Annotated in this window: 56 protein-coding genes and 1 tRNA gene (1 of these 57 cut by a window edge); 20 read left to right on the top strand and 37 right to left on the bottom strand. The window is 68.9% G+C overall.

Going from position 1 to position 55,162, the window contains the following annotated elements; translation table 11 throughout:
* Positions 1-265: the final stretch of a DICT sensory domain-containing protein gene (locus F3H10_RS00810; protein ID WP_149782959.1), read on the top strand. The gene continues 440 nt to the left of window position 1, outside the view; 265 of the gene's 705 nt are visible here — the last part of the coding sequence; its start codon lies beyond the left edge, outside the window; its stop codon occupies positions 263-265.
* A 148-nt stretch (positions 266-413) separates the two neighbouring features.
* On the opposite strand, the gene F3H10_RS00805 is transcribed toward F3H10_RS00810, so the two are convergent.
* Positions 414-498: transfer RNA gene (locus F3H10_RS00805), tRNA-Leu, on the bottom strand.
* 163 nt (positions 499-661) lie between these two features.
* Between F3H10_RS00805 and F3H10_RS00800 the strand changes: the two genes are divergently transcribed.
* Complete coding sequence (locus tag F3H10_RS00800; RefSeq protein ID WP_149782958.1) at positions 662-1,222, top strand: DUF420 domain-containing protein; 561 nt, start codon at positions 662-664, stop codon at positions 1,220-1,222.
* 72 nt (positions 1,223-1,294) lie between these two features.
* On the opposite strand, the gene F3H10_RS00795 is transcribed toward F3H10_RS00800, so the two are convergent.
* Positions 1,295-1,981 (bottom strand): halocyanin domain-containing protein, encoded by a 687-nt coding sequence (locus F3H10_RS00795; RefSeq protein WP_149782957.1) that lies wholly within the window; start codon positions 1,979-1,981, stop codon positions 1,295-1,297.
* Positions 1,982-2,241: 260 nt separating this feature from the next.
* On the opposite strand from F3H10_RS00795, the gene F3H10_RS00790 reads away from it, so the two are divergent.
* The gene (locus F3H10_RS00790; RefSeq protein ID WP_149782956.1) at positions 2,242-2,583 is read left to right on the top strand and encodes a DUF7471 family protein; all 342 of its coding nucleotides are present in this window, start codon (positions 2,242-2,244) and stop codon (positions 2,581-2,583) included.
* Between the two features lie 26 nt (positions 2,584-2,609).
* Here F3H10_RS00790 and F3H10_RS00785 read toward each other — a convergent pair whose 3' ends face one another.
* From F3H10_RS00785 to F3H10_RS00775, 3 genes are read right to left on the bottom strand one after another with little or no spacing between them, the layout of a single operon-like run.
* On the bottom strand, positions 2,610-3,473 hold the full coding sequence (locus F3H10_RS00785) for a copper ABC transporter permease (protein WP_149782955.1): 864 nt from the start codon (positions 3,471-3,473) through the stop codon (positions 2,610-2,612).
* On the bottom strand, positions 3,470-4,228 hold the full coding sequence (locus tag F3H10_RS00780) for an ABC transporter ATP-binding protein (protein ID WP_149782954.1): 759 nt from the start codon (positions 4,226-4,228) through the stop codon (positions 3,470-3,472). The genes F3H10_RS00785 and F3H10_RS00780 overlap by 4 nt, the downstream gene beginning before the upstream one ends.
* Complete coding sequence (locus F3H10_RS00775; RefSeq protein WP_149782953.1) at positions 4,225-6,300, bottom strand: NosD domain-containing protein; 2,076 nt, start codon at positions 6,298-6,300, stop codon at positions 4,225-4,227. Before F3H10_RS00775 ends, F3H10_RS00780 begins: the two co-directional genes overlap by 4 nt.
* A 106-nt stretch (positions 6,301-6,406) precedes the next feature.
* Between F3H10_RS00775 and F3H10_RS00770 the strand changes: the two genes are divergently transcribed.
* The gene (locus F3H10_RS00770; RefSeq protein WP_149782952.1) at positions 6,407-6,991 is read left to right on the top strand and encodes a nitrous oxide reductase accessory protein NosL; all 585 of its coding nucleotides are present in this window, start codon (positions 6,407-6,409) and stop codon (positions 6,989-6,991) included.
* Positions 6,992-7,016: 25 nt separating this feature from the next.
* Here the strand turns inward: F3H10_RS00770 and F3H10_RS00765 are convergent, their stop codons facing one another.
* The 3 genes from F3H10_RS00765 to F3H10_RS00755 all read right to left on the bottom strand — a co-directional run bounded on the left by F3H10_RS00765 (position 7,017) and on the right by F3H10_RS00755 (position 10,436).
* The gene (locus tag F3H10_RS00765) at positions 7,017-8,219 is read right to left on the bottom strand and encodes a trans-sulfuration enzyme family protein (protein ID WP_149782951.1); all 1,203 of its coding nucleotides are present in this window, start codon (positions 8,217-8,219) and stop codon (positions 7,017-7,019) included.
* 67 nt (positions 8,220-8,286) lie between these two features.
* Entirely contained in the window at positions 8,287-9,774 is a 1,488-nt protein-coding gene (locus F3H10_RS00760; RefSeq protein ID WP_149782950.1) for a cryptochrome/photolyase family protein, read from the bottom strand.
* Positions 9,775-9,845: 71 nt separating this feature from the next.
* Positions 9,846-10,436, bottom strand: a complete 591-nt coding sequence (locus F3H10_RS00755) for a DUF7344 domain-containing protein (RefSeq protein ID WP_149782949.1) — start codon at positions 10,434-10,436, stop codon at positions 9,846-9,848.
* A 477-nt stretch (positions 10,437-10,913) separates the two neighbouring features.
* Between F3H10_RS00755 and F3H10_RS00750 the strand changes: the two genes are divergently transcribed.
* Positions 10,914-11,510, top strand: coding sequence for a DUF7344 domain-containing protein (locus F3H10_RS00750; protein ID WP_149782948.1), 597 nt, complete (start codon positions 10,914-10,916; stop codon positions 11,508-11,510).
* A gap of 10 nt (positions 11,511-11,520) precedes the next feature.
* Complete coding sequence (locus tag F3H10_RS00745; protein ID WP_149782947.1) at positions 11,521-12,093, top strand: DUF7344 domain-containing protein; 573 nt, start codon at positions 11,521-11,523, stop codon at positions 12,091-12,093.
* Between the two features lie 102 nt (positions 12,094-12,195).
* On the opposite strand, the gene F3H10_RS15875 is transcribed toward F3H10_RS00745, so the two are convergent.
* The 8 genes from F3H10_RS15875 to F3H10_RS00710 form a co-directional block, all read right to left on the bottom strand.
* A complete protein-coding gene (locus F3H10_RS15875; protein ID WP_188127833.1) occupies positions 12,196-12,363 on the bottom strand; it encodes a hypothetical protein in 168 nt (55 codons plus the stop codon).
* Entirely contained in the window at positions 12,360-12,977 is a 618-nt protein-coding gene (locus tag F3H10_RS00740) for a hypothetical protein (RefSeq protein WP_149782946.1), read from the bottom strand. Before F3H10_RS00740 ends, F3H10_RS15875 begins: the two co-directional genes overlap by 4 nt.
* Positions 12,970-14,136: a signal peptidase I gene (locus F3H10_RS00735; RefSeq protein ID WP_149782945.1), complete on the bottom strand. Its 1,167-nt coding sequence runs from the start codon at positions 14,134-14,136 to the stop codon at positions 12,970-12,972. Before F3H10_RS00735 ends, F3H10_RS00740 begins: the two co-directional genes overlap by 8 nt.
* A gap of 106 nt (positions 14,137-14,242) precedes the next feature.
* Positions 14,243-14,872 (bottom strand): hypothetical protein, encoded by a 630-nt coding sequence (locus F3H10_RS00730; RefSeq protein ID WP_149782944.1) that lies wholly within the window; start codon positions 14,870-14,872, stop codon positions 14,243-14,245.
* A 179-nt stretch (positions 14,873-15,051) separates the two neighbouring features.
* On the bottom strand, positions 15,052-15,762 hold the full coding sequence (locus F3H10_RS00725) for a hypothetical protein (RefSeq protein WP_149782943.1): 711 nt from the start codon (positions 15,760-15,762) through the stop codon (positions 15,052-15,054).
* 40 nt (positions 15,763-15,802) lie between these two features.
* The gene (locus tag F3H10_RS16205) at positions 15,803-17,323 is read right to left on the bottom strand and encodes a M73 family metallopeptidase (protein ID WP_223174154.1); all 1,521 of its coding nucleotides are present in this window, start codon (positions 17,321-17,323) and stop codon (positions 15,803-15,805) included.
* Between the two features lie 111 nt (positions 17,324-17,434).
* Positions 17,435-19,081, bottom strand: a complete 1,647-nt coding sequence (locus F3H10_RS00715; RefSeq protein WP_188127832.1) for a vWA domain-containing protein — start codon at positions 19,079-19,081, stop codon at positions 17,435-17,437.
* 126 nt (positions 19,082-19,207) lie between these two features.
* Positions 19,208-20,575 (bottom strand): SipW-dependent-type signal peptide-containing protein, encoded by a 1,368-nt coding sequence (locus F3H10_RS00710; RefSeq protein ID WP_149782941.1) that lies wholly within the window; start codon positions 20,573-20,575, stop codon positions 19,208-19,210.
* A 523-nt stretch (positions 20,576-21,098) separates the two neighbouring features.
* Between F3H10_RS00710 and F3H10_RS00705 the strand changes: the two genes are divergently transcribed.
* Positions 21,099-21,632, top strand: a complete 534-nt coding sequence (locus tag F3H10_RS00705) for a DUF7344 domain-containing protein (protein WP_149782940.1) — start codon at positions 21,099-21,101, stop codon at positions 21,630-21,632.
* A 224-nt stretch (positions 21,633-21,856) separates the two neighbouring features.
* Positions 21,857-22,720, top strand: coding sequence for a hypothetical protein (locus tag F3H10_RS00700; protein WP_149782939.1), 864 nt, complete (start codon positions 21,857-21,859; stop codon positions 22,718-22,720).
* A gap of 9 nt (positions 22,721-22,729) precedes the next feature.
* On the opposite strand, the gene F3H10_RS00695 is transcribed toward F3H10_RS00700, so the two are convergent.
* The 4 genes from F3H10_RS00695 to dacZ all read right to left on the bottom strand — a co-directional run bounded on the left by F3H10_RS00695 (position 22,730) and on the right by dacZ (position 27,676).
* Complete coding sequence (locus F3H10_RS00695; protein WP_149782938.1) at positions 22,730-25,186, bottom strand: DEAD/DEAH box helicase; 2,457 nt, start codon at positions 25,184-25,186, stop codon at positions 22,730-22,732.
* Positions 25,187-25,215: 29 nt separating this feature from the next.
* Positions 25,216-25,899 (bottom strand): GNAT family N-acetyltransferase, encoded by a 684-nt coding sequence (locus F3H10_RS00690; RefSeq protein ID WP_149782937.1) that lies wholly within the window; start codon positions 25,897-25,899, stop codon positions 25,216-25,218.
* Between the two features lie 77 nt (positions 25,900-25,976).
* Positions 25,977-26,846: a mechanosensitive ion channel family protein gene (locus tag F3H10_RS00685; protein WP_149782936.1), complete on the bottom strand. Its 870-nt coding sequence runs from the start codon at positions 26,844-26,846 to the stop codon at positions 25,977-25,979.
* Positions 26,846-27,676, bottom strand: a complete 831-nt coding sequence (gene dacZ, locus F3H10_RS00680) for a diadenylate cyclase DacZ (RefSeq protein ID WP_149782935.1) — start codon at positions 27,674-27,676, stop codon at positions 26,846-26,848. Before dacZ ends, F3H10_RS00685 begins: the two co-directional genes overlap by 1 nt.
* A gap of 179 nt (positions 27,677-27,855) precedes the next feature.
* Between dacZ and F3H10_RS00675 the strand changes: the two genes are divergently transcribed.
* On the top strand, positions 27,856-28,962 hold the full coding sequence (locus tag F3H10_RS00675; protein ID WP_149782934.1) for an aldo/keto reductase: 1,107 nt from the start codon (positions 27,856-27,858) through the stop codon (positions 28,960-28,962).
* A gap of 44 nt (positions 28,963-29,006) precedes the next feature.
* Here F3H10_RS00675 and F3H10_RS15870 read toward each other — a convergent pair whose 3' ends face one another.
* Positions 29,007-29,177, bottom strand: a complete 171-nt coding sequence (locus tag F3H10_RS15870; RefSeq protein ID WP_188127831.1) for an HVO_0758 family zinc finger protein — start codon at positions 29,175-29,177, stop codon at positions 29,007-29,009.
* A 132-nt stretch (positions 29,178-29,309) separates the two neighbouring features.
* On the opposite strand from F3H10_RS15870, the gene F3H10_RS00670 reads away from it, so the two are divergent.
* The 3 genes from F3H10_RS00670 (at position 29,310) to F3H10_RS00660 (ending at position 32,302) form a co-directional block, all read left to right on the top strand.
* A complete protein-coding gene (locus F3H10_RS00670; RefSeq protein ID WP_149782933.1) occupies positions 29,310-30,482 on the top strand; it encodes an MFS transporter in 1,173 nt (390 codons plus the stop codon).
* Positions 30,483-30,569: 87 nt separating this feature from the next.
* Positions 30,570-31,781, top strand: a complete 1,212-nt coding sequence (locus tag F3H10_RS00665; RefSeq protein ID WP_223174153.1) for a glycosyltransferase family protein — start codon at positions 30,570-30,572, stop codon at positions 31,779-31,781.
* Positions 31,778-32,302, top strand: a complete 525-nt coding sequence (locus F3H10_RS00660) for a DUF7109 family protein (protein ID WP_149782932.1) — start codon at positions 31,778-31,780, stop codon at positions 32,300-32,302. The genes F3H10_RS00665 and F3H10_RS00660 overlap by 4 nt, the downstream gene beginning before the upstream one ends.
* Before the next feature lie 85 nt (positions 32,303-32,387).
* Here F3H10_RS00660 and F3H10_RS00655 read toward each other — a convergent pair whose 3' ends face one another.
* Positions 32,388-33,623, bottom strand: coding sequence for a M20 family metallopeptidase (locus tag F3H10_RS00655; RefSeq protein WP_149782931.1), 1,236 nt, complete (start codon positions 33,621-33,623; stop codon positions 32,388-32,390).
* A gap of 474 nt (positions 33,624-34,097) precedes the next feature.
* The gene (locus F3H10_RS00650; RefSeq protein ID WP_149782930.1) at positions 34,098-34,592 is read right to left on the bottom strand and encodes a type IV pilin; all 495 of its coding nucleotides are present in this window, start codon (positions 34,590-34,592) and stop codon (positions 34,098-34,100) included.
* A 235-nt stretch (positions 34,593-34,827) separates the two neighbouring features.
* Here F3H10_RS00650 and F3H10_RS00645 point away from each other — a divergent pair, with 235 nt between their 5' ends.
* Positions 34,828-35,259, top strand: a complete 432-nt coding sequence (locus F3H10_RS00645) for a universal stress protein (RefSeq protein WP_149782929.1) — start codon at positions 34,828-34,830, stop codon at positions 35,257-35,259.
* Between the two features lie 19 nt (positions 35,260-35,278).
* On the opposite strand, the gene F3H10_RS00640 is transcribed toward F3H10_RS00645, so the two are convergent.
* From F3H10_RS00640 to gcvT, 9 genes are all read right to left on the bottom strand, one after another.
* A complete protein-coding gene (locus tag F3H10_RS00640) occupies positions 35,279-35,911 on the bottom strand; it encodes a DJ-1/PfpI family protein (protein WP_149782928.1) in 633 nt (210 codons plus the stop codon).
* 208 nt (positions 35,912-36,119) lie between these two features.
* The gene (locus tag F3H10_RS00635) at positions 36,120-36,623 is read right to left on the bottom strand and encodes a winged helix-turn-helix transcriptional regulator (protein ID WP_149782927.1); all 504 of its coding nucleotides are present in this window, start codon (positions 36,621-36,623) and stop codon (positions 36,120-36,122) included.
* Between the two features lie 88 nt (positions 36,624-36,711).
* The gene (gene purF, locus F3H10_RS00630) at positions 36,712-38,211 is read right to left on the bottom strand and encodes an amidophosphoribosyltransferase (RefSeq protein WP_149782926.1); all 1,500 of its coding nucleotides are present in this window, start codon (positions 38,209-38,211) and stop codon (positions 36,712-36,714) included.
* A gap of 141 nt (positions 38,212-38,352) precedes the next feature.
* On the bottom strand, positions 38,353-38,736 hold the full coding sequence (locus tag F3H10_RS00625) for a DUF5820 family protein (protein WP_149782925.1): 384 nt from the start codon (positions 38,734-38,736) through the stop codon (positions 38,353-38,355).
* A gap of 52 nt (positions 38,737-38,788) precedes the next feature.
* Positions 38,789-40,972, bottom strand: a complete 2,184-nt coding sequence (gene rqcH, locus F3H10_RS00620) for a ribosome rescue protein RqcH (protein WP_149782924.1) — start codon at positions 40,970-40,972, stop codon at positions 38,789-38,791.
* 96 nt (positions 40,973-41,068) lie between these two features.
* Positions 41,069-41,929 (bottom strand): CPBP family intramembrane glutamic endopeptidase, encoded by an 861-nt coding sequence (locus F3H10_RS00615; RefSeq protein WP_149782923.1) that lies wholly within the window; start codon positions 41,927-41,929, stop codon positions 41,069-41,071.
* On the bottom strand, positions 41,922-42,974 hold the full coding sequence (locus tag F3H10_RS00610) for a DUF7544 domain-containing protein (protein WP_149782922.1): 1,053 nt from the start codon (positions 42,972-42,974) through the stop codon (positions 41,922-41,924). Before F3H10_RS00610 ends, F3H10_RS00615 begins: the two co-directional genes overlap by 8 nt.
* A gap of 52 nt (positions 42,975-43,026) precedes the next feature.
* The gene (locus F3H10_RS00605) at positions 43,027-44,760 is read right to left on the bottom strand and encodes a tRNA uridine(34) 5-carboxymethylaminomethyl modification radical SAM/GNAT enzyme Elp3 (protein WP_149782921.1); all 1,734 of its coding nucleotides are present in this window, start codon (positions 44,758-44,760) and stop codon (positions 43,027-43,029) included.
* A gap of 60 nt (positions 44,761-44,820) precedes the next feature.
* Positions 44,821-45,996, bottom strand: a complete 1,176-nt coding sequence (gene gcvT / locus F3H10_RS00600) for a glycine cleavage system aminomethyltransferase GcvT (RefSeq protein WP_149782920.1) — start codon at positions 45,994-45,996, stop codon at positions 44,821-44,823.
* Between the two features lie 125 nt (positions 45,997-46,121).
* On the opposite strand from gcvT, the gene F3H10_RS00595 reads away from it, so the two are divergent.
* Entirely contained in the window at positions 46,122-46,814 is a 693-nt protein-coding gene (locus tag F3H10_RS00595) for a S26 family signal peptidase (RefSeq protein ID WP_149782919.1), read from the top strand.
* A gap of 37 nt (positions 46,815-46,851) precedes the next feature.
* On the opposite strand, the gene F3H10_RS00585 is transcribed toward F3H10_RS00595, so the two are convergent.
* The 3 genes from F3H10_RS00585 to F3H10_RS00575 all read right to left on the bottom strand — a co-directional run bounded on the left by F3H10_RS00585 (position 46,852) and on the right by F3H10_RS00575 (position 49,247).
* On the bottom strand, positions 46,852-47,466 hold the full coding sequence (locus tag F3H10_RS00585; RefSeq protein ID WP_223174152.1) for an NYN domain-containing protein: 615 nt from the start codon (positions 47,464-47,466) through the stop codon (positions 46,852-46,854).
* Positions 47,467-47,539: 73 nt separating this feature from the next.
* Positions 47,540-48,166 carry a ferritin family protein gene (locus F3H10_RS00580; protein ID WP_149782918.1) on the bottom strand — a complete coding sequence of 209 codons (627 nt, stop codon included), beginning with the start codon at positions 48,164-48,166 and terminating at the stop codon, positions 47,540-47,542.
* 211 nt (positions 48,167-48,377) lie between these two features.
* A complete protein-coding gene (locus F3H10_RS00575; protein WP_149782917.1) occupies positions 48,378-49,247 on the bottom strand; it encodes a sulfurtransferase in 870 nt (289 codons plus the stop codon).
* A 153-nt stretch (positions 49,248-49,400) separates the two neighbouring features.
* Here F3H10_RS00575 and F3H10_RS00570 point away from each other — a divergent pair, with 153 nt between their 5' ends.
* The 4 genes from F3H10_RS00570 to ilvD all read left to right on the top strand — a co-directional run bounded on the left by F3H10_RS00570 (position 49,401) and on the right by ilvD (position 53,265).
* Entirely contained in the window at positions 49,401-50,258 is an 858-nt protein-coding gene (locus tag F3H10_RS00570; RefSeq protein WP_149782916.1) for a sulfurtransferase, read from the top strand.
* Positions 50,259-50,379: 121 nt separating this feature from the next.
* Positions 50,380-50,832 (top strand): hypothetical protein, encoded by a 453-nt coding sequence (locus F3H10_RS00565; RefSeq protein WP_149782915.1) that lies wholly within the window; start codon positions 50,380-50,382, stop codon positions 50,830-50,832.
* A 173-nt stretch (positions 50,833-51,005) separates the two neighbouring features.
* Complete coding sequence (locus F3H10_RS00560; protein WP_149782914.1) at positions 51,006-51,293, top strand: amphi-Trp domain-containing protein; 288 nt, start codon at positions 51,006-51,008, stop codon at positions 51,291-51,293.
* A 184-nt stretch (positions 51,294-51,477) separates the two neighbouring features.
* Positions 51,478-53,265: a dihydroxy-acid dehydratase gene (ilvD, locus tag F3H10_RS00555; protein WP_149782913.1), complete on the top strand. Its 1,788-nt coding sequence runs from the start codon at positions 51,478-51,480 to the stop codon at positions 53,263-53,265.
* Between the two features lie 19 nt (positions 53,266-53,284).
* Here the strand turns inward: ilvD and F3H10_RS00550 are convergent, their stop codons facing one another.
* Positions 53,285-53,548, bottom strand: a complete 264-nt coding sequence (locus F3H10_RS00550) for a hypothetical protein (protein WP_149782912.1) — start codon at positions 53,546-53,548, stop codon at positions 53,285-53,287.
* A 114-nt stretch (positions 53,549-53,662) separates the two neighbouring features.
* A complete protein-coding gene (locus tag F3H10_RS00545; protein WP_149782911.1) occupies positions 53,663-54,037 on the bottom strand; it encodes a winged helix-turn-helix transcriptional regulator in 375 nt (124 codons plus the stop codon).
* A gap of 69 nt (positions 54,038-54,106) precedes the next feature.
* On the opposite strand from F3H10_RS00545, the gene F3H10_RS00540 reads away from it, so the two are divergent.
* Together F3H10_RS00540 and F3H10_RS00535 are read left to right on the top strand one after the other, a co-directional pair.
* On the top strand, positions 54,107-54,556 hold the full coding sequence (locus F3H10_RS00540; RefSeq protein WP_149782910.1) for a DoxX family membrane protein: 450 nt from the start codon (positions 54,107-54,109) through the stop codon (positions 54,554-54,556).
* Between the two features lie 123 nt (positions 54,557-54,679).
* Complete coding sequence (locus tag F3H10_RS00535) at positions 54,680-55,162, top strand: VOC family protein (protein WP_149782909.1); 483 nt, start codon at positions 54,680-54,682, stop codon at positions 55,160-55,162.

Below are 55,162 nucleotides of genomic sequence, written 5' to 3'. Positions count from 1 at the left end.
TCGAACGCTCGGTGCCGAAACGAGCCTCGAGATCCACGTTCACGGCGTCGAGGACTGGGCCCCTCCAGCGATCCCCGGGATCACCTACCACACCGGGGAGGCCGCGAGATTCGAACCCTACTGGGTCCTCGCGTACGACGGTGGCCCCGATGAGGAACAGGCCTGCGGCCTCGTCGTCGAGGAGCGTTCGGACGAATACACCGGCTTCTGGACGAACGACCCGACGGTCGTCGAGGACATCGCAACGACGTTCGAGGCGGGTTGATCACGCACGGAGACGAACGAAACGCGGACGAGAGGCGAGCGAACGCGACGACGCCGTCGCTCGGAGCGTGGCGTCCGTAGGAATTGTGCGTGGGTGCTGTCGTAGAGACAACACCGTGCATCGGTGTGGCGGGTGTGCCGCCGTGCGATGCGTGGGACCGGATTTGAACCGGCGGACCTCTACAGGACAGCGCCCTCAACGCTGCGCCGTTGGCCTGGCTTGGCTACCCACGCTCGCTGCGTTCTGTCGCGTTTCGTCGTACCCCGTCCCTGATTAAAAGCCCTTCCATTCGATACCGGCGTGCCGACCGATGGCACCGACCGATCCGGGAGAACTCGCGTCGATGAACGCGCCGGGACCGGCACCGGTTTGCCGCTCCGGACCGACTTCCGATCCATGCGAGAGTGGGCCCGCGAGAACGTCCCGACACTGACCGCCGTCGCCTCCGTCGCGTCGCTCGCGCTCGTCTTCGGGGCCGTCGGCGGCGTCGTTCCCAGCAGCGTCCTCCCCCGCGCGAGCGACGCGACGCTCGCCGCGATCCCGCACCTGAACGCCGCGATCTCCGCGACCGCGATCGTCACGATCCTCCTCGGCTGGCGAGCGATCTCACGCGGGAACGTTCGACGACACCGGGCGTTCATGCTGGCGTCGTTCGCGCTGTTCTCGGCGTTCCTCGCCGGCTACCTCTACCGGTTGATCCTCGTCGGAACCGCGGAGTTCCCCGGCCCGGAGGTCGTCTACACCTACCTCTATCTCCCGTTTCTCGCGGTCCACGTCCTGTTCGCGATCGTGTGTATCCCCTTCGTCTTCTACGCGCTCCTCCTCGCGGCCACCCGACCGCACGGGGAGTTGTATCACACCCGCCACGCGCAGGTCGGGTTCGTCGCCGCGGTCCTCTGGCTCGTCTCCTTCGCGATGGGGATCGGCGTCTACGTCATGCTGTATCACGCGTTCTGACGGCGCGACCGAGAAGGGACGTGCGTTCGGTCGTGACGGCGTCGAGGTCGTGACCCGCGGACGGTTCCGTCGCTACCGGTTCTTCTCCGCCTTTCGGTGGGCCGCGTAGAACAGCGGCACGAGGAGGGAGCCGGCGACGCCGAGGCCGAGTGCGAGCGCGCCGACGTCGCTCGAGGAGAGTTCGCGGCCGCCCCCGCCGGTCGTCGACTCGTTGCCGTCGCCGCCTCCATCGCCGTCGTCGCTTCCGTCACCCTCGCCGCCTCCACCGTCGCCCGGACTCACGAGATCGTCGTCGACGCTACCGATGGCGACTGAACCCTTCATGTTGACCGCCTCGTGGGGTACACAGAGGTAGTTGAAGACGTCGCCCTCGCTCGCGTCCTCGAAGGTGTATTCGAAGGTATACCCCTCCTCGCTGACCGTCTCGCCGCTGTCGAACGCCCCGTCGTCGGCGACCACGTTGTGCGCGCCGCCCTGACCGGTCCACTCCCACACCACCGTCGTACCGGGGTCGATCAGGATCGCGGCCGGGCCGAAGAGCAAGCCGGTGTCGCCCGCGCCGACCTCGACCGTGACCTCGCCCTGCCCGCGGTAGTCGTGGGTCCCGTCGTAGTTCTCGACGTCCTCGAGCCACCCGTCGTACTGGGCGGCCCCGGTTCCGGTCCCCGTGGCGAGTCCCGCCGCCGCGACGGCGGTCGCGCTCCCCGCCCGCAGGAGTCGGCGACGACTCATCGACGCCTCGTCGGCGTTCCCTGTCATACGCGCATGTCGGACGGTCGGCGTATTTAAGCTCCCGATACGTTCCGCCGCCTGAGAACGCGATCCGGCCCCGGACCGGGATTCGGGACGGACGCCCCGGCCCGTTCGTGAGGAGGGATCCAACCCGACCGGTAGCCCGATCCGACCGGTGGTCCACCCCGACCGGAGATCCGTCGGGTTCGGGAGAGACGGATCGTTCGCGGGGGACTCCGAGGGACTCCGAGGTGGTTTCATACTCGAGCGCGCGTAACTCCCGACACATGGTTCCGCCGACTGCGCCGCTCTCGACCGTCTCGTGGGGGGTCGAGGGATCGCTCCCGATACTGGCCGTCGTCGTCGTGGCGGGGATCGGGACGGGCCTCCTCTTTCTCGTGAGCCTCGTCGCGTACGGCCGCCGTCGCACCGGTCGGCACTTGCTGATAAGCGTCGCCGTGGGGGCGCTGTTGGCGCGCTCCGTCGTCGGCGCGGGGACCGTCCTCGGCTACGTGCCGATGCCGGTCCACCACTTCCTCGCGCATAGTCTCGACTTCCTGATCGCCGCGACCGTGCTCTACGCCGTGTACGCGTACGCACCCGGGTCGGTCCCGAGCGGGACGGAGTGACGGCTCACGGTCCGGTCCCGCGCGTATCACTCGGCGAGTCGCGCTCTGACGCCCTCGAGGAGGACCTCCAGCCGGTCGCCGTACGCCAGCGTCACGGTCGAGACGGCGATCCCGACGACGGTCCAGCCGAGGAGCGACCCGATCGCCCGACCGACGTCGACGAAGCCGCCCTGCGGCGCGAACGCGACGCCGACCACCTCCTCGAAGACGAGCCCGCGGAACGCCCCGTTCGGGGTGAGCGCGAGGAGTCCGGGGATCGCCGAGGGGGAGGTCCCGGTCGCGAGCGACCGCAGGACCGCGAGGTCGCCGCCGAGAACGCCGCCGACGAGCGCGAGGACGGCGAGTGCGACCGCGCCGCGCCGGCTCGAGGCGACCGCGGAAACGACGGTCGCGAGGGAGAGATACGCCGCGCCGAACGGGACGAGCAGTCCGAGGAATCGGAGGTACAGAAGCGGAGAGTCGACCCCGGAGTGGGTCGCGAAGATCCCGGTATCGGGAGCGGCGGTCGCCCACACGAACCCCCCGACCATCGCGTACGGGACGACGACGACCGCCAAGAACGCGAGCGAGCGGGCGAGCATCACCCCGGCGACGTAGCCGACGACGCCCACCGGATACGTCCGGATCACCGCGAGCTCGCCGCTGTCGGCGTCGACGAGCAGCGCACGATAGCCCACCACGAACGCGACGAGCGGCACGACGACCTCCGTCACGGGGAGCAGGTCGACGACGGCGGGAACGAATCCCGTCGCCGCGCCGCCCCCGACCGCGACGACGCCTCCGAGGAGGGCGAGCAGTCCGACCGCGAGGACACCGTATCCCGGCGTCCGGAGGACGGTCGCCAGCTCGCGACGGAACACGGTGTCGACCGCGAGGATCCGGTCCCTCATCGCTCCGAGACCCCCGTCACGTGGACCGCGCTCCGCTCCTCGCGAACCCCCTCGTCCGCTCCGACCGCGTCGCCGGCGACGACCGCCCGGTAGAGCCCGGCGACGTCGTCGACGCCGCGGTCCGAACACAGTCGGTCTCGAGGACCCGCCGCGACGACGCGACCGCGGTCGAGGACGACGACGCGGTCCGCGTGCTCGTCCACGAGGTCGAGGTCGTGTGAGCTCACGACGACGGCGGTGTCGGCACCGGACGCGTCGGCCGCCGTCCGGAACGCACGCTCGCACATTCCCGGATCGAGCCCGCTCGCCGGCTCGTCGAGGACGACGAGCGGGGGGTCGCCGACGGTGGCCTGGGCGATCCCGAGCAGCCGGCGCATCCCCCCGGAGAGCGCACCGACCCGTCGGTCCGCCGCGTCGGAGAGGCCGACGCGCTCGAGCGACTCGTCGGGGTCGTCGCCGGCGAGACGGGCGTAGAACGCGAGCGTCTCGCGCGCGGTGAACTCCTCGCGGAACGGGACCCGCTGTGGCAGGTACCCGATCGCCCGGTCGACGGCCGGTCCGACGTACCGCACGCGTCCGTCGGTCGGATCGACCGCCCCGGCGAGGACGCCGAGCAGGGTCGACTTGCCCGACCCGTTCGGGCCGATCACGGCAGTCACGCCGGGACGAACCGCGAGCGAGACGTCCTCGAGGACCGCGACGCCGCCGTACGTTCGGGTGACGCCCGACAGCTCCGCGAACGGACCGTCGCTCACCGGCGACCCCCCACGTCGACGAGGCCGCGTGTCCTCACGTTCGATAGCCGGCTCCTCGTCCCGTCCGTCGCGTTCCGATCGTGTGCGTTCATCGTGTGGTCGAGTTCGCGTCGCCAGTCCGGGTGGACCGGTTCCGAGTCGGGGTCCGTCGCCGCGGCGATTCGCTCGGGAGCGTGCGGCTTCGGGGCCGGCGACGGGTCGACGACGCTCCCGGATCGAGCGCCGGGGACGGTCCCGCGAAGCCGGTCGAGGAGGACGACCGCCGGCGACTCCCGAAGCGCCGCCGCGGCGATCTCGCGGTGGAGCGCGGCGTCAACCGGGGAGGTCGGGCGGTACGCCCGCTCGCCGGGCTCGTGGAGCCCGACGCTCGCGCCCTCCCAGTGGTTCCCGCGGTCGCCGACGGCCCAGACCCGCAGCGCGCCGGGGCCGGCCTCCGCGTGGACCTCGTTGCCGACGAAGTCGTTCGCGACGACCCGGCTCGAGGGAACCACCGTGGTGGCGTGCGCGCCCACCTCGTTGTCGACGGCGACGTTGCGCTCGTAGAGCGATCCGCGGGCGCTGGTCGAGAAGCCGAGCCCGTTGTCCGCGAGGGTGTTGTAGCCGACGTACGAGCGGGTGCCGGACGCCTGGATCCCCGCGCCGGAGCCGCGGACGTCGTTGCCGACGATCGCGTTCCCGGACGGGCGAGTCATCACGGTTATCCCGCCGAACTCGGCGTTCCGGAAGGCGTTGTCCGCGATCAGGGCGTCGCCGGTGTACATGAGGTGGGTGCCGTACCGGTTGCCGACGAACGTCGAGTTCCGGATCACCGACCCGTCGGCACGGTGGAGGTAGACCCCGTCGCGTCCCCCCTCGAACCGGCTGTCGACCACGGTCACCCGCGACTCCATCCCGGTGACGCCCATGAACCCGTCCCGCCAGTCGTCGCTGCCGTCGACGCGGAGGTCGCGGAGCACCGCGTCCGAGCCCTCTCGGAGGAGCACGCCGCTCGCGTTCGTCTCGATCGCGACGTCGTCGACGAGGAGGCCGGGGGCGTCGATCGCGCGGATCCCCGCGTCGCCGTGGCCGTAGCCGAGTTGGATGTTGGTGTCCCAGGTCCCGTCCTCCTCGGCGGCCTCGGGGTCACGCGTTCGGTTCCCCACGCCGTCGATCGACAGTCCGGAGAGGGTCACGTTCGGCGCGCGGACCGTGATCACCGAACCGTTCCCGTCGCCGCGGATCCGCGCGCCGTCGCCCGCGATCACCACCGACTCGTTCACGTCGACCGTCTCCTCGTAGGTGCCCGCCGGGACGACGACGGTCGCGTTCGGCGGCGCGGCCGCCGCCGCCGCGTCGATCGTCGGGGCGTCCTCGCCGACGACGATCAGGGCGTCGCCGCCGGCCGAGGTCGATCGATTCCCTCGATGCCGATCACCGGCGGACGCCTCCGCGTCGGCGATCCGACGGTCGGCCGCCGCCCAGCGAGCCGGCGCCATCGACCGCGCGGTCGCCGCGGAGTCGACATCGAACGAGCGGTCCCGGACGGCTTCCCAGTCGAGGAGGCGCCCCCCGTGTTCGGCCGCGAACAGTTCGGCGTTCGTCCGCTCCGCGAACGGCACGACCGTCTCGCCCGCGGGACTGTGCGCCGCGCTTTCGGCGACGTAGGTCGCCTCGTCCGCGGGTACCCAGTCGGTCGACCGCTCCGCCTCGAAGAGCCCGTCGTCGGTCACGCCGGGGTTCCCGCCGTCGAACGTCTCGACGTAGACGACGAGCGGGTAGCCGAACTGGCGCTCGGTCCGTCCGTCGTCGAGCGACGCCGCGAACGACTCGACCCCGTTGTAGCCGACCACGTACTGGAGCTGCGAGTAGAAGACCTGAGCGCGGGGTATCCGCGCCGACCCCGCCATCAGCTCGTCGGTCTCCGAGGAGAGCCCGAGTTCGACGGCGTCGTCGTAGGCGACGGGAGCGGGCGTCGCCGTCGACGGGTCCGCCGCGTACGCGCCGGCCGTCGCGACCCCGGCGAGGACCGCGAGGACCGCGACCGCGACGAGGAGCCGCCCGAACCGGTCGCCGTAGGGGTCGAGGATCGCCACGTCGTCGGTTCGATCGGCCCGGATATAGCCGATCTGGTTCGTTCCTCGAACGGACGCGCGGATCCGTTCCGAGGGGCTAAGGCGGCCGAATTCGAACGTTTAGTCGATGAAAACACACGACGGATCGACGGCGTCGCGGCGACGGGTGCTGGGTGGGATCGCGAGCGGTGTCCCGCTCGCGCTGGCCGGGTGTCTCGGTGGCGGTGCGGGCGGGGACGGCGAGGGATCGATCTCGCCGGTCTCGCTCGACGGCGAACACGCCTGCGACCAGTGCGGGATGATCGTTCGGGATCACCCCGGGCCGGTCGGCCAGGTCCACTTCGCGGACGACGAGCCCGAGGGCGGCAGGCCGGCGCAGTTCTGTAGCAGCGTCTGTACGTACACCTACCGGTTCGACGCCGAGGACGGCGGCCGCGACCCGCTCGTGACCTTCCTCACGGACTACTCGCTCGTCGACCAGGAGGTCTTCGAGGAGGGGTCCGACGTCACGTTCTCCTCGCACGTCGAGTCGTCGGCGTTCTCGCGGACGACCGAGCTCACGGTGGTCGCCGGCAGCGACGTGGTCGGATCGATGGGACCGGAGCTGGTCCCGTTCGGCGAGGAGGCGGACGTCGAGGCGTTCGTCGCCGAGTACGGCGGCGAGCCGATGGACGCGGAGGCGGTCGACCGGGGGACGCTCGAGGGGTTGTGAGCGGGACCTGCGTCCCGGAAGGAACTCACGACGTGAGTCCGTCGAGCGAATCCTCGACGTCGCGGAGCAGGTCCTCCCGGTGTTCGGTACCGACGCTGAGTCGGACGAGCCCCGGCGGGATCCCCGCGCGTTCCAGCTCCTCCCGCGAGAAGTCCTGATGGGTCATCGTCGCCGGGTGTTCGGCGAGGCTCTCGACCCCGCCGAGGCTCTCCGCGAGGACGAACACGTCGAGGTCGGCGGCGAAGGCGGCGGCCGCCTCCCGCCCGCCGGCGAACTCGGCGCTCACCATGCCGCCGAAGTCGGCCATCTGCTCGCGGGCGACCGCGTGGTTCGGGTGCGACTCGAGGCCCGGGTAGTACGCCCGCTCGACCGCGTCGTGGCCGTCGAGCAGCGCGGCGACCGCCGTCGCGTTCCGGCAGTGTCGCTCCATTCGCGCCGAGAGCGTCTTGATGCCACGGAGCGCGAGAAAGCACGCGAAGGGTCCCGGAGTGCCGCCGCGGGCGTACTGGTAGTAGGCGATCTCCTCGGCGAGGTCGTCCTCGCGGGTCGCGACCGCGCCGGCGACGACGTCGGAGTGGCCGCCGACGTACTTCGTGAGCGACTCGACGACCAGGTCGGCCCCGCGCTCGAGCGGCCGCTGGAGGTACGGCGACGCGAAGGTGTTGTCGACGACGAGCAGCGGGTCCCCGGGATGGTCGTCGACGACGCCGGCGGTCGCCTCGATGTCGACGATCCGGAGCGTCGGGTTCGTCGGCGTCTCGGCGTAGACCATCGCGGTCTCCTCGCGCATGGCGTCGGCGATCGCGCCGGGGTCGGTCGAGTCGACCACGGTCGTCTCGATCCCGTAGCCGGCGTACACCCGGGTCAACAGTTCGTGGGTCTCGGCGTAGACGCTCTCGCCCACGACGACGTGGTCGCCGCCGGTCAGGAGCGAGCACACCGCGTCGATGGCGGCCATGCCGCTGGCGAACGCGGCGGCGTGGCTCGCGCCCTCCAGGTCGGCGAACGCGCCCTCCAGGTCCTCCCTCGTCGGCCCCGAGATCCGCGAGTAGCGGTGGCCGCCGCGCGGGCCGTCCATCGTGTCGTACTCGTACGTCGAGTTGGCGTAGATCGGCGTCGCGAGTGCGCCGTACTGGTCGTTTCTCGCGCTCGCGTGGACCTCCCTCGTCTCGAAGCTTCGATCGCGATCCGGGCCGGGTCCTCTCTCGCCCGCTCGCTCGTCGGTCATGGATCCGTCTGTCGTCCGGGCGTGATAAAGTCCCGCGACCGACGGGTGGGATCGGTTCCGCTTCGCTCTACTCCTCGGGGTCCTCGCCGCGGGCGCGCTTGTACGTCGCGAGCGCCTCCTCGCGGCGCGCGGAGTGGTCGACGATCGGGTCGGGGTAGTCGGGCGCGGCGTTCGTGCGCTGGGTCGGGGTGAGCTCGTGCCAGCCGTGGACGACCTCGGGGTCGACGCCGCGAAGTTCGGGGACGTACTCCGCGACGTACTCGGCGTCCGGGTCGTAGCGTTCGCCCTGCGTCATCGGGTTGAAGATCCGGAAGTACGGCTGCGCGTCGGTGCCGGTCGAGGCCGCCCACTGCCACCCGCCGTTGTCGTTTCCGGTGTCGTGGTCGGCCAGCTTCTCGCGGAAGTGATCGTAGCCGTGTCGCCAGTCGGCCAGCAGGTCCTTCGTGAGGAAGGAGGCGACGATCATCCGGACGCGGTTGTGGACGTACGCCTCCTCGCGGAGCTGGCGCATCCCGGCGTCGACGACCGGGTAGCCCGTCTCGCCGCGCTTCCAGGCGGCGATCTCCTCGGGGTCGTCGCGCCAGTCGATCCCCGCCTCGTACGACTTGTAGTTCTCAGTAACGACCTCGGGGTTGTGAAACAGCACCTGCGTGTAGAACTCGCTCCACGCCAGTTGCGCCCGGAACTCCTCGACGCTCTCCGCGGCGTCGTCCTCGGGTCGGTCGCCGGACTCCGCGACCGCCATCGCCTCCTCGGTGGCGGCGTAGACCTCCCGGACCCCGATCTCGCCGTACTTCAGGAACGTCGAGAGCCGCGAGGTCGCCCCTCGAGCGGGGTAGTCGCGGTCGTCCTCGTAGCCGAACACGTCGTCGTCGAGGAAGTCCGCGAGCCGTTCCCGAGCCGCCTCGGTCCCCGCGGGTCCGACCGCGGCGTCCGGCTCGGCGAACCCGAGGTCGTCGGGCGTCGGGAGGTCGCCGGTGGCGATCAGATCGACGGACTCGACGGCCGTCTCGCCGATCCGGTCCGCGATATCGGCGAGGACTCCCCCGTCGACGAGGTCCGACGCCTCGGGCGTCGGGGCCGGCGGGTCCTTCTCGCGGTCCCGCCACTTCTTTCGATAGTAGGAGTACACGGAGTAGGGGTCGCCCGCGTTCGTCCGGATCGAGTCGGGCGTGTGTAACACCCTGTCGTGGTGCGCCTCGCGAGCGATCCCGGCCTCCTCGAGCGCGCGCCGCACCGCCGCGTCCCGCTCGCGGGCCAGCCCCGAGTAGTCCCGGTTCCAGACCACGCGATCCGCGTCGAGGCCGTCGGCGACGGCCGGCAGGACCGCCGTCGGGTCGCCGCGAGCCACGAGGAGTTCGCTCCCGCGGTCGCGGTAGGCGTCGCGTAGCGCCGCGAGCCCGTCGAGCAGGCGACGCACGCGAACGTCGCTCGCGTGTGCGAGCACGTCGGGATCGAGGACGAAGACCGGCGCGACCGCGTCGCGATCGACCGCGGCCGCGAGTCCGACGTCGTCCGCGACGCGAAGGTCACGTCGATGCCAGAACAGCTCCATGGGTCCGCCACGGCGGCCGGGACCGTGAAACCACCGTCACGCCGGTCGACGCTCGCGCCGCTTTCCGGCGGTCAGAGTCGCCGGCCGCGCGTGTATCGGACGTGAGCGACCGCCGAGACGAGCAGGAGGAACGTCATCGCGGCCATCACGACGGCCGGGCCGAGCGCGGTGAACGGCGGCGTTCCGGTGGCGTACGCGAGGGTGACCGCGGCGAAGAGTCCCGTCAGTCCGAGGTAGAACTCCGACCAGGTGAACTCGTTCTCGCCGACCACCTCGAGGTACGCCTCGAAGTCGTCCGCAGCCGGTGCGAGCGTTATCAGCCCGGTGTTTCGGTCGTACTCGATCACGCCGCTGCGCTCCATCCGTGGAAGGTGCGACTGGTACAGCGAGGTGTAGAGGCGCTTCCGCTGGGTGTAGGTCACCTCGACCGGGTCCACGCCGTTCTCCTCGGCGGCGATCGTCGTCGCCAACTCGCGGAGCTTGATCTCCCCGCCGTTCTCGGAGAGGAACCGCAGGACGTGTCTGCGTCGTCCGTTGCTCAACAGCGCGAACACCTCGTCGGTCGGGATCCGATCCGAGTCGCCGTCGGTCGGTGTCGGGTCCGCGGATCCGTCGTGGTCGCCGTCCGGTACGTCGCTTCGTTCCGTTGATATCTGATCCATCTCGGGGTACTCGTCTTCCTTTCGCCCGTCGAGGTCGATCGGACCGATCCGGTCGCCGGTAGGCGGAAAGGCCGTTTCATCGCGGCCGGTCAGTCGTCGTTCACTACGGGAGGCGTCGATCGGCGGGGCGTTTCCGTCCCCGCGTGACTCTGCGACGGATCCGCAGGCGACCGCGCTCCGTGGACCCCGCCGCGGCGTCGTTGAGGTACTTGACACCTCGTCACATATTAACAGTTCCTATCGTTTCTTTTCTTATACGACCGACGGGAACGGACGACCAAGGGACTCGTCCCTCAATCCGGAACCCTTCGGGGAGTACATCGCCTTCGATCCGTCGATATTCGGCGTGTAGAGGTCGTTTCTCGACTGATCGCGTGACCGGCTCGTCAGCGATCCAAGTCCCGTCACGCTAATTATTGTCTGACTAATGTGAAATTAATTAAACTTTAGTGACCCCATTCTGTAGTCTCCGGATCGATGGGGGGATCAACGGAACTCACCGCCTCGAACGAAGCGGCGAGCCCCTCAGACGCCGGTTCGACCGACTCGGAGGGGCCGACGCGCGACGAGATCTTCGACGTCCTCTGTAACGAACGGCGGCGGTACGTGCTCGAGTACCTCCGGGAGTCGTCGGAGGAATCCCTCCATCTCTCCGAGATGGTCGACACGATCGCCGCATGGGAGAACGACAAGGACGTCGTCGAGATCGAGTACGCGGACCGAAAGCGGGTGTACACGGCGCTCCGACAGACGCACCTCCCGAAGCTCCACGAGACCGGGGTGATCGAGTACGACAGCCGACGGGGCGAGTTGCGTCCGACCGACGGGATGGAGGACGTCCAGCTCTACCTCGATTACGTCCCCGAACACGAGATCCCGTGGGGACAGTACTACCTCGGGCTCTCGCTCATCGCGGCGCTGCTCTTTCTGGGATCGGCGTTCGTCGAGACGGTCTACGGTGCCGTCTCGCTGTCGACCGTGGCGGTCGTCGTCGCGGCGTTTCTCGTCTCCTCGAGCGTCCACACGTATCGAACCCGTCGAAACGACGTTCATCGAACGCCCCGGAAAACCTGAGTGATCCGGGATGCGCTCGCTCCGCCGCCGACCGAACCGATCCGCGGCCGCGGAGGGAGCGTTGCCCCGTGAGACGGTCTTCGAGATCCTCCGTAACGAGCGGCGACGACACGTCCTCAGATACCTGAAGGCCCACGACGGCGGTCCGGTCGCGTTCGGGGACCTCGTCGAGTACGTGGCGGCGCGTGAGAACGACACGACCGCCGAGGACCTCACCTCGGTCCAGCGCAAGCGCGTGTACGCCGGACTGACGCAGACGCACCTCCCGATGCTCGAGGACCGCGGGGTGATCCACTACGACTCCGAGACCGGACGGGTCGAACTCACCGCGAGAGCCCGGCAGGTGGAGTTCTATCTCGAACCGGTCCCCGAGAGTCGGATCCCCTGGAGCTACTACTTCCTCGGGCTCTCGCTCATCGGCGTCGCCGCCCTCGTGATGGAGGCGCTCGCCCTCCCGCCGTTCGACTCGATCTCGGTGGTTCTCCTCCTGGGACTCATCGTCCTCGCGTTCCTGATCTCGTCGGCCGCGTGCGTCCGGGAGACGAACCGAAACCGGCTCGGTTCCGACCTCGACGAGGAGTGATCGGACGACGCCGGACGCGATCCGATACGGCCCGCGCCGGTTCGGTTCGCCCCGACGTGGACCGGTCAGAGCCGACCGTGACCGGACGGAGAAGAACCGCACTCACAGGCTGAGGAGGTAATCGACCACCGGGACGAGGACCAAAAGCAGGATCAACAGCCGGAGCACGTTCCGTTTCGTCACGAATCGCCCCCCGATCCGGCCGCCGTCGACTCGAGCACGACCGATACCGGCACGGCGCGGGTCGTCGGACGGGTCCTTCGGCGTCATCGTTCTCCGTCACCCGATACGCCGTCGCGTCGGGCCCCGAGACGGAACGACGCGTCCTCACGACCGCCACGCCGGCTCGTCGATTCCGCCCCGATCGGAGCCGCGGTTCGATCACTGGTCACCGTGTCGTTGGTGGCGGTGTCGGTCGTGGTGGTTTCGTTCGTAGTGGACTCGGTCGTGGCGGTCTCGTTGGTGGCTGAGTCGGTCGTGGTGGTCTCGTTCGTAGTGGTCTCGTTTGTAGTGGACTCAGTCGCGGTGGAATCGTTCGTCGTGGTCTCGTTGGTGGCTGAGTCGGTCGTGGTGGTCTCGTTCGTCGACCCATCCGGACTGGGGTCGTCGACCGAGTCCTCGTCCGATCTTTGATCCGTCTCGGCGTCCCCGTTCGCGTCGCCTCCGGTCTCGTTTCCGGTCGAACTCGTCTCCACGGTCGGCGTGCCGTCGTCCGCGAACTCGGGACCCGGATCCTCGGGGACGTTCCCGACGGAGAACGTCACGGCGACGTTTCCGGCGTCCGTGAACGACGCGTACGTCACGGCCCCGCCCGAGATCGCCGCGAGCACCAACGTGGCCGCGGAGGCGAGCGCAAGGGCCTTCGACGGCGTGTCGTCACTCATCGTCCACCTCCGGCGTCCCGTCTTCGATGCCGAGGTCCGGGGACGTCGGTCCCGATCCCCCCTCCCCGTCGGTTCGGACGGACGCGTGCGGTGCTGTGGGGCGAACGCCGTCGTCGACGTCGCGATGTCGGTCGTCCGCCCGCTCCTCGGCAGGGAGGTCGTCTTCGGGGTCGGTCTCCCCGGCGGCGTAGTACATCCCGCCGACGAGCAGGAGTCCGAACCCGGACCCGAACGCGACCGCGAACGACCACGTGGTCTGGACGTGGGACACCACCCAGCCGGTGTACACGGTGGTCCCCGAGAGAACGAGACCCGAGAGGCGGAGGTCCGTTCGCGTGAACGCGATCGCGTTCTCGCCCGTCCCGGCGTCTTCGCTCGTGTTCGCCGTGTTCGCGCCCTCGATCGGGCCCGCGCCCTCGCTCGCGCTCGCCGCGCCGTTCACGCCGTCGTCCACGGGACCCGCCGCACGGCCCCCGGGTTCACCGTCGCCGTCGACCGCCGCGGTCTCGAACGGTCCCATCGGCGGCATCTCGGCGGCCTCGGCGCTCGGAGCGTCCGGACCGTCCGGACCGTTCGCCGATCGATCGGGGTCGGGTTCGCCCGGCCGGTCGCTCTCGTCGCCCCCCTCGACCGAGTCGGTCGAGCCGGACCCGTCGCCCGCGAGCACGGAGTGGACCTCCGAGAGCGCGAGCAGGACGAACGGGACCACGACGAGCGCGAGGAAGCCGGCCGGCGTGTTCACGAACTCGATCACGTATCCCATGTACGGGACCGCGACGGCGACTTCCCCGATGACGCGCGACGCCGGGACGGGCGCGGCGTCCGGGTCGTCGTTGGCGTCGCCCTGGGTTATGAAGGCTCGCTCCCCGTTCCGCTCCGTGACCTCGATGACGCGATGGGTGGTGGGCGTCTCCGCGTCGCTGCGGAGGTAGGTGATGACGTCCCCCTCCTCGATCTCGGTCGGATCCGCGCCGTCGACGATCACGACGTCGCCCACACCGATGGAGGGCTCCATGCTCCCGGACAAGACGACGTAGCTCCCCTCCGCGCCGACGACGCCCGGAACCGCGTAGACGACGAACGGGACCACGACGGCGAGCAACAACAGCAACCCGAGCCAGTCGAGCACCCGTCCGCGTTCCGGGAGGCTCACCGCCATGCCGGACGTTCACCCCCGTTCGACTCCGAGGAGACGGACGTGACCGGCGCCCTCGGCGTCGTCTCGGTGCGTTCTCGATCTCGTTTCGACGTGGTCGGGTTCGGTTTCATGGTTCCTCGGGGTTCTGGATGTGTCGACACTGTACGGCGGTGAACTCGAACCGGCAGGACAGCGACATCCCGGCGTAGGCGGCGGGGACCTCCTCGTCGAGTTTCCACTCGAGGTCGAGACACGACGGCTCACAGCCGTGGCAGCCGTCTCCGATCACTCTCGCCTCGTCGTACCGATCGAGCAGACCGGCGAGCGTGCCAACGAACAGCTCTCTACCGCCCCCGTCACAGCTCGGCCGTCGCATGAGCGTGACGTCGAGCCACGACGCGAGTCCGGATTCGTTCGTCGACTCGGCTCGCAGCCGGACCCATCCCGGGCTCTCACAGAGTCGCGTTCCGGTCCGGAGAACGCCCGTGTCTCCGGGTTCCATCTCGGGAAACTCGATCGGTACCGTGGTGACGTTCCGGAAGTCGTCCGTCGAGATCGCGGGGGGATCCCTGGTTCCGTCGCGCGGAACGGCCGCGATCTCGAGGCCGAACGATCCCGTTCGGAACAGGGACTCGCCGATCGGCTCCCAGTCGGAGAGGTACGCGCCGGTCGCGGCACCGCCGGCCGCGCCGACCGCGCCGGTCCCCGTGAGCGTCCGGAGCAGCCGTCGCCGCGAGTACTCCTCATCCTCGGACATGCGTGATCTCCCCGTCAGATCCTCGGATCCCCCTTCCTCGAGCACCCACTTGTGTATGAGCCGGCTGTTCGTCCTCGAGGATCCTCCGTCGATCGGCGGATTCGTTGAATCGCTCGTTAGCATCGTTCAATAGGTCGTTATACGAGGTACGTGGCGATACTCGGACCGGGCTTACCGCGTTAACACTCGGTGACATCGAACTCCAGGTCGAACTCGATCGTCTCGCCCTGTGCCGCGTTGATCCCCTCCCGGTTCGGGGGGAACGCCCATCCGAACGTGACCGTCACCGCCCCGTCGGCTCCGAGACAGCTCGCGCCGGGCGTGTTCGGCGAGGCGTCGAGGACGACGCCGTCTCCGAGCGCCTCCGCGACCTCCCCGAACGTCCCGCTCGCGTCGGGGTGGACGAGCCGTTCGCCGGGGTCGCGGTCGGCGTTGTCCGAGCCCAGCGCGTCGACGTCGAGGAGCCCGGTGTCGTACCACACCGCGACGTCGAGGAACTCCCGTATCGCGGTCGACTCCGCGCCGTCCGTCAGCGAGAACGTGAGTTCGGGTTCGACCGCCGGGGCGTCGGATCCCCCCGACCCGTCGGTCTCGATCCGGAGGCGGACGCTCAGCGACCCGGCGTCGCCCGGGAGGACGTTTCCGAGCGCGATGGCCGACCCCGACGGCGTGGGGGTCGCGGTGCCCGCGGTCGAGTCCTCGAGTACCGTCCCGTTGTACGTCTCCCGCCAGTCGAGGACGAGCCCCTCGATCGCCTCCGTCCGAAGCGGCATCGTGTCCGTGTACGCGCGGCTCCGGCCGGTCGACAGTGCGACCCCCGCCAGGGCGGCGGCGCTCCCGCCGGTAAGCCCGGCGAGCAGCCGTCGTCGCGAGATCGGTGCGTTCGTCATGTGGCGTGTGTGCTCCCCTTAGGGAGATCGACGGAGTCGATCAGGTGCCGGTCGAGTTCGCGTCGTCTCTGAGTGTCGAACCCGGAGTGTCGTTGTGGCGTGCCTGCTCGGTGTAGAAGCCGAGATCGAAGTTCACGTAGTCGGACTGGATCTCGTTCCCGACACTCTCGGGCAGCGTCCACTCGAATCCGAGGCAGAACGTCACCTCGTCCGGGAACGGCCGCGACTCACCAGACCCAGGGGCACAGTAACTGAGTTCGAATGACGTCACCGCATCCATGTCCATCGGCCCGACGTCGTTTTCCCCGCGCGAGCACGCGTTCCCGACCAAGTCGGCCGTCGACGTGTCCCCGCCTGCATCGGTCAGCACCGACTCACACATACCGACGTCACTGGACACGAACTCCTGGCCGTCGGCGTTTCCGTGGTTGCCGACGACCACGTTTCCGCCCGCGCTCGGCGGTTCGATGACGTCCCAGTCGAACTGAGTGACGTTGGTCAGGTCTCCGTCTCCGTAGGTTTCGACGTACCCCCCTATCACCTCCATCTCGCCGAACTTGATGATGACGTTCTCCCCGTTGGTCGGGTCCACCAGGTTTACCCACACCTGGAGATTGTCGTTCGGGTCTCCCGAGGCACCGGGCTCGACTCTGATGACTTGCCCGTCTCCGATGACGTTGAACCCGTCAGCGGTGAATTCGACGCCGCCCAACTCGACGCAGTCCTTCTCCGATCCAGGGGTACTGATACCCGGGTACGCCGTGGGATCGAGCAGGACACAGTTGTCGTTCTCGGCGTCCTCGAACGCGCTCAGGAAGTTCCGGAGCGAGGTCGGCTGGCTGCCGACGAGGGGGTCCTCGACGATGTCGAACTCGTTGTCGCAGTCGATGTCGTACCACGTCTGGACGCGAATCGCGTCCAGCAGTTCGATCTCGTCACCGCCGGTCGGGTCGGTGACGGTTTCATCGGCGGGACCGGTGTCGTCGGAGTGGTTCTCCTCGGGTTCCGGGTTCCCGCCCTCCCCTGCTTCGATGAGATCCGCACAGAAGAACACGAAGCCGGGGTTGTCACACAGGTGGTAGCTGAACGTGATCTCGCCGCTGTCGCCCGGCTTGACGTCCTGGAGTTCGATGAGGCTCTCGTTCGGTCCGAAGTCGTAGTCGTGGTCCAGCGTCTCACACGTGAGGTAGCTCTGGATGTTAGCTCCATAGTCCTCGTAGGTCACGACTCCGTCGTCGGGAACCGAGTCGTACTGGTCGGAGTCCAGAGACTGGATCCCGTTCGGGTCGTTGCCCTCTCCCTCGTCGGGGTGAGCGTTCACCCAGGGGTACCCCGCAGCGCCGTACGCCGGGAACGAATCGTCTTCCGGCCCGTCGTACGTCTGTTGCCAGTCGACCTTCAGGTCGAGCTCGCCCGCCGTGATGGCGTTGTCCTCGAACGATTCGGTGTCGCTGAAGTAGGCGCTCGTGCCGAGACCGGCACCGGCGCTCGCGACGCCGATGCCGCCGATGCCGGCGAGAGCCTTCCGTCGTGATATCTTGAGTCCGCTTTTGTCGCTCATTCGTGTCCACCCCCAAAGGGGAGACCCGTCGGCGGAGTCGAACCGCCGACGCCCGGGGTCCGTCCCCGGACGCACGGCCCGTGTCGGGCGATGATCGCTCTCACTACGCGTCTACGATGACGCGGACTGTCCGCCTCCGTCGTTGTGCCGGCACTGCTCAGTGTAGAACCCGAGATCGAAGCTGACCGAGTCGCCCTGGATCTCGTTGCCGACGTCGGTCGGCACCCACCACTTCATGCCGATACACTTCTGGGAATTCGCCGGGAAGCAATCGCGTTCCTCGGAGGTGGCACCCTCGCCGTATCCCATGTCGCCGGTTCCGTCAAGCGGGATCATGCCGTCGTTGCGTTCCATGATCGCCATGGCCTCCGAGAGCGGAACGGGACTGTTGTGTACGCCGTCGCCCTCCCCGAGGATCAGCGTCTCGCTGCCGCCGATGACGCCCCCGATCTCCTGGAACGTGGAGACGACGTCCGAGACGTCCGCGTCGAACGCGAACTGATCGATGTTGGGGTAGTCCGCGGGGTCACTGGCCATGTCTCCCAGTATCCCGCCCGGGCTCCCGGTCCCGTAGGCGATCGTGAAGATCTGGATGTTGTCATCATTCTTCGCGTTGTTGGCCTCCTGTACCGGACTGTTGTTGTCCGAATCGGTCACGTCCGTCCCTTCGTTCGGCGACCCGTCGCCGAGAACGACCATGATCTTCCGCGCACCGGAGCGGGCAGCCCCGCTCTCGCCGTATTCGGCGAACGTGTCCGCAACCGTGAGTTCCTCGTGGGCGCGCTCGACCGCCGCCTCCATGTTCGTCCGTCCGCCGGACGTGAGGCCGTTGACCGCAGTCTGGACCGAGCCGTGATCGGTGGTCAACCCGGCATCGAGCGTCGAATCGTTCGAGCCGCCGCTGCCGTCCGATCCACCCGTCGAGAACGAGACGAGGCCGACCTGATCGTCAGGGCTGAGCGCGGAGATGAGCGCGTTCGCGCCCTGCTGTGCCTCGTCGAGCGATCCGCTCATCGAACCCGACCGGTCCATGACGATGACCACGTCGAGTTCCTCACCTTCGTTCTGCTCGCCTCCCGTATCTCGGATGTTGTCGCAGTCGTCGTCGTACCAGAGTTCGACGTACGTATTGTCTGCGAGGTCGCCGGTGTCGTCGCCCTCCACGACGGAACTCGGGTCCGTTTCGTTCATCGAGACCTGCTCGGGCTCGGTGAGCGCTCCGCCGCTCTGGCTGAAGTTGTCGGCGGTGAGCCAGACGTACCCCGGGTTGTCACAGAGGTGGAGACTGAACGTGACCTCTCCCCAATCGCCGGGTTTCACGTCGTCGAGTGCTACGAGCGAGTCCTGCTGGTCGATCGGTCCGCCGTTGTCCGGCGTACGGTTCGGCGAGGCGAAGACGTCCTCTGGAAGGTCCGCACCACTCTCGAGGTCGTTACACGTGATCTCGATCGGCTCGTTCTCGCCGTCGGCGTTGTCGAGTACGTACTCGGTGTCGTCGTCGATCGACTGGAGCCCGTCACCGTCGTGGTCCGGGTACGCGTTGATCGGGACGATCGTCTCCGACGCGCCGTAGTACGACTGTTGCCAGTCGACCTTCAGGTCCAGTTCGCCCGCCGTGAGCGTGTTTCCGTCGAACGATTCCGTGTCGCTGAAGTAGGCGCTCGTGCCGATCCCGGCGCCGGCGCTCGCGACGCCGATGCCGCCGATGCCGGCGAGTGCCTTCCGCCGTGATATCTCGATTCCGTTTTTGTCGCTCATTTGCATTCACCCCCCAAGGGGGAAACCCACCGGCGGAGTCGAACCGCCGCGCCGCGGCGAAGCCGCGTCACGAGCCTCCGGGAGCGCCGGAGACTCGTGGTCCGAGTGGGCGTTTCGTCGGCTATGCTATGCGAGCGTGTCGTCCTGCCAGGTGCTCGTGTCGCTCCAATCGAACCCGCTCGGGAGCTCCGCGTCGATACGGGCGTTCGATCCGCTCGGGTTGAGCGGGTTGTTGGCCGCGCCCGGCTCGTGGATCGACTGCATGGCGAACCGGTAAGCGTTCGAACTCGCCTCGAGCGTCGTGCGATCGATCGCGACGATGAATACGTTCGTCGCGCTATCGTAGCTGGCCGAGACGCCAGTGACGTTGGCTGGATCGTCCGAGATACCGCCGTTTTCGAGATACGTGAACCCAGTTCCGCCACTCTGCCAGAGGACTTGGCTGTCCCAAGCTCCGCCGTCGGCTTCCGGATCGAATCCGATCGCCATGTTGGACGGATCCTCCATGCCGATAGTCGGCTGGATGCGGTACACGACCATCTGAGAACCGTACGATACGTCGATCGTCACCGGGCGTAGCTCGGTCGCACCGCTCCCGCTGGCGGCGTTGATGTCCGAGACGGCGACCTGCTCGTTTCCGAATCCGAGATCGGATTGACGGTGGACGTATACTTCCTCCGAGACGAACGTCTCGTCCGCACACGGGTTGTGTGCGCCGTCGTTGTGACGCGACTGGACCGCGTGGAACGACAGGTCGAACTCGAGGGAGTCTCCTTGGATCACGTTTCCGACTGTCGTCGGGAGTTCCCAGTCGAAGCAGAGACACGGATTGTCTCCGTCCTCACCGCTCGTGCCGGCGAAGGCAGCCTGATCGCCCGCGGCCGCGTCGCCGTTCGCGCTTCCATCGAGTGGGAGTCCCGCCTGGAGTCTCTCGAGCACCTCTCGAAGCGAACCGGAGAAGATCGTGTCGCCGGTGTCCGTCTGTTCTCCCTGATCGTTGAGGTAGCAGTACGTGACGTCGACCTCGATCTTCTCCTCGAGCTCGCCTTCGCCGTTGTCGTCCTCGGGCTCCGGTTCCGTATAGCCGTTCTCGCTGGTGCTCACCAACTCTCCACACGCCCAGATGTACGCCGGGTTGTCGTCGATAGTGAAACAGAAATACGAATGTCCGTGGTCACCCGGTTTTACGTCACTGAGGTTCTGGCTCATCGCCGTCCCGTCGCCGTTGACCGTCAGATCCTCACCTGGGTCGGTCCCGTTCACTTCGTTCGTGATGCTGTTGACGGTGTAACTTCCCGCGGAGCCCTGGTCCTCGTGGACGACGTAATCGACGGCGAGATCGAGCTCGCCGGCGGTCATCATGTTCCCGGTGAACTCCTCCTGATCGCTGAAGTACGCGCTCGTTCCAAGCCCGGCACCGGCGGATGCGGCACCCACCGTTCCGAGACCGATCAATGCGTTCCGCCGTGACAGTTCGAATTTCTCGTCTGACATCGTGGATCCGCCCGACGTTTCCTGCCGGGCATGGTAGACGCCCACAACACCCACCCCCTTAGCCAATCACACCATTGTCCACGAAACGTGGCCGTTGACGGGTCGAACGTTGGGTTACTCGCCGAAACGGGTCGTTTTTCAGAGTGAAAGACCCGTTTGACCCTTCGAGACGACCGACCAGTTCCGGCGGATCGGCGAGGATCGGAGAGATCCCGGGGATCGCCCTCTGAGGAACTCAGACAGTCGATCACGTGGGATTTTCTCCGGGAAGTCACGCCATCAAGCGTCCGCTACTCGCGGAACGAGACCGTAACGAGCGATTACGTGCCGGTCACGGAAGCGGCGGGGATCCGGACCGGACCGCGGTCGTGACGGCGTTCCCCCGACAGTAACCGGCATGCGTTGCTTGTCGTTTCTCTGGACGACCCTGTCACGAACCGGCTCCCTACAGGTTGCGATTACTTACTTGGGGGGGACGTGTGGGTATCGTTGACCCGGTTCATAGACGCCGGGACCACGACACATGGCGATAACCGATCGATACGGAGGGATTCCCGAAACGGAGATACACGACCTGCTTCGCAACGAACGCAGGCGTCAAGCGATCAAACACCTCCAGGACACCGTCGGAACGACCACCCTGCGAGACCTCGCGGAGACCATCGCCGAACACGAGACCGGAGAGTCGCCGCCGCCGAAGAACATCCGCAACAGCGTCTACAACTCGCTCCACCAGACGCACCTCCCGAAACTCGACAGGCGCGGGATCGTCGAGTACGAGTCCGATCGGAAGACCATCCGTCTCACCGAGGACGCCCGCTCCGTCGACGTGTACATGGAGGTCGTCACCCCCTACGGGATCACCTGGAGCGAGTACTACAGCATGCTCGGCACGCTCTCGCTTTTCGTCGTTCTCGCCGCGCTGATCGGCGTCCCGATGGTCGCCGCGTTCGAACCGATCCTCTGGGTCAGCCTCTTTCTGGCCGCGTTTGCGGCCTCCCTCGGCTACCAGCTGTGGAGGGAGCGATGGGTGTACCTCAACGCCCTCTTCGGGTGAGCTCGTTCCGACCCTCGGAGCTTCGGCGGGACTCGATCGAGCCCGGATCGTTCGACCCCGAGTCGGCATCGTCCCCTAAAACAACGACTCGTTAATCGCGGTCCGATCGACGATTTTCGGTGACGGCGTCGGGGTCGACGGGACGCAAGCACGGACCCGATCGCGGACCGATCCGCCCCCGTAGGGATGTCATACCTATGTCTCGTCCCCGCCTTCTCGGGAGCATGGACGCGTTATCGCGACTTCCCGTCTGGCTCAGGAACCCGCGTTACACCGGGTCGAACCGCTGTCTGCCGTGTACGATCGTCAACGTCGTCATCGCCGCCGGGCTCGCGCTCGTCGTCGCGACCGTCTCGGTCGGCTGGGCGCTCGCGACGTTCGCGGTCGCCGCGGCGACGATCGCGGTCCGTGGCTACCTCGTGCCCGGGACGCCGGCGCTGACGAAGCGCTACCTCCCGGATCGCGTGCTCGCCCTGTTCGACAAGGGCCCGGAGCGAGGAGGCGGCGCGGGCGGCGCGGTCGCCGACGAGGTACCGTCCGATCACGAGGTCTCGTTCGATCCCGCGACCGCCCTCGTCGAGGCGGGCGTCCTCCTGGAGGACCCGGTGGTCGACGACTTCGTCCTCGAGGAGGGCTTCCACGACGCGTGGCGACGGGAGGCGCGGACCCTCGCCGACGCCGACGCCGACGAGGCGGCTCTCGCCGAGTTCCTCGAGTTCGATCCCGGATCGATCGCCTTAGTCGACCGCGGGCACGCCTACGCGGCGTACATCGAGGACGAACCGGCGGGTCGGTGGGAGTCCCGACAGGCGTTCCTCGCGGACCTCGCCGCCGCGGACGTGCTCGAGGCGTACTGGGACGACTGGAAGGGCCTCTCGACCGCGCGCCGCAGCGAACTGCTCGGCAGCCTCCGGCTGTTCGTGGAGACGTGTCCGACCTGCGACGGGGACGTGACGCTCGGGACGACCGTCGTCGAGTCCTGTTGTCGGCAGTACGACGTGCTCGCCGCGACGTGTGAGGCCTGCGGCGCGCGGCTCTTCGAGGCCGACGTCGATCCCGAAACGATCGAGCGCGCCGCCGAGGCGTAGCCGTTCCGCTCACTCCGCCGGCTCGATCCCGCTCGCGTCGACCTCCCTCGTGCCAGTCAGTGACTCCAGCAGGTGAACCGCCGGTGTCTTCGCGAGCGGCTCGTTGGCGTTGCCGCAGTGGGGCGACTGGACGCAGGACGGACAGCCGTCCGCACAGTCACACCCGTCGATCAGCCGCGCGGTCCGCTCCATCAGCTCCTCGATCCGGGCGTGTCCTCGGCGGGTCAGCCCGACGCCGCCCGGATAGCCGTCGTAGACGAACACCGCCGGCCCTTCCGTGTGCGGGTGATACGGCGTCGAGATCCCGCCGACGTCGCCGCGGTCGCACAACAGGTGGAACGGGAAGAGCGAGATGATCCCGTGTTCGGCCGCGTGGATTCCCCCGTTGAACGCGTGCTCCCCGCCGGGGGGTACGTCCTCGGAGGATGCGTCGTTGCCGTCGTCTACGTCGTCGTCGTCGTCCGCGTCGTCGTTTCCGTCGGTCGCCGTCGCCCCGATCGTGCGCATCTCCGACTCCACGTCCTCGGGTACCGGGAAGTACAGCGCTCGCGTCCGGAGCGTCGTCTCCGGGAGGTCGAGCGCGGACTCGCCGAGCGAGTCGCCCGTCGCGGCGTCCCGCCTGACGAACCCGGTGACCCGCTCCGTGACCGTCACGTCGGCGAAGCGGACCGGCACGTCCGGGCGCGCGGACAGCGTCCGCTCCGCGAGGTCCTCCTCGACGACGATCGACTTCTCGGTGAGCGGCTGGGTGTAGTAGTCCGCCCACGACGACCGGAGCTCCGCGACGTTCCGGTCGAGGTCGAGGTCGGTGACCTCGTAGGTGCGTCCCTGCTGGTGGTAGATCGCGCCCGGATGGGCGTCGCGAAGCGCGTCGGCGAAGCCGAGGGAGGCGATCGACTCCCCGTCCGAGCCGTCGACCAGTTCGACCTCGCGCTCCTCGGCGGTCCGGAGGCTCATGGCGTGCTGGGGGCTCTCCGAGCCCGCGTACGTCCAGCGGATCCCCTCCGCGGTCTCCCTTCGGGCCAGCGTTCCCTCGGCCGTGAGGTCGGCGACGACTCCGGGAAACGACTCGCCGAAGTACGCCTCGTCGGCCGGCGAGAGCCAGTTCTCGGCGGCGGCACACGCCACGTGTCGCGGGAGGAGCCGGTCGTTCTCGGGGTCGCAGATCGCGTCCTCGGGCGGCGCCTCGAAGAAGTCCGCGGGGTGGGTCATCAGGTACTGGTCCAACTGGTCCTCGCCGCCGACCATCACGACGAGCGCGGGGTCGGACCCCCGGCCCGCGCGGCCGGCCCGCTGGTGGGCCGACATCCGCGTTCCGGGATAGCCGTCGAGGACCACGGCGTCGAGCCCGCCCACGTCCACGCCGAGTTCGAGCGCGTTCGTCGACCAGACCCCCCGGAGGTCGCCCGCGTGGAGGTCGGCCTCGATCTCGCGACGGCGGTCGTCCTTCAGGGCCGCCTGGTACGCGCCCACCCTCGCGGCCAGATCGCTCTCGCCCCGCTCGCGGAGGTCGCTCGCGCTGTCGGTGGCGTACTGCTCGGCGGTCTGTCTCGCCCGCGTGAACGCCAGCGTCTGTCGGCCGCTCGCGACCAGGTCGACGAACAGCCGTTTGCTCTCCGTGTGGCTCGACTTGCGGCGGCCGCTCCCGCGGTCGGCCCAGTCGTCGTCGTACTCCGGCGGGTTCCACAGCACCCAGTCGCGCGGGCCGCGCCCGGACGCGTCCTCGTCGACGAGGGTGATCCCGTCGGGATCGCGGCCCGTGACCGTCGCGGCGTGCTCAACCGGGTTGCCGATCGTCGCCGAACAGCAGACGAACGTCGGGTCCGCCCCGAACCGCTCGCAGGCCCGCGCGAGCCGGCGCAGTGCGAGCGCGACCCCCGTGCCGAAGACGCCGCGGTAGCCGTGGACCTCGTCGATCACGACGTGCTCGAGCGAGGAGAGGAACCACTCCCAGAGCCGCCCGGCGTGCGGCAACAGCGCGTAGTGGAGCATGTCGGGGTTCGACAGGAGCACGGTCGGGCGGGCGTCCCGAACCTCGCGTTTCTCCGCCCGCGAGAGCCGGCCGGTGTAGGACTCGACGGACACCCGGCTGCCGAACCCGAGTCCCCGCGCGAGCTCCGAGAGCGACTCCTCCTGGTCGGCGATAAGCGCGTTCTGCGGCCCGACGTACAGCGTCCGTCCCCCGTGGTCCATCGCGGCCTCGAAGGCGGGGACGGTGTACGCGAGCGACTTCCCGCTCGCGGTCTCGGTGGCGAGGACCACGTCGTCGCCGTCGCGCACCGCCTCGATCGCCTCGGCCTGGTGGCGATAGAGCCGGTCGACGCCTCGGTCCGCGAGCGCGTCCGCGAGCCGCGGCTCGAGGTCGACGTCGGCGTACTCGGGTTCGCGGGCGGGCAGTCGGCGGTGCTCGGCGATCTGTCCCTCGTAGTAGGGTCGGTTCCGCAGCCACTCGATGGCGTCCCCCACGGTTACGGGTCCGTGGGGACCGTGCCCGCCTAATCGTTGTGGTCGGGGTGAAGCGGGGTGTCGTGTCGGCCCGGATCGTCGCCACCGGGTTCGGTCGGCCCGTCGCGGACGATCGGCGGCCACCGGACCTCGGTCGCGATCGGGTCCTCCAGCGGGAGCGCCATGTGGACGTCGCCGTCGCGCTCGACGGTCTCGAACCCGAGCGTCCGATAGACGTGTATGGCGGCCTTGTTGTCGACCGTCACGTACAGTTCGAGCGCCTCGCGCCCGGCGGCCGCGGCGTCGGCGATCAGGTGGCGGCAGAGCTCCGTTCCGACCCCGCGACCCTGCGCGTCCGGGTGGACGAAGACGGCGATCTCGGGTCGGTCGACGTCGGTCGGCGTGTACACCGCGTGTCCGAGGAGGCGGTCTCCTCGCTCGGCGACGACGTTGCTGCCGCGCTCGAAGAGCGACTCGACCCACTCGACGCGCCGTTTGCGGGCGGCCGGGGGGATCCCCTGCGCGCGGTGCTCGATCGTGAACGCCCCGTACATCTCGATGAGGCGGTCCGCGTCCCCCGGTTCGACCGGGCGGACCGTCCACCGGTCCCCGAGCTTGTCGACGAACCGCGGACACCGTGGGGGACAGTGGACCGTTCCCTCGCACTCGCTGCCGTCCCACCCCCCGCAGGCGGCACCCGTATCGTCCCCGTGGTCGTCGGTGTCGACGCTCATGTGCCTCCCTCGGTCCCCGACCCGGTTATAGCGTGACAACGACTTTCACGACGTGGGAATCCGCGGGCATCGGGGCCTCACTCCCGGATCAACACGATCCCGTCGCGAAAGACCGCGTGGTTCGGGATGACGTGTTCGCCGTCGTCGGTCTCGACGTGGGTCACGAAGAGGTCGACCTCCTGGACGATCCCGCGCTGGCCGGCGACCCGCACCTCGTCGCCGATGCCGTACGGCTGGCGCAACAGGAGGAAGACGCCGGCAGCGCCCGCCGCGAGGAGGTCCTTCGTCGCGAGCGCGGTCAGGAGGACGACCGCGAACGAGTACGCCGCGAGCAACACGACGAGCGCGAGCGTCTGGACGCCCACCTGTCCGAGCGCGATGAGCGCGGCGACGTAGACGACGCTGTACTTCACGAGCGTCGGGAGCACGCCCACCTCCGGGAGCTTGATCCCGCGGAGCCGCTCGGCGACGAGCAGTTCGGCCTTGTCGCCGACGACGATCCCGACGATCACCACGAGGACCGCGACGAACAGCCGGGGGACGAACGCGGCCACGTCCGACCAGAACAGGTCCACGTACCGCACCTCCGCGACCGTGAGCGCGACGAGGACGGTGACCGCGACGATGAAGTACGTCGACAGCTTCGCGACGATCCGGACGGTCGACGTGTCGAACTCGCGGGCGGTGCGCTCGAAGGTCGTCCCCTCTATCGCCTCCGGAACGCCCGCCCGGACCAACAGCCGGCGGTTGACGATCCCGACGAGGACGGCCAGGGCGAGCCCGAGCGCGAGCACGAACAGCGCGAGCCAGACCCGGTCGGGGACCACGCCCAACAGCTCGCCGGCGGTCCGGGCCGGCGTCCCCGTGCCGACGGAGGCGGGGCCGGCCGGCTCGGGCGCCGTGGGAACCGCCGTCTCGACGAGTCTCGGGGCCGTCGGCCGGGTCATCAGTACTCCTCCGGGTCGACCTCTAAGACGAGTCGTCCGCCCTTGAACGCCCGAACGAGGCCGTCGGACTCCGAGAGAACGATCGCGGTCGCGTTGGTGTCCTGGGTGATCGCGCCGCCGGCCATGTGGCGGGCCCCGAGGCCCTTCGGGATGTCGACGCCCTCGGCGGCGGGCTCGAGGTAGCGATACGCCGAGACGATCTTGCCCGAATCGGAGATCACGAACGCGCCGTCGAGCCGGGAGAACTCCTTGAGCATGACGTTCACGATGGGGTCACCGACGTGGACGTGCGACTTCTCGAAGGGGTTGTACGAGAGCGATCGGGACTTGTTCATCACCTTGCCCGCGTCGCCGACGACGAACAGCGCGCCGACGGGCTTGCCCTTCTGGCCCTTCTTGCCGAGCTCGATGGCGACCTCGAGGACGTCGCGGATGACGCCCGGGTCGGCCCGGGACTCGACGAAGAGGTCGTAGATGCCGGTGTGGACCGTCTCGTCGACGGTGACGCGGATCACCGCGTCGGACTCGCCCTCGAAGACGGAGACGACGCAGACGACCTCGTCGCCCTCGGTCACGAGGTCGGACTCCATCGCGCCCTCGATCCCGAACCGGATCCGGTCGCGCACGTCGCGGAACGGGATCGGCAGCTCGACGAACGGGTCCGCGTCGACGTCGTTGTCGGGCGCGACGACGACGATCTCGGGAGCGTCCCGCCCGTCGCCGGCCTCCTCGGCGACGAATCGGTCGTGAAACGAGGCGGTCGGCGAGAACAGGAGCACCGCGTCGGCGTCCTCGACGAGTTCGGCCAGGTGGTCGGTGAGTGACGCCATCGTCCTGTCACGACTCCGGGAGGACGTAAAACCGTTTTGACGGCGTCGTGCGGGCGTCATACGTTCGAAGCGCTCATCACCGTGTCACGCTCGTCGAGAGCGGTATCGGTTCGCCGATCGCGACCCCGCGACGTCCGTCGCGCACGTTTTATGCGTCACGCCCGTCGGGTCGGACGACCATGGCCACCCGAGACGCCCTCTGGGGCTACCGCGACGCGTTCGGCGACGCCTTCGGGCGGACCTACTTCAGGCGGTTCGGACTCGGGGTCGCCTCCAGCGTCGGCCTAGGGACGTACCTCGGCGAGCCGACCGACGCCGTCGACGACGCTCTCCGGGAGGCGGTCCGACTCGGGATCGAATCGGGAATGAACCACGTCGACACCGCCGTGAACTACCGGTGCGGGCGGTCCGAGCGGGTCGTCGGCGAGGCGATCCGGGACGCGACGGTCGACCGCGAGGCGGTCGTGGTGGCGACGAAGGGCGGGTTCCTCCCGTTCGACGGCGAGCGCCCCGACGACCCGGCCGCGTACCTCCGGGAGCGGTTCGTCGAACCGGGGATCGTCGACCCGGCCGACCTCGTCGGCGCGCACTGTCTCGCGCCGGCCTACCTGGAGCGGTCGCTCGACCGCTCGCTCGACCGGCTCGGCCTCGATCGGATCGACTGCTACTACGTCCACAACCCGGAGACGCAGCTCGCCGAGCGGTCGCGGGAGGCGGTCTACGACGCCCTGGAGGCCGCCTTCGAAACCCTCGAGCGCCGGCGGACCGCGGGCGACGTCGGGGCGTACGGCGTCGCGACGTGGGACGCGTTCCGCGTCGCCGAGGGCGCGGACGCGTACCTCTCGCTCCGGGAAGTCCTCGGCCGCGCGGAGGCGGCCGGTGAGGCCGTCGGCCCCGACGACGACCACGGCTTCGCGGCGATACAGCTCCCCTTCAACGTCCACATGGCCGACGCGTTCACGCGGGCGAACCAGCGCCCCCCGGACGACCCGGACGGCGAGCCGGTCTCGACGCTCGAGTTCGCCCACGATGCCGGCCTCTCGGTGGTCACGAGCGCGAGCATCGGACGGGGCGAACTGGCGGCGGCGGGGTCGATCCCGGCGGGCGTCGACGCGCGGCTCTCGGGCGACACGTCGGCCCAGCGCGCGCTCAACTTCGCGCGCAGCGCGCCGGGCGTCACCTGTTCGCTCGTCGGGACGACGGATCCCGATCACCTGCGGGAGGACGTCGCCGCGGGGACGTTCGACCCGCTCGGCGCGTCGGCGTTCGACGCCGTCTTCGAGTGAGCGGCGACGGAAGAAGGAAGAGAGACCGGACCGCGTGACGACGACTACCGTAGCTCCTTGAACTCGGCCCCGCACTCCGGGCAGGTGCGGACCGAGAACACTTCGTCGGGGTCGTTCTTCTTCTTCAGTACCTTCTCGCACGCCGCGCAGTTGAGCCGCTCGTAGGTGTCCTTGAACAGGTCACCGTCCCGTAGCGCCTTGCGCGTGGATTTCATGTGGCGACGTTCGTCGCCGGAGGGTATAAAAACCCCGCACGGCGGACGACGAGCGTCAGACGCCCGAGGAGTCCTCTCGGCGGCGGCGGCCGGTTCCGCAACGTTTGTACTCGCCCCTCGGGAACGGTCACCGTGTCTCGGAACCGGCTGTTCGGCTCGCTGTGTGCGATGGTCTTCCTCGCGAACTTCGCGCGGGTGGTGTTCGCGCCCCTCGTCGGCGAGTTCATCGACGAGTTCACGATCCGCGAGGGGACCGCCGGACTGGTCGTCACGCTCGCGTGGCTCGGCTCCGCTTCGCCGCGGATCCCGACCGGCTGGGTGCTCACCCGGACCTCCCGCGTCAGCATCGTGTTAGTCTCGGGCGTCATGCTCACGCTCGGCGCGCTCGGCGTCGCGCTCGCGCCCGGCGTCCCGACGCTGATGCTCGCCGCGTTCGTCGTCGGGAGCGCCTCCGGCGTCTACTTCGTCGCCGCGAACCCGTTCGTCTCGGAGCTGTTCCCCGAGCGCGTCGGCCGCGTGATGGGGATCCACGGGATGGCGAGCCAGCTGTCCGCCGTCATCGCCGCGCCCGTGGTCACCGTCTCGCTGTGGTACGACTGGCGCTACGCGTTCTACGGGCTCGCGCTCGCGGCGGCGCTCACGACCGTCCTCGTCGTCGTCTTGGCCCGCCGCACCGACCTCCCGGACGCGGGTCGAAGCGACACGGACTTCTTCGGCGGCGCGCGCTCGGAGTGGAAGATCATCGTCGCCGGCGTCGTGCTCGTCGGGCTGGCGAGTTTCGTCTGGCAGGGCCTGTTCAACTTCTACGAGCTGTACATGATCGACAAGGGGCTCCCGCCGGCGACCGCCCGCAACCTCCTCACGGTGATCTTCGCGGCCGGCGTCCCCGCCTTCCTCGTCTCCGGCGAGATCGCGGACCGGCTCCCGAACGTCCCGTACATCCTCGGGATCGTGACGGCCTTCCTCGTCAGCGTCGTCCTCGCGGTCCTCGCGTCGAGCATCGTCGCGGTCGTCCTCGCCAGCGTGCTCGTCGGCTTCTCCGTCCACATGCTGTTTCCGGCCGGCGACACGTACCTGCTCGGCTCCCTGCCCGACGAGTCGCGGGCGTCGGCGTACGCCGTCTACTCCGCCGGCATGATGACGACGCAGGCCGCCGGCTCGTGGGTCGTCGGCGAGGCGATCGAGGCCGGCGCGAGCTACGACGCCGTCTTCCTCACCTCCGCCGGGGGGCTCGCCGTCCTCGTGGTCGTCTACGCCGTGTTGAACGCCTTGGGTCGGGTTCCCGGCGGTGCCGCCCACACCTGAGTTGGCCGTCGACTCGGACGTGGATGCCACGCTCGCGGATCCCGGGTATCGTGCGTATTTAGGGGCTCGTCCCCCTCCGATCGGGTAATGGAGTACGTACAAGAGCGCGTGACCACGCTCCACGCGCTGACGGACCACCGCCCCGACGCGCCGACCGGGCGCGCGGCCGTCGTGGTGCCGATGACGGAACGCGAGTACGGGACGCTCGCGGCCGAACGGGTCCTCACCGCCCTCGAGAGCGTCGACCCCGCGAGGGTGATCGTCCCCCTGCGGGCCACGCCGGACCGGGCCGGGTCGTTCGCGGCCTGGCTCGACGGGTTCGACCTCGACGTGGAGACGCTGTGGTGTGACGGGCCGCGGCTCGCCGACCTGCTCGCCGAGCACGGCCTCGACGGCGATCGGGGGAAGGGGCGGGACGTGTGGCTCGCGCTCGGGCGAGCACTCGAGGAGGAGTTCGTCGTCGTCCACGACGCCGACACGGCGACGTACTCGCCCGCGTTCGTGAACCGCCTCCTCTTCCCGATCGCCCACGGCCACGAGTTCGCGAAGGGGTACTACGCCCGCGTCGAGGACGGCGCGCTGTACGGGCGGCTGTTTCGGCTCTTCTTCCGGCCGCTCGTCCGGGCGCTCGCCGACGCCCACGACGCGGACGTGCTGGCGTACCTCGAGTCGTTCCGCTACGCGCTCGCCGGCGAGTTCGCGGCGACGACCGACCTCGTCTCGAGGCTCCGCGTCCAGCGCGGCTGGGGCCTCGAGATCGGCACCCTCGGCGAAGCGTTCGAACACGCCGGCTTCGCGGGGAGCGCACAGGTCGACCTCGGCCGGTACGAACACGACCACCGCTCCGTCGACGGTCCGACCGGCCTCGCCGACATGAGCCGGGCGGTCGGCGAGGCGACGCTCCGCGCCGTCGCCGACGCGGGCGTCGACGTCGAGTACGACACGCTTCCCGGACGGTACCGCGAGGCCGCGGAGGAGCTGATCCGCCGATACGCGACAGACGCCGCGTTCAACGGGCTCGAGTACGACCGCACCGACGAACGCGATCAGGTGGCGACGTACGCCGACGCCGTCTCGGAGCCCGGGACGGACGCCCGCCTCCCGGCGTGGGAGGACGCGCCGCTCTCGCCCGGGGCGGTCGCCGGGGCGGCCCGGACGGACCTGGAGGCGGTCGCGAGTGCGGAGGTGGAAACGGAGACGAACGCAGAGGCCGTCTCGAACGCGGACGCGGTCGCGGAGACGGATCCCTCGATGGCTCCCGGCCGCGACGGTTCCTCGACCGGAGGTGGCGACCGGTGAGCGAGGGATCCGGGCCGAGCGTCGCCGCCCGCGACGACCTCGCCGGCGTCGTCGACCTCTTCGAGTGGCTCACCCGCGAGGAGCTCTCGCGGGCGGTCTCGGAGCTCGCGTTCAAGCGGCGAGCCGAGGTCGACCCGGACGCGATCGACGCCGCCATCGACGCCGCGGTCGCGGAGTACGCGCTGGTTCGCGTGCCGCCGGCGGCGGTATCGACCGACGGAAACGCCCCCGAGGATGCGGCCGATCCGCTCGCGGTCGGCCCGGCCGCGTTCCCGTCGCTGCCGGAGAACGCGGCGGACCTCCCGCACATCCTCGACGTCCCGGACCGCGCGGTCGACCGGGAGCGACTCTCGGAAGCGGTCCACGACCGGCTCTCGGCGGACGCCGTCTCGGCGATGAACGAGGGGGACGCGGACCGGCTGGAGGTACTCGTCGACGTGACCTACGACATCGAGGCGTGGGCCCCGGTCGACGCGAGCCCGATCCGCGAGCGGATCGTGGCGGAACTGGACGGCGAGTGAGACGGCGGCGGGAGACGAAGACGGGCCTAAACGAGGCCGGCACCCCTCCAGCGGTCGAAGCGCCGTGACTCCCGGTGACGACGGTTCAGACCCCGTCGCCTGCGATGTCGCGAACGCTCGCGGCGACGACGACGGCGGCGTCACGCAGTTGGTCGAGCGCGAGGTTCTCGTCCGGACCGTGGACGTTCGAGTCGCGGCCGCCGGGGCCGAACTTGACCGCCTTCGTCCCGCCGGCGTGGAAGTGGCCGGCGTCGGAGCCGCCGCGGGTGCCGCGCACGGGGACGTCGCCGATCACCCGCTCCGCGTTCGCCGCGACCGCGCGGACGTGTGGGTCCTCGGGGTCCGACAGGAACGGCTTCGTCCGGCTCAACGCGGTCACCGTCGCCGACGTGCCTGCCGGGAGGTCCGCGTCGGCGACGACGTCGCGGACCTCGCGCTCCGCGGCCGCGGCGTCGTGGTCCGGCGGCACCCGGCGGTCGACCGTGAACGAGCAGGTCGGCGGGACGACGTTGGTCGCATCGCCGCCCTCGATCGTCGAGGGCGTACACGTCGCGCTCCCGACGCCCGGGACCTCGCTGTCGCGGGCCGCGAGGTCGTCGCCGTGCGCGTCGAGGCGTTCGACGAGCCGCGCGGCCGCGACGACCGCGTTGGCGCCCTCCTCCGGCTCGAGGCCGGCGTGCGCGGACGCGCCCTCGACGTCGACCCGGAGCGTGAGCACGCCCGAGGAGGCGTACTCGACCGCGTAGGTGCTTCCCTCGACGATCGCGTAGTCGGCCTCGAGCGCGCCGCTCTCGACGACGTGGCCCGCGCCCGCCTCCCCGCCGGTCTCCTCGTCCGCCGTCAGCGCCAGCACGAGCGTGGCGTCCTCGGGGAGGAGCCCGGTCTCCTCCAGCGCGCGCGCCGCCAGCGTGTAGGCGGCGATGCGGCCCTTCGAGTCGCGCGCGCCGCGGCCGTAGAGCCGGCCGTCCTCGACGGTGCCGCCGAAGGGCTCGTGCGTCCAGTTCGACTCCTCGACCGGGACCGTGTCGACGTGCGCGTTGAGCGCGATCGTCGGGCCGTCGCCGCGGGTCGCGTACGCGAGGACGTTCGGCCGCGGGTGCGGGAGTCCGAGTTCCTCCACGAGCGCCGCGGGTGCCCGCTCGACCTCGACGTCCCAGCCGTACTCCTCGTACTGCGCCACCAGCAGGTCGACGATCGCGGCGTAGTCGCCCGGCGGGTTGACGCTCGGCGTGCGAACCATCTCCTGGAGAAACTCGACCGTCTCGTCCTCGAGGTCCGCGACCGTCTCGCCTATCGTCTCGAGTTCCGCGTCGGAGGCCATGCCACCGGCTCCCACTCGCCGAAGGTAAACCTACGGCTCGCGTCCGAGGCTGCCGGCTTTGGACGAAACGAACCATCGAAAAGGAGATCAGTAGTTCGGGCTGTGGCGTCGCCGGCGGCGGAGCCGCCGGCTGCCAGAGGCGCGTAGCGCCTCGCTGCGCCGGTGAGCGCCCGGAGGGCGCGAACAGCGAGGGACCGAAGGTCCCTCTGACAGCCGGACGTAGTCCGGCGACCGCCCGCGAGGCTGGGGAGGTATGAGGCGCGGTGCGGCCGCGGCTGGGTGGGACTCAAAGGGGCAGTCGCGAGGACGAAGACGCGCGACGTAAGGACCGCAGCGAAGGAGCGATAGCGACTGAGCGAGGACCACAACGAGCACATCGAGTCCTCGCGACTGGGGCTTTGGACGTGTTCACCGTGTCACGAAAAGCGCATCCTCGCTCGTAGTCAAAAATCGTCCGCCGCGGAAAGCGAGTGATTAGTTGAACGTGATGCCGCTTGCTCCGGTATCAAGTCCATCAATACCCGAAACTTCGATCGTCCTGTCAGCGAGGATCGATTCGCTCGGCTGGTGGATGATCCGGATTCGGAGATCATGGGTGGTTCCTGAGTTGTCACTCACTTCAAACTCTCCGGATTCAGTGTCTCCAACTGTAAATCGGTCAGAGAATTCACCCGATGTAGAGACCTCGTCACCATTTTCATCGGTGACGATGATCTCGAGCGTCTCCGAATCGATCGGGTCGCCGCCGCCGTGCTCGATGGTGACGTTCTTTAGGGTGACATCAGAACGATCCTCAACACTCACGTCTAACTGCGTCGTCGGTTGATTGTCGCCGAGCGAGTCGCCGAGTCCGAGAACGAACGTGCCGATCACGGCCGCGAGGATGACCGTAATTGCGACCATGAGGATGACTCCGATGACGGGGCTGACCGCGCGGTCGTCCGAATCGAACGGGTTTGGTACGTACATGATTAGGTCCGCCGTCGATCGACCGAGAGCGTTCGGTCGCCGGACCGCCGAACGCGGCCGGACGACGCGTTCTCACGATCGATCGTCGGTTACGAGAAGACACGTTCGGCGCGTACAAGTACTTAATGACATCTTTCTCGTTTTTGGAACTTGAAACGACGCACGCGGGCGGGTGGAGCCGCGACCCGCTCGAGTATCGACAGCGTATTTACGTGACGAACGCGTCGGTGACGACATGACTCTGGTCGTGGTGCCGGTCCGGTACCCCCTGACTGCCCACTCGGAGGCGACGGTCCGGGAGGGCGTCCGCGTCGCCGAGGAGCGCGACGCCGAGCTCACGGTCCTCCACGTCGACCTGTATCAGAACAGCGGCGGCGTCTCGCGAAGCGAACTCAAACGCGCCGTCGAGGGTCGGATCGGCCGGATCGACCGCGCCCGGTTCGTCGTCCGACGCGGCTTCCTCGTCGAGGAGACCATCCTCGAGGAGATCGTCGCCGAGGACGCCGACGTCGTCGTCATCGGCTCGAAGCAGGCGGGTCGCTGGCGGCGCATGGTCCAGAAGCTGCTCTCCGACCCCGACATCGACACCTACCTCCGCGACCAGCTCGACTGTACGGTGATCACGGTCGACGGCTCCGGCGGCGTCGTCTCGAGCGTCGACGGGTGACCCTCGCTCCGTCACTCCGTCAGTCGCGACCGGCCACCTCGTACCGCCGCTCGTACTCGATCACGGTCGCGACCCGGTCGGCGATCTCCTCGCCGAACTCCAGTTCGACGACGTAGAGCGCCAGATCGAGCCCGGAGGTGACCCCGCCCGCGGTCAGGAGGTCGCCGTCGTCGACGACGCGGGCGTCGACCACGTTCGCGCCCGACTCGCGCAACTCGTCGACCGCGCCGGCATGGGTGACCGCCCGGCGACCGTCCGTGATCCCCGACTCCGCGAGCAGCATCGACCCGGTACAGACGCTCGCGATCCGCGTCCCCGCGTCGTGGTGGTCGGCGAGCGCGGCCGGGATCGCCCCGCGGTTCGCCTCCGCCCACGCGCTCGCGGTCTCGTCGCGCGCGTTCCACCCCCCGCCCGGAACGACGAGCAGGTCGGGGGCGTCGTCGTCGTCCGGTGCGGGGAGCACGCCGTCGACGCCGACCCGGGTCCCGTGGCTCGCGGTCACCGTCTCGCGCTCCTCGAGGGTGACGTAGCGGACGCGACCGCTCTCGCGAGCTCCCTCCGCGGCGTACTCGAGCGCGTAGTCGAACACCTCGTACGGGCCGATCCCGTCGAGTTCGTCGAAGCCGTCGTACAGCAGCACGTCGATCTTCATACGGACGGAAGGCCGCCGTCGACCATGTGCGTTCCCCCTCCGGCAGTCGCGTACTCGCCCGCCTCCAGACGCTCAGTCCCCGGAGAACCGGCCGAAACCACCGAACCGGCCGAACTGATCGAATCGGCCGAAACCACCGAACCGACCGAGACTGCCGGACCGACCGAGCCGACCGAAACGCGACGGGCGGGAGGAGGGCCGTCCCGACTCACTCGAAGAGGCTGTCGACGGTCCGGACGAACCGGTCGACGAGCCGATCGGGCAGCGACGGCGAGACGGCGTCGAGCAGCTCGGCGGTCCGCTCGGGGCGGGCCAGCTCGACGGTCATGGGACGGTCCGCGGACTTCTCGATCGTTCCGGCGTCGACGAGGTTCGAGACGTGCCACGCGATCGTGCTCCGTGCGAGGTCGAGGTCCGAGGCGAGCGTCGTCGGCCGGGTCGGCCCCTCCGCGTGGAGCCGGAGGAGGATCCCGCGGGCGGTCTCCCGCCGGAGGAACGCGATCGCCCGACGCTCCCAGGGGTCGAACGTCGGATCGAAGTAGTGGGCGCGCCCGGCGACGCGCTCGACGGCTACCTCGTCGTCGCGGACGAGCCGCCGGAGGTGGTACTGCGCCTGCCCCGTGGCGATGTCGAGGTCGCGGCCCACCCGGTTGAAGTGGACGCCGGGCGTCTCTCGAACGTGGCGACGCACCCGCGTTCTGGTGTCCGGCATGGTCCTCGGCGAGGCTACCGGACCGCCGCGTAAAAACCGCTCGTGCGTTCTCCCTCGGCGGGAGGAGAACGCGGACGATCGACGGGACTCAGTCGTCGGCCGCCGGCGCGTCCGTCGACGGGCTCTCGACCGGTCTGTCGGTCGCCTCGCCCTCGACGTCGAAGGGGTACTCGCCGGTCACACACCCGAGACAGAGGTCCGCACGGCTCGAGTCGAGCGCCTCCGCGACCGCGTCGATCGAGAGGTACGAGAGCGAGTCGGCCTCGATCCGGTCGCGGATCTCCTCGGTCGACTTGTCGGAGGCGATGAGTTCCTCGCGGGTCGCCATGTCGATCCCGAAGTAACACGGGGCGACGATGGGCGGCGCGCCGATCCGGAGGTGGACCTCCTCGGCACCCGCCTCGCGGACCAACTCGACGAGCTGCGTCGAGGTCGTCCCGCGGACGATGGAGTCGTCGATGATGGTGACCGACTTCCCCTCGACGGTCGAGCGGATCGGGTTGAGCTTCAGCCTGACGGCGCGCTCGCGCTCGTCCTGCGTCGGCATGATGAACGTCCGCCCGACGTACCGGTTCTTCATCAGTCCCTCCGCGAACTCGATCACGTCGTCACCCTCGGGACGGGGGTCGCCGTCGGCGGTCGTCTCGGCGGCCGCGTCGGCGTACCCGGAGGCGAACGCCCGCCCGGAGTCGGGGACGGGCATCACCACGTCCGACTCGACGCCGGACTCCTCCCACAGCTTCCGACCGAGCTCGCGGCGCACCTCGTAGACGAGCTCGTCGTCGATCACGGAGTCGGGCCGCGCGAAGTAGACGTGCTCGAAGAAGCAGTGGGCCGTCGAGTCGGCATCGACGAGCTGGTAGGTGTCGTAGCCGGAGCCGTCCGGCTCCAGGACGACCAGCTCTCCCGGGCGAACGTCGCGGACCAGCTCCCCGTCGAGGGTGTCGATGGCGGCCGACTCGCTCGCGAGCACGTAGCCGTCGTCGAGCTCGCCGAGACACAGCGGGCGGTTCCCCATCGGGTCGCGCACGCCGAGGACGGTGTCGTCGTGCGTGATGGCCAGCGAGTAGGAGCCGTGGATCCGGTTCATCGTGTGTTTGACCGCGCGGACGAGGTCCTCCTCGAGTAAGTTCCGCGCGAGGTCGTGTGCGATGACCTCCGTGTCGCCGTCGGAGGTGAACGCGTGGCCGGCCGCGGCCAACTCCTCGCGCACCTCGTCCGCGTTCACGAGGTTCCCGTTGTGTGAGAGCCCAAGCGACCCCGACTTGAACGACACCGAGAAGGGCTGCGCACAGCTCTTGTCGAGGCTCCCGGCAGTCGGGTACCGGACGTGGCCGATCCCGGTCGAGCCGGCCAGCGACTCCAGGTCGCCCGGCTTGAAGGCGTCGCCGACGAGCCCGCGCTCGACGTGGCTGTGTTGCTGGAAGCCGTCGTGCGTGACGATCCCCGCGGACTCCTGGCCGCGGTGTTGGAGCGCGTACAGCGCGTAGTATAACGGCCGCGCGGCGTCTCTCCCCGCGAGCGAGACGCCGACGACGCCGCACTTCTCTCGCGGCTCGTCGACGGCGTGGTCCCCACCGGCGTTCATGTACGCGACCGTGGGGCGGGAATCGATAAAAACCCTCGTGTTCGTGGTTTTCGACCCCCCAGAGGGGACACGGAATATACATACATATGGATCAGCTCTCGTGAAACGACCGACCGATCGAATCGCCCGGCCGCGGGCGGATCACTCCCCGTCGACGAGGTCGTCCAACCGCTCGAAGTACGCCTCGCGGGGGACCTGATAGGCCCCGCGGTAGTCCACGTCGCCGGCGGCGAACCGCTCGGCGACGTCGACGGCGGCGTCCGCGCCGGCCTCGCGACTCCCGTGCGTCTCGGTGACCGCCTCGATCTCGGGTTCCAGGAAGAGGACGACGTGCCACTCGTCGGTCGCGTACTGGCCCGATCCCGGCCGGGCGTTCCGTGCGCCGTTGGTCAGGTAGATCGTCGGCAGGCACTCGGCGGGGACCTCGTCGCCGTCGAAGACGTCCGGGCGGTAGACGAGGATGGCCCGGCCGCTCGGCTCCTCGTTCCACACCCGCCAGCCGTCGGGCAGCGCCTCGAAGCTCATGGATCCCCTCGGAGTGCGGGCCTTGAAAACGTCGCGCTCGCTCGCCGGCGGATCAGTCCAGGATCTCCGAGCCGCCCGGTGGCAGGAACTCCTGAAGCTGGTCCGCGCTCGCGACCTTCCGCACGAACGACTGGTCGGCGAACCGTTCCTTCAGTCGGCGATACACCATCATCGCGGCGTCGTTCTGCGCGTACATCCCCGGTTCCAGCGTGACGCGGGCGGCCGCCCGGTCCGCGATCGCCGACGGCGGCCCCCCGATCGCCCGGGTGACGGGCTCGCACTGGACGCCGACGGCGACCCGGCAGGCCACGTCCTCGAAGTAGGTGCGGTCGCCGCGGATCACGAAGCTCCCCTTCTCGATGTACTCGCCGCTCTCCGGCGTCTTCGACACCTGGTCGGGTTCGACCATGTACGCGTCGCCCGCGCCGCGGCCGTCCTTCCAGTCCGAGGAGTACGAGACCGCGAACTGCGCGGCCTCCCGCAGCGTCTCCTCGGAGAAGTCCACGGGGTCCGCCGACTCGGAGGGGCCCGCCGCCTTCAGGAGCGTCACCGGGCCGCCGTGTGCCTGCGTGTGGAAGAAGCGGTCGTGTTTTCCCATGTACTTCTTGACGAGCTCCTCGTTCTGGTCGGCGTTGCGCCCGCCGATGACGAGGTATCCCGTCGAGGTGTGGAACCACCGGAACCGCTCGTACCAGTCGTCGGGGCTCCGGATCGGGATCGACGAGCGCGAGAGCCAGTCGACCTCGTACTCCTCGTCGTCGCCGTCGCTTCCCCCGTCCTCGCCCGCCGGTCCGCCGTCGTCCTCGTCTGCCGCCTCCCACTCGGCCTTCCGCTCCTCGACCGCCTCCAGCTCCCTCCGGGTCGACTCGATCGCCTCCTCGGCTCCCGCCTTCTTCTCCTCGATCCGCTTCGCCTCCCGGTAGAGCCGGTCGGCGTTCACCTCGACCCCGTCGTCGGCGTCGAGCTCGACATCGAGGTCGTTCTCTCCGAGCTCGACCGTGACCGTCCCCTCGCTCTCGTCGACGTCGACGACCGCCTCCGCGGCCGCGATCCCGCGTTCCGCGCCCGCCGCGAGGGTCTCCTCGATCTCCTCCCACGAGGTGTCGTTCTCGCGGGCCTCCCGGATCGTCGAGAGCACCTCGTCGACGAGGTCGTAGTGGGCGTAGACGAGCTCCGCGCGCTCGCGCTCCGTCTCCGCCTGCTCCTCGAACCCCTCGATCGCGCCGCGCTGCTGTTCGATGATCCGCTCCTGTTTGGCGATCTCCTCCTCGAAGTCCGGCCGGGACGCCGAGGCGTCGGCGGGGGCGTCGGCCTCCTCCGCGTCGTCGCGCGCCAGCCGATAGAAGTACTCGTCGACGGCGGCGTTGAAGGAGTCGAACCCGACGCTCGGGAGTCCCTCGCGTTCCGACAGCGGGAACGGCGTGACGTCGACGACGGGTCGGTCTCCCGGCTCCGCGTCCGCGTCGTCGAGCTCCGAGTCCTCGAGCGGCTCCTCGTAGACGCGCGGATCGATGTCGCCGGAGCGGAGCCGTTCGGCGATGCGCTCGAGCGCCCCGTGGATCGCCCGATAGGTGTCCTCGTCCGCCTCGTCGATCGGGGTCTCCTTCTCGACGCCCGCGCGGGTACACACCTCCTCGGCGTAGAGCCCGCCGAGGTTGAGTTGGGTTGCGAGCGTCCGGACCACGTCGGTGTCGGACTCGTCCATGTGGCGGGCGAACGCGTCGAAGCTCACGTCGAGGGGGTTGAGCCGGGATGCCGGGTACTCGTACTGCGCGCCGGGCGCGACGGTACGGGACTTGAGCCGGACCGTCGAGAGCGATCCGACGACCTCGCCGGTCTCGTCGAGCGCGGCCACGTTGCCCTGGCCGAACAGCTCCGCGACGAGCGTCGTGTTCTCGTCCTCGCGCTCGAACTCGAAGGTGAGGATCCGGTCGAACTCGTACTGGGTGACGCCCGCGAAGTCCGCGCCCGACAGGCGGTTCCGCAGCATCTTCGCGAAGTTCGGCGGCCGGCCGGGCGCGTCGGCGACGTGTTCGGGGTCCGCGGCGTGCGCGCGCTTCACGTCGCCGACCTCGATCATGAGCTCGACGCGGCCGTGGTCGAAGTCGCGCAGCTTCAGCCGGAGCAGATCGTCGTCGTAGAGGTACGCCTTGTCGACCTTCGCGCCCTCGTACCGGCCGAGCTCGGTGACGAGCGCGCTCAGGTCGATGCTCGATAGCTCCCGCTTCGGGTCCATACGGGCCCCACACGCGGGTCGGGAAAAGGCGTGTCGTTGTGCGGGCGGATGGAACGGGTCGGACGGAAACGGACCGTCGACGCGGGCGAGCAACGGCTACAGCAACCGGATCGTGACCGCGCTGACGACGAGGAGGGCGACGTGGAAGGCGGCGTGTGCGACCATCGCGGTCTCGAGCGACCGCCGCCAGAACAGCCACCCGAGCGCGACCCCGACGATCGCGTTCAACAGGACGGTTCGAACGACCAGCGCGGTCGTGAGCCCGAACGAGGACGCCAGCGCCGGGAGGTGGCCGAGACCGAAGACGACCGCGCTCGCGACGATCGCGACCCACGTCGTCGTCTCCGAGGGCGTCTCGGCCCCGGCCCCAGCGCCGGCCCCGGTTCCGTCGCCGACCGCCGCCCGCACCCGCCACAGGACGAACGCGATCGGGGCCATGAGGCCCCATCGGAGCAGGATCTCCTCCGTGACCCCGCCGTAGAGGAGCCGAACCGGGATCGACGGCGTGAGCGCGTCGAGGCCGTCGGCGCCGGCGACGACCTCGCCGGCCGGCAGCCGGACGAACGGAGCGAACGCGACGTCGAGGACGGCGACGACGGCGAACAGCGACGCGCCCGTCACGACCGCGATCGGGATCGACCGCCGGAGGGCCGTCCAGTCCGGGGTTCCGCCCGACGCCCACGCGAAGACGTGGGACGTGAGGCCGACCCGCGGCGCGGCCGCCGAACCGAGGGCCGTGAAAACGACCAACAGCAGGGTCGAGTTCACGGCCGCGAGGAGCACGAGTGCCGGGAACGACAGGGAGGCGAGTTCCGGGATCTCCCGGAGGCTCGGGGCGGCGTCGACCGCGACCGCGACGACGCCGAGGGCTCCGAACGCGAACAGCGCCGCCGCACCGCGGGCGGACGCCCGCCACCCTCGCGGCCGATCGGTCGTCGTTCGAGGACCGTCAGCCATCGTCCTCGGGCGATCCCTCGTCGCGAACGGCTGCTCGGGCGTTTCCGTCCTCCGTCTCCCGCCACTCGGAGACGAGGTCGAACGACTCCTCGACGTCGCCGAGGACGAGGAGCGCGTAGTACCGGAGGTACGTCACGACCGGGACCTGCGCGAGCACCCAGACGGCGAGCATGAGCAGACCGAACACGACGACGAGTCCGACGAGGGCGACGAACCCGACCGTCGAGGAGAACGAGACGGAGAAGTGGACGATCCCGGCGACGACGACGAACGGGACGGCGAGCAGGACCGCGACCAACCCCACCGCGATGGACGCGACCAGCCCGACGACGACCGTCAACAGAAAGGAGATCACGGCGTACGCGAGATACTGCTTCCACGCGGCCCGTATCGATCCCCAGAGCCGCCGCCACGCCGCGAGAACGCCCGAGTCGAACCGGATCATGAGGGGAACGACGAGGGTGGTCGTGAACCCCGAGACCAGCCCGTAGACGACGCCGACGACGAACAGGACCGGGATCCCGACGAGGAACGCCACGAACGGGACCGCGAGGTCGCGTCCGGTGAGAAGCGGGACGAAGAGCAGTGCGAGCCAGCCGAGGACCAGCGCGAGCATCGGGAGCCCGATCGCGACCCGGAAGCCGAACAGCCGGAGCCCCTGCCGCCATCGACGACGCCAGCGGCGTCGGATCGACACCTCGCCGGTCCGGAGCGACTCGATCAGGACGAACTCCATGACCGCGCCGACGAACGCGAACAGCGCACCGAGGAGGACGGCCGCGCCGACGAGCACGGCGACGACCAGCAGGGGATCGGCAGGAAGGATTCCCGAAAAGGCGCTCTGGAACGAATCCGGAAGCTCGCTCACGGGGACCTCCTCCGACGGCGTGGAGGCGTTGAACTGTGCCGACGGGAGGCTCACGCCGCCCCCGACGAAGAAGGCGATAACGGCGAGTTTCAGCCAGCGCCGAACCTCGATCGGGGTCAGGAACTCCCGGGTGACGCCGAACGCACGTTCGATGTCTTCGACTGCGTGGAGGGCCATGCCGGAGCGATCGCCGAGCACCGAGTTATCCCTTCCGGTGGGTCAGCGCGGTTCAGAGGCGCTTCGAGACGTACGGACCGTCCTGGTGGTACCCCAGCTTGTTCCGGTAGTACTCGCGCGCGCCGATCCCCGAGATGACGGCGACCTTCCGGTAGCCCGCCTCGCGGGCGAGCTCCTCGGCGCGCTCGATGAGCTTCCGGCCGTATCCCTGATGCTGCCAGTCGCCGTCGCCGCCGATGGCGACCTCGCTGCCGTACACGTGGAGCTCGCGAACGAGGGCCGCGTCCTCGAGTTCGCGGCGGATCGCGTCGTCCTCGGTGCCCGGCGCGCCGGGCTGGTCCGGCGCGAACGAGGGGAACCGAAGGCGACAGAACCCGACCAGCAGGTCTCGGACGGGGTCCTCGAACGAGATGAAGTGCTCCGTCCCGCCGCCCGCCTCGTAGGTCGTCACGTCGAGTTCGACGTCGTCGGGATCGGGGTCGGCGTCGTTGTGGCCCACCTCTCGCGCGCGGATGTCCCGCTGGACGATCCCCTTCTCCTCCGCCCGCCGGTCGGCGAGCTGCCGGAGGTTCGACTTCCAGACGCCCCCCTCGATGAAGTCCGCCGGGATGTCGCGCTGGACGCGCTGGAGCCGGGTGTACTTCGGGATGACGTCCATGACCTCCGCCACGATATCGGCGGCCTCCTCGTTCGAGAGCGGCTCGAACTCGTCCCGCTTCCACCGGTCGTAGACGCGGGTCCCCCCGACGACGAGCGTGGGGTAGATCTTGAGATAGTCGGGCCGCCAGTCCGGGTTCTCGAACAGCTGGCGGAAGTCCTCGAGACACATCTCCCTCGTCATCCCCGGCTGGCCCGGCATCATGTGGAAGCCGACCTTGAACGCGGCGTCCCGGAGGCGGCGGTTGGCGTTGCGGGAGGCCTCGTTGCCGTGGCCGCGATGCATCTCGCGGTTGATCCGCTCGTAGGTGGTCTGGACGCCCACCTCCACCTTGGTGCCGCCCAGATCGAGCATCCGGTCGATCTGTTCGGGGTCACACCAGTCGGGCTTCGTCTCGAAGGTGGTCCCGATGTTGCGGATCTCGTTCGTCTCGTTCTCGGCGATCACGTCCTCGAGGTACGCGAACTCGGTCTCCTCGGGGTCGGGCGCGAACGACTCTCCCTCGGCGGGCTCGGGCTCCTTCTCGAGGTCGTAGTCGTTCATCGCCTGAAGTGCGCGCTTCACGAACCACTCCTGGTAGTCGTGTGACCGGGCGGTCATCGTCCCGCCCATCAGGATGAGCTCCACCTTGTCGACCGGGTGGCCGATCTTCCGGAGCTGTTCGAGCCGCAGGGTAACCTGTCCGTACGGGTCGTAGTCGTTCTGCTCGCCGCGGGCCGCGGCGGGCTCGTGGCCCGTGTACGACTGCGCCGAGGAGAACTCCGAGGCCGGGCCGCCGGGACAGTAGAGACACTTCCCGTGGGGACACAGTTTCGGCGAGGTCATGATCGCCACGGGGGAGACCCCGGAGGCGGTCCGGACGGGCTTGCGGCGGACCACCTCGATCACGTCGTCTCTGGCCTCGCTCGGGGCGTGGTCGAGTATCTCGGTGTTCTTCGGCACCTTCGGCGAGGAGAACTCGGAGCAGGCGTCGAGCTTGGCGGACTCGAGGTTCTCGCGGTCCACCTCGCCCGCGAGGATCCGGTCGACGAGGTGCTCGCAGGCGTCCGCGAACGCCTCGGGCTCGGCGTCGGAGCCGGCCTCCGATCCGGACCCGGACTCCGCGTCGCTCGGCGCGTCGGTACTCATTACCCCCAGTTCGGCGGGTTCGAGGGTTAAGCGTGTCGGGCCGGAGCGGCCCCCTCCTTCTCAGCGGTCGAGGAAGGGCGGCGCGACGACCTCGGCGCGCTTCTCGTCGCCGCGGACGACGACGCTCACCTCGGTTCCGGGCTCGGCGTGCTCCGCGTGGAGGTAGCCCAGCCCGATCGGCTCGCCGAGCGTCGGGCTCATCGTGCCCGAGGTGAGGTGGCCGATCCGGGTCAGGTCCCCGTCGGTGACGGCGTATCCGTTGCGGGGCACGCCGCGCTCAAGGAGCTTGATCCCGGTGAACGTCTCGTCCGGTCCCCCCTCCTCCTGCCGGGCCGCCAGCGCGTCGCGGCCGACGAACTCGGTGTCGAGGTCGACGACGAACCCGATCCCGGCCTCATAGGGGGTCCTCGGCTCCTCCTCGGGGTCGAAGTCCTGGCCCGACAGCAGGAATCCCATCTCCATCCGGAGGGTGTCGCGCGCGCCGAGCCCGCACGGCTGGACGTCGAACGCCGACCAGACCGCCTCGGCGTCGGCCGCGGGACACATCACCTCGAAGCCGTCCTCCCCGGTGTAGCCGGTGCGCGCGACCCAGCTCGCGACGCCGCCGGTCGTCGCAAGCGTTGCCTGGAACTTCGACAGTCCCGTGACCGATTCGGGGGAGGCGGCCGCAGCCTCCATCGCGTCGACCGCCTCCGGCCCCTGGATCGCGAACATCGCCCAGTCCGCCGTCGCGTTCGCGACCGCCGCGTCGAAATCGTGCTCGTCGCGGTAGTCGACCCAGCGGTCCATTGCCTCCTCGTCGTGGCCCGCGTTGGGGACGAGGAGGTACGCAGGGTCGCCGCTCGTCGCGTCCAGGTCACCGTCGGCCTCCTCGTCGAGGTCCGACAGCGACGCGGTCGCGGACCCGGCCTCGATCCCGTCGGGGAGCCGATAGACGACCGTGTCATCGAGCATGACCCCCTCCTCGTTCGTGACCGCGGCGTACTGGGAGTCGCCCGGATCGAGCGCCGTCACGTCGTTCGTCGTCAACCGGTCCATCAGGGTCGTCGCGTCGGGACCCGACACCTCGATCTCGCCCATGTGGGAGACGTCGAACGCGCCGACGCCCTCGCGGACCGCCGCGTGCTCCTCGCGGATCGAGTCGAACTCGACGGGCATCTGCCACCCGCCGAAGTCGGTGAACGTCGCGCCGCGCGTCTCGTGAACGCCGTGGAGCGGAGGAGTCCGTTCGCTCATACCGGCACCACTCCGGGGCGTACCTAATGTCTTGTCATCGGAGAGGTCCGGCGTCCGACCGCTCGCCGACGGCTCGCCGTTTCATCGGCGACAGCCTCAAGTCCGATCCAGCCCCGATACGACACGTGATTCGCCGTCCGAGAGAGCGGTTCGGGCCCGCCGCCGCCGTCCTCGTCGTCGCCCTCCTCCTCGTGACGGTCGTCGGGACGTGGCCCCCGCTCGTCGCCGTGGAGAGCGGGAGCATGGAGCCCTCCGTCGAGCGGGGCGACCTCGTCGTCGTGACGGCGGTCGACCGGTTCCCGTGGGGCGATCCCGTCGGCAGCGACGCGACGAACCCGCCGACGCGACTGGACGGGGCCGGCGACGTCGTCGTCTACACGTCCCCGGTCGATCCGCGCCGACCGATCCTCCACCGGGTCGCGTTCCGCGTGACCGCCGGCGAGGACTGGACCGATCGGGCCGACCCGGACCTCCTCGAGGGAGCCGACTGTACCGACATCGCGACGTGTCCGGCTCCCTACGACGGCTACGTGACCTACGGCGACGCGAACGGCGAGTACGACCAGACCGCCGGGATCGCGCCGATCGTCCACGAGGAACTCGTCCACGCCAAGGCGCTGTTCTCGATCCCCTATCTCGGGTTCCTCCAGCTCGGCGTCGACGCGGCGATCGCGCGGTTCGGAGTCGTGCCGGCCGGCGTCGGGATCGTCGCCACCGTCTCGCTCGTCAGCGGGACCGGCGCGTTCCTGGTCGGCCGTGTCCGCGAGGGCTGGCGCACCCGGAACGACCGGAAGGGCGGGCGCCGGCCGCCTCGGTAGCGAGCGCGGCCGGTTCGGGACCGTCGAAGCCGATCACCTACTCCGCGTCGCCGGAATCGCCGGCATCACCGCCACCAACGCCGCCGTTCCCGTTTCCCTCGGGACCCTCGGTTCCCTCCGGATCCCCGTTTCCCTCTCGACCCTCCGTTCTCTCCGGGTCGCCCGATCCGTCGCCGCCCGCCGTCTCCGACAGGTCCCCGTCGAGCGTCACCGAATCGCTGGCGGCGTTGCGGAGGGCGTCCGACCGGCCGAACTCCCCGGGCGCGATCGCCAGCGTCCGGATGCCGTACCCGTTGGCCGTCTCGAGTACGGGCTTGAAGTCGGTGTCCCGCGAGGCGATGGCGAGCGTCTCCATCCGCTCCTCGGCCGCGAAGCGGGCGGCGTCGACCGCGAGCTTCACGTCCACGTCGCCGCTCGTCACGACGACCTCGAATCCGCGCGCCTCCGCCGCCTGGATCAGTCCGGGCGTGGCGTGTTCGTCCAGGTAGAGCCGGGTCGTCACGAGCTGTCCCTCCGCCTCCGCCGCCTCGCGGACGTCGTCGAGGTCGACGTCGAACTCCTCGCGCAACACGTTCGGTCCGTCGACGAACAGCGCGACGCCGACGCGCTCCGAGCCGCCACGTTCCGCGTCGCCCCGACTGCTGGTCTCCATGGACTCCCTCGGCGGCCGCCGGAAAAAGGCGTGCTGATCCGCGGTCGCCCCGATGGCCCGGTATCGCCCGCCGTCAACAGACCGGCTTCGGGTTGACGCCCATCGACTCGAGGCCGTCGGTGTACTCCTCGTAGGCCGCACCGATCGCGCCGCCCGCGGCCTCGCGGGCGCGCTCCCACGCTTCCTCGTCGTCGCCACATTCGGCCGCGAGGAGGTCGCCCGCTCGTTCGAGTTGCGCGTCGAGGTCGTCGCCCATCGAGCGGAACAGCCCCGCGGTCTGCGGGTCCGCGTTGCCGACGAAGAAGCCCGTCACCTGCGTCTTCGACTTCTCCGCGGCGAGCGTCCGGCCGACGAACCCGCCGAGCCGTTCGACGGTGTCATCGAGCCCGCGGAGGTACGACTGGATCGCGGGGACCTCGCCCGGCTCGTGGGCGTCGAGCTCGCCGGCGACCGTGTCGTAGTGGCCTCGCTCCTCGCGGGCCGTCTCCGCGAACGCCTCGGCGACGTCGCCGTCCTCGCTCTCCGCCCACGACTCGTACGTCTCGGCGGCGTGGTGCTCGGCGGTCGCCGCGGCGGTCAGTACCGCCTCCGGCTCCATCTCCCCCGCGGTGTCCGCGAACAGCGACTTCGACGAACCGAGCCGCGAGAGCGCGGTCTCGTTGTCGTCGCGAACGGCCTCGATGAACTCCTCTGGATCCATGTCCCGGGATAGCGGTGGAGAGTAGTTGTATGCGGCGGTCGGCGTCGAAAGGGTCCGCGTGTGTTCGCCTCGCTCTCTCGGCCTCGCCCTGCTCCGCGGGTCGCTATGCTCCCCGCTTCGCTACGAGAGCGCGTTGCTCACTCAGCCTCGCCCTTCTCACGGGTCGCTTTGCTCCCCGTTCGATCTTCCGAAGTCCACTCCTTCGCTGCGCTCAGTCGTCGACTTCGCCCTTCTCTATCGGCGCGCCGACCAAGTTACCCCACTCGGTCCACGACCCGTCGTAGTTGACGGTGTCGTCGTAGCCGAGCAGCTCGTGGAGCGCGAACCACGCGACCGAGGAGCGCTCGCCGATCCGGCAGTAGGCGACGGTCGTCTCGTCGCCGTCGATGCCGTACTCGGAGTAGATGTCCGCGAGCTCCTCGGCGGTCTTGAACGTCCCGTCGTCGTTCGTGACGACGGACCAGGAGACGTTCTGCGCGCCGGGGATGTGGCCGCCGCGCTGGGCCGTCTCGTTGAGTCCGGGCGGGGCGAGGACCTCGCCGCTGAACTCCTCGGGCGAGCGGACGTCGACGAGCGGGAGCCCGCGGTCGATCGCGTTCTCCACGTCCTCGCGGTACGCGCGGATGGACTCGCGCGGACCGGACGCCTCGTACTCGACCGCGGAGTACTCGGGGACCTCATCGGTCGTCGGGTAGTCGTTCTCGAGCCAGTACTCGCGGCCGCCGTCGAGCAGCTTCACGTCGTCGTGGCCGTAGTACTTGAACTGCCAGTAGGTGTACGCCGCGAACCAGTTGGCGTTGTCGCCGTACAGCACGACCGTCGAGTCCTCGGTGACGCCGTTGTCGCCGAGCAGCGCCTCGAAGTCCTCCTTCTCGAGGATGTCGCGGGTGGTCTGGTCCTGGAGGTCGGTCTCCCAGTTGAAGCCGATCCCCCCGGGGGCGTGGCTCTCGTCGTACGCCTCGGTGTCGACGTCGACCTCCACCAGGCGGAGGTCGGGGTCGTCGCTCTCGAACTCGTCGAGTCGCTCCTCGACCCAGTCGGCCGAGACGAGCACGTCGTTCGCGTAATCGGAATCGCTCATTACGGCCATCCGTACGGACGGGACACGTATATCCCCCACCGTCACGGCACGCTCGGCCGCTCCTCGCCGATCCCGGCAACATCTACTGGTTGGCGAGGCGAAACGATCCGTCCGGAAGGGAGGGGTTAAGCCGACGGCTCCGAACGACGAGACATGAACGACCGGATCGTCGACGTGGAGTGGGTGGCAGAGCGACTCGACGCCCCGGACGTCGTCGTGGTCGACGTGCGAGACGCCTGGGAGTACGAGGGGATCGGCCACGTCCCCGGCGCGGTCAACGTCCCGTTCGACACGTTCCGGGCCGACGAACACGGCGCGGCCGAGGCCGGCATGCTCCCCGGCGCGGACGCCTTCGCCGAGATCGCCGAGTCGGCCGGGATCGCCCCCGACGACGAGATCGTCGCCTACGACGACACCCACGGCGTCTTCGCGGCGCGCTTTCTCGTCACCGCCGAACTGTACGGCCACGACCCCGCGAGGCTCCACCTCCTCGACGGCGACTACTCCGTCTGGAACCGCTCGCAGCCGACGACGACCGACGAACCCGGGACACCCGCTGCGGCCGACGATGCGTCCTCCGAACCCTATCCCGCCGCGTTCCGCGCCGACGGCCCGCTCATCGACCGCGAGGCGATGGCGGCCGCGGTCGACGACCCCGACGCGACGATCGTCGACACCCGCGAGGAGTGGGAGTACGAGGAGGGCCACATCTCCGGCGCAGTCCGGCTGGACTGGCGCGAGCTCGTCGACGCCGACGCCCGGACGGTCCGACCCGAGGCGGAACTGCGGGAGCTGTTGGCGGAACGCGGGATCGACCCCGACGACCGGGTCGTACTCTACTGCAACACGGCGCGCCGCATCAGCCACACCTACACCGTCCTCCGCGCGCTCGACTACCCGGAGATCGCCTTCTACGAGGGGAGCCTGACCGAGTGGGAGCGGGAGGGGGGACGACTGGAGACCGGCGATTCGGAGCCGGGCGACGGCGAGACGGACGGGAACGACTCGTGAGACCGGTCCCATATCACACGGTTTCGATCGCTCAGTACGGATCGGATCCAGTTCGTCCGATGGGGTAAAAACCGATTTAACCCATCAAACGGTCTTAGTACACTCCACGTGACCGACTGCCGTGTCCGATCAGGTCCCACGTGGAGTCCTCGCTCTCTCGATAGCTGCCGGCGTCTGTTGGATCGTTCGGCTACTACGCCGTCAGATCTGGGAGATCGTCGAGTCATTGGGTGGTGTTGAACGCCTCATCGTCGGGCTGTTCATGGTCGTCGGAATCGATCACTCCGGTGAGGTCCTCGTCACCGTTCTCGTTTTCCGTCTGCTCTGGATGGTTCTTCGTGACGACCGTCCGTTCGGCCGGTTGGAACGAGGAGTTCAGGTCGCCGTCCTCGCCGGGTTAGCGTTCCTGATCTCGACGCCGTTTACCTCCAGTCTGTTCTACTTCGTCGTCCCGCAACCGGACTCCAGGACGATAACCGTCATACTACACGCCGGTCGCAACGCCTCCGTTGCTCTTCTCATTGGAAGCGTTATCCTCCCACGAATCACCTCCGAACTCTCGTCTCCCTCGTGATATCCGAACGATACGCCGATTCAGCTCCGTTGAAATCCTCAACAGGAGATAGGTATCAGTAGCCGTGCTGAGTACAACGCGCATAGTCAGCATTCCGGACTACCGATTAGAGGCAATTGCCAATGGTCAGCACAGAGGAGTCACTTATGAGTACAGGCAACGTATCGTACGTCATGCCTGAAGAAGTCCTGTTCAAATCGGAAAGCAACCAGAGTCGAGAAGAGATCGCAGCATACCTTCGGAAAGTCGCGGATAATCTCGACAGCGGAAACGCTATCAGCCTGAAAGCAGGCTCCGAGTCTGTCACACTGAATCCTCCTGCCCGACCGACCTTCGAGGTCAAAGCTGAACGCGAAGGCCCGGCTGGCAATATGACTGAGCGAAGTATCGAGTTCGAACTCGAATGGGACGAGAATGACGGCGAGGAGAGTGGCGGAAGTGGTCAGTTAGAAATCGAGTAGCCACTCCGCAGATCTTTTTGACCGGCTGACTCATCGCAGGGGACCCGAAGCAAACAGAACCAGGTTGCTGGGTCCACCCTCTGTATCCAGCAAGCGTTTCCTATCAGTTCCCAAGAAGTTCAACAGAGCCGGACGGACTTGTTCGGGTGAGTTCGTTTAAGACCCCCGGGCGACAGGTACGAACATGAGCGAACAGCAGCCGCGATCCGACGGGGAGCGATCCCGCGGGCGCGACGACGCGGACCGATTCGCGGGCGAGAAGAACGAGGACCTCCGGAGCCGGGACGTGACCGAGGGCGCCGACCGCGCGCCCCACCGCTCGATGTTCCGCGCGATGGGCTTCGACGACGAGGACCTCTCCTCGCCGATCGTCGGGGTGCCCAACCCCGCCGCGGACATCACGCCGTGTAACGTCCATCTCGACGACGTGGCCGACGCCGCGCTCGACGGGATCGACGCCGCCGGCGGGATGCCAATCGAGTTCGGGACGGTCACCATCTCCGACGCCATCTCGATGGGCACGGAGGGAATGAAGGCGAGCCTGATCTCACGCGAAGTGATCGCCGACTCGGTCGAGCTGGTCTCCTTCGGCGAGCGGATGGACGCCCTGGTCACCGTCGCGGGCTGTGACAAGAACCTGCCCGGGATGATGATGGCGGCGATCCGGACGGACCTCCCCAGCGTCTTCCTCTACGGCGGCTCGATCATGCCCGGTCAACACGAGGGCCGCGACGTGACGATCGTCCAGGTGTTCGAGGGCGTCGGCGCCTACGCCGAGGGCGACATGAGCGGCGAGGAGCTCGACGACCTGGAGCGACACGCCTGTCCCGGCGCGGGCTCCTGTGGCGGGATGTTCACCGCCAACACGATGGCGTCGATCTCGGAGGCGCTCGGGCTCGCGCCGCTCGGCTCCGCCTCCGCGCCCGCGGAGGACGAGGAGCGCTACGAGGTGGCCGCGGAGGCGGGCGAGCTCGTCATGGACTGCATCGAGAACGACCGTCGCCCGTCCGACCTCCTGACGCGGGAGTCCTTCGAGAACGCGATCGCCCTCCAGACCGCGATCGGCGGCTCGACGAACGGCGTGTTACACCTGCTCGCGCTCGCCGCGGAGGCCGACATCGACCTCACGATCGAGGACTTCGACGAGATATCGCGGCGGACGCCGAAGATCGCGGACCTCCAGCCCGGCGGCTCCCGCGTGATGAACGACCTCCACGAGATCGGCGGGGTCCCGGTCGTGATCCGCCGTCTGATGGAGGCGGACCTGTTCCACGGCGACCAGCTGACCGTGACCGGCAACACGATCGCGGAGGAACTCGCCGAGCTCGAGGCGAACGGCGACCTCCCGGACGACGACGCGATCGACGCCGACTTCCTCTACTCCGTCGACGACCCCAAGGAGGAGGAGGGCGCGATCAAGGTCCTGGACGGGAACCTCGCGCCCGACGGCGCGGTCCTCAAGGTGACCGGCGACGACGCGTTCTACCACGAGGGTCCGGCGCGGGTCTTCGAGAACGAGGAGGACGCCATGGAGTACGTCCAGTCCGGCGAGATCGAGTCCGGCGACGTGATCGTCATCCGGAACGAGGGGCCGACGGGCGGGCCCGGCATGCGCGAGATGCTCGGCGTGACCGCCGCCGTCGTCGGCGCGGGCCACGAGGAGGACGTGGCGCTCCTCACCGACGGGCGGTTCTCGGGCGGGACGCGCGGCCCGATGATCGGCCACGTCGCCCCCGAGGCGGCGGTCGGCGGCCCGATCGGCTTCCTCGAGGACGGCGATCGGGTCACGGTCGACATCCCGAACCGTGACCTCACGGTCGACCTCTCGGAGGAGGAACTCGACGAGCGCGCGGAGGGCTGGGAAGCGCCGGAGCCGCCCTACGAGGGCGGCGTGCTGGCGAAGTACGGCCGGGACTTCTCCTCGGCGTCGATCGGCGCGGTGACGAATCCGCGGCTCACGCCCGACGAGTAGGCGCGGACCGCCCGACCGATCACCTTTTCGCCGTCTCGACGATGCCGCCGTCCGTCTCCGCGACGTGGACCGACTCGGCACACCAGACGTTGCTCCGACGACCGGCACGGGAGAGTTCCATCCGGACGACGGAGCCGGCGGGTAGGTCGGCGACGCGCTCGCGGGCGGTCCCGTCGGCGTAGTCGACGATGTGGTACGTCTCGTTGCGCGGATGCGCACGTACCGCGGCGTGATCGTGATCGTTCTGTTCGGAAACGACGGTGAACTTGTTTGACTTCGCCATCTTGTCTCCACATAATTGGAAACCTTACTTCAAGACTTCGTATAGTCACCCGGGTGACGGTGGAGGTCCTAATAGGAATATAAGGAGGACGGACGAATCGACGAGATCGGCGGACTACGCGTTACACTCGGCGAGCCACTCGTGGGCCCACTCGTCGATCTCCGCGAAGACGGGTCCGAGCGACTCGCCCTTCTCGGTGAGGCTGTAGTAGGTCGCGACGGGCGCGTCCTCCTCCATGCGGCGGTCGACGAATCCGGACTCCTGGAGGTCGTCGAGCACGCGTGAGAGGGTCCGAGCGTTCGCGTCGGTCTCGCGTTTGAGCTCGTTGAACCGCCGCTCGCCGTTCTGTAGCTCGTAGAGGACGACGAGCCGCCACTGTGAGCCGATCTGCTCGATGGAGTCGACGATCGGACACGGCGTGTCGGGTGTCTCGTCCGTGGCCGTGGTCTCCGGCGACGGATCCGCGCCCGTGAGGTCCTGTGATGACATCGGTGTTACCTACTAACCCTTTTGTCCGGGAAGCGATATATAGGTTGCGTTCGTATACGTAGTTACACGATGTTAGCTGAAATCACGACGCTACCGCTCCAGCTCGATACGCCGTTCGCCGGCGAACTGTTCTTACTCGGTCGCCTGCTGTTCGGCGGCGTGCTCGCGTTCATGGGGCTGAACCACTTCATGAACGTCGACGACATGGCCGGCTACGCGGGGTTCAAGGGACTGCCCGCGCCGCGCTTCTCGACCGTCGCCTCGGGCGCGCTGCTCGTTCTCGGCGGATTAGGAGTCGTCCTCGGCGCGTTCCCCGTCCTCTCGGCGGGCGCGCTCGCGGTCTTCCTCGTCGTCTCCGCGGTGACGATGCACGACTTCTGGACGGCCGACGACCCCGAGGAACAGCAGAGCGAGATGACGAGCTTCCTCAAGAACCTGTACGGTGCCGGCGCGGCCCTCGCGCTGCTCGCCGTCGGCGGGACCGCGTGGCCGTACGCGCTCGGCATCGGTCTGTTCTAGGTCCGATCGCCACGCTTCCGACCGCTCACTGACCGCTCGCCGACCGATCTCCGAACGTCCGGTCGATCGCGAACCGACCTCGTTCCTGCCAACGCCTTTCACGGAGGACGTTCACGTCCGGGTATGGGTGACGCGCCACCGACCACCGGACTGCACCACGTGACGAACATCTGTACGGACATGGACGAGACCGTCGCGTTCTACGAGGACGTCCTCGGCTGGCACACGGTCAAGCGAACCCAGAACTACGACGACCCCGGGACGCCCCACTACTACTTCTCGCCGACGCCGGAGGGCGAACCCGGCACCAACGTCACGTACTTCGAGTATCCGGACTCGCGGGGGAACCCGGGACCCGGCGCGAGCCACCACTTCGCGTTCGGCGTCGACGACGAGGAGACGCTCCGCGAGTGGCGGGAACACCTCCGTGAGCAGGGCGTCAACGTAAGCGAGGTGAAGGACCGCACCTACTTCAAGAGCATCTACTTCAGCGACCCCGACGGGCTCGTCTTCGAGTTCGCGACCGGCGGTCCCGGGTTCACCCGCGACGAGGAGGAGCCCGGATCCGAGGAGATCGACCCGTTCGAGCGGGGCTACGGGAACTGA

This window comes from Halorubrum aquaticum (genome assembly GCF_900113615.1).
GTDB lineage: Archaea > Halobacteriota > Halobacteria > Halobacteriales > Haloferacaceae > Halorubrum > Halorubrum aquaticum.
The sequence above is the reverse complement of the archived record's forward strand: the minus strand, read 5'-3'. Positions and strand labels throughout refer to the sequence as shown.

Excerpts from the sequence above, each read along its gene's own strand:
- F3H10_RS00800 (WP_149782958.1), top strand. The coding sequence starts at position 662 with ATGCGAGAGTGGGCCCGCGAGAACGTCCCGACACTGACCGCCGTCGCC.
- F3H10_RS00795 (WP_149782957.1), bottom strand. The coding sequence starts at position 1,981 with ATGACAGGGAACGCCGACGAGGCGTCGATGAGTCGTCGCCGACTCCTG.
- F3H10_RS00790 (WP_149782956.1), top strand. The coding sequence starts at position 2,242 with ATGGTTCCGCCGACTGCGCCGCTCTCGACCGTCTCGTGGGGGGTCGAG.
- F3H10_RS00785 (WP_149782955.1), bottom strand. The coding sequence starts at position 3,473 with ATGAGGGACCGGATCCTCGCGGTCGACACCGTGTTCCGTCGCGAGCTG.
- F3H10_RS00770 (WP_149782952.1), top strand. The coding sequence starts at position 6,407 with ATGAAAACACACGACGGATCGACGGCGTCGCGGCGACGGGTGCTGGGT.
- F3H10_RS00765 (WP_149782951.1), bottom strand. The coding sequence starts at position 8,219 with ATGACCGACGAGCGAGCGGGCGAGAGAGGACCCGGCCCGGATCGCGAT.
- F3H10_RS00760 (WP_149782950.1), bottom strand. The coding sequence starts at position 9,774 with ATGGAGCTGTTCTGGCATCGACGTGACCTTCGCGTCGCGGACGACGTC.
- F3H10_RS00755 (WP_149782949.1), bottom strand. The coding sequence starts at position 10,436 with ATGGATCAGATATCAACGGAACGAAGCGACGTACCGGACGGCGACCAC.
- F3H10_RS00750 (WP_149782948.1), top strand. The coding sequence starts at position 10,914 with ATGGGGGGATCAACGGAACTCACCGCCTCGAACGAAGCGGCGAGCCCC.
- F3H10_RS00745 (WP_149782947.1), top strand. The coding sequence starts at position 11,521 with ATGCGCTCGCTCCGCCGCCGACCGAACCGATCCGCGGCCGCGGAGGGA.
- F3H10_RS15875 (WP_188127833.1), bottom strand. The coding sequence starts at position 12,363 with ATGACGCCGAAGGACCCGTCCGACGACCCGCGCCGTGCCGGTATCGGT.
- F3H10_RS00740 (WP_149782946.1), bottom strand. The coding sequence starts at position 12,977 with ATGAGTGACGACACGCCGTCGAAGGCCCTTGCGCTCGCCTCCGCGGCC.
- F3H10_RS00735 (WP_149782945.1), bottom strand. The coding sequence starts at position 14,136 with ATGGCGGTGAGCCTCCCGGAACGCGGACGGGTGCTCGACTGGCTCGGG.
- F3H10_RS00730 (WP_149782944.1), bottom strand. The coding sequence starts at position 14,872 with ATGTCCGAGGATGAGGAGTACTCGCGGCGACGGCTGCTCCGGACGCTC.
- F3H10_RS00725 (WP_149782943.1), bottom strand. The coding sequence starts at position 15,762 with ATGACGAACGCACCGATCTCGCGACGACGGCTGCTCGCCGGGCTTACC.
- F3H10_RS16205 (WP_223174154.1), bottom strand. The coding sequence starts at position 17,323 with ATGAGCGACAAAAGCGGACTCAAGATATCACGACGGAAGGCTCTCGCC.
- F3H10_RS00715 (WP_188127832.1), bottom strand. The coding sequence starts at position 19,081 with ATGAGCGACAAAAACGGAATCGAGATATCACGGCGGAAGGCACTCGCC.
- F3H10_RS00710 (WP_149782941.1), bottom strand. The coding sequence starts at position 20,575 with ATGTCAGACGAGAAATTCGAACTGTCACGGCGGAACGCATTGATCGGT.
- F3H10_RS00705 (WP_149782940.1), top strand. The coding sequence starts at position 21,099 with ATGGCGATAACCGATCGATACGGAGGGATTCCCGAAACGGAGATACAC.
- F3H10_RS00700 (WP_149782939.1), top strand. The coding sequence starts at position 21,857 with ATGGACGCGTTATCGCGACTTCCCGTCTGGCTCAGGAACCCGCGTTAC.
- F3H10_RS00690 (WP_149782937.1), bottom strand. The coding sequence starts at position 25,899 with ATGAGCGTCGACACCGACGACCACGGGGACGATACGGGTGCCGCCTGC.
- F3H10_RS00685 (WP_149782936.1), bottom strand. The coding sequence starts at position 26,846 with ATGACCCGGCCGACGGCCCCGAGACTCGTCGAGACGGCGGTTCCCACG.
- dacZ (WP_149782935.1), bottom strand. The coding sequence starts at position 27,676 with ATGGCGTCACTCACCGACCACCTGGCCGAACTCGTCGAGGACGCCGAC.
- F3H10_RS00675 (WP_149782934.1), top strand. The coding sequence starts at position 27,856 with ATGGCCACCCGAGACGCCCTCTGGGGCTACCGCGACGCGTTCGGCGAC.
- F3H10_RS15870 (WP_188127831.1), bottom strand. The coding sequence starts at position 29,177 with ATGAAATCCACGCGCAAGGCGCTACGGGACGGTGACCTGTTCAAGGAC.
- F3H10_RS00665 (WP_223174153.1), top strand. The coding sequence starts at position 30,570 with ATGGAGTACGTACAAGAGCGCGTGACCACGCTCCACGCGCTGACGGAC.
- F3H10_RS00655 (WP_149782931.1), bottom strand. The coding sequence starts at position 33,623 with ATGGCCTCCGACGCGGAACTCGAGACGATAGGCGAGACGGTCGCGGAC.
- F3H10_RS00650 (WP_149782930.1), bottom strand. The coding sequence starts at position 34,592 with ATGTACGTACCAAACCCGTTCGATTCGGACGACCGCGCGGTCAGCCCC.
- F3H10_RS00645 (WP_149782929.1), top strand. The coding sequence starts at position 34,828 with ATGACTCTGGTCGTGGTGCCGGTCCGGTACCCCCTGACTGCCCACTCG.
- F3H10_RS00640 (WP_149782928.1), bottom strand. The coding sequence starts at position 35,911 with ATGAAGATCGACGTGCTGCTGTACGACGGCTTCGACGAACTCGACGGG.
- F3H10_RS00635 (WP_149782927.1), bottom strand. The coding sequence starts at position 36,623 with ATGCCGGACACCAGAACGCGGGTGCGTCGCCACGTTCGAGAGACGCCC.
- purF (WP_149782926.1), bottom strand. The coding sequence starts at position 38,211 with ATGAACGCCGGTGGGGACCACGCCGTCGACGAGCCGCGAGAGAAGTGC.
- F3H10_RS00625 (WP_149782925.1), bottom strand. The coding sequence starts at position 38,736 with ATGAGCTTCGAGGCGCTGCCCGACGGCTGGCGGGTGTGGAACGAGGAG.
- rqcH (WP_149782924.1), bottom strand. The coding sequence starts at position 40,972 with ATGGACCCGAAGCGGGAGCTATCGAGCATCGACCTGAGCGCGCTCGTC.
- F3H10_RS00615 (WP_149782923.1), bottom strand. The coding sequence starts at position 41,929 with ATGGCTGACGGTCCTCGAACGACGACCGATCGGCCGCGAGGGTGGCGG.
- F3H10_RS00610 (WP_149782922.1), bottom strand. The coding sequence starts at position 42,974 with ATGGCCCTCCACGCAGTCGAAGACATCGAACGTGCGTTCGGCGTCACC.
- F3H10_RS00605 (WP_149782921.1), bottom strand. The coding sequence starts at position 44,760 with ATGAGTACCGACGCGCCGAGCGACGCGGAGTCCGGGTCCGGATCGGAG.
- gcvT (WP_149782920.1), bottom strand. The coding sequence starts at position 45,996 with ATGAGCGAACGGACTCCTCCGCTCCACGGCGTTCACGAGACGCGCGGC.
- F3H10_RS00585 (WP_223174152.1), bottom strand. The coding sequence starts at position 47,466 with ATGGAGACCAGCAGTCGGGGCGACGCGGAACGTGGCGGCTCGGAGCGC.
- F3H10_RS00580 (WP_149782918.1), bottom strand. The coding sequence starts at position 48,166 with ATGGATCCAGAGGAGTTCATCGAGGCCGTTCGCGACGACAACGAGACC.
- F3H10_RS00575 (WP_149782917.1), bottom strand. The coding sequence starts at position 49,247 with ATGAGCGATTCCGATTACGCGAACGACGTGCTCGTCTCGGCCGACTGG.
- F3H10_RS00570 (WP_149782916.1), top strand. The coding sequence starts at position 49,401 with ATGAACGACCGGATCGTCGACGTGGAGTGGGTGGCAGAGCGACTCGAC.
- F3H10_RS00560 (WP_149782914.1), top strand. The coding sequence starts at position 51,006 with ATGCCTGAAGAAGTCCTGTTCAAATCGGAAAGCAACCAGAGTCGAGAA.
- ilvD (WP_149782913.1), top strand. The coding sequence starts at position 51,478 with ATGAGCGAACAGCAGCCGCGATCCGACGGGGAGCGATCCCGCGGGCGC.
- F3H10_RS00550 (WP_149782912.1), bottom strand. The coding sequence starts at position 53,548 with ATGGCGAAGTCAAACAAGTTCACCGTCGTTTCCGAACAGAACGATCAC.
- F3H10_RS00545 (WP_149782911.1), bottom strand. The coding sequence starts at position 54,037 with ATGTCATCACAGGACCTCACGGGCGCGGATCCGTCGCCGGAGACCACG.
- F3H10_RS00540 (WP_149782910.1), top strand. The coding sequence starts at position 54,107 with ATGTTAGCTGAAATCACGACGCTACCGCTCCAGCTCGATACGCCGTTC.
- F3H10_RS00535 (WP_149782909.1), top strand. The coding sequence starts at position 54,680 with ATGGGTGACGCGCCACCGACCACCGGACTGCACCACGTGACGAACATC.